This is a genomic window from Streptomyces sp. JLYT201 (genome assembly GCF_059448825.1).
Window position 1 is genome coordinate 1474535 of the sequence record NZ_CM182551.1, and the last position, 57671, is coordinate 1532205.

Below are 57671 nucleotides of genomic sequence, written 5' to 3' on the forward strand. Positions count from 1 at the left end.
CCGGCGGCCACCGGCGCGCGCCCTCGTTCACCGTCGTTCTCCGGCGAGATGACGGGCGATGACCTGGCAGATCTCGGTGGCGGGGCCGGGCAGATACAGGTCCTCGTGTGCGCCGGGCACGTCGTACTGGTGCAGGGAGCCGTGGACGTACGGGCGCCAGTGCCCGGCGAAGCCGCCCCCGGGCCGCGGCACCGCGTTGAAGAGCAGGGCGTCGCCCCGGTACACGGGTGAGGCGAAGTCCCCCATCAGACCGGTGTAGTTGACGATCGCGGCGACCGCGGTGTCCACGAACGACGCGTCGGCCCCGCCGGTGAGGTGTTCGGCGAAGTAGTCCCGCACGGCGGCCTCGGTGGGCGGTGCCTGGGCTGCCAGGTGCTCGCCGGGCGCGCTGTCGAGCAGGGCGAGAAGGCCCACCTCGTGGCCGCGGCGCTGTAGTTCCGCGGCCACCGCGTGGGCGAGCGTTCCGCCGACCGAGTGGCCCAGCAGGTGGAACGGGCCCCGCGGCTGGACGGCCAGGATCTCGTCGGCGTAGTCCGCCACCATCTCCTCGACGGACCGGGGCAGCGCGGCCGACCCGTCGAGCCCCTTGGCCTGGATCCCGTACGCCGGCCGGTCCCGCGGGAGCAGCGCGGCGAGCCCCAGGTAGGGCCAGCAGATCCCGCCGCCGGGGTGGATCCACCACAGGGGTTCGCGGTCCCCCCAGGTCCTGAGGGGCAGGACGGGGGCCAGCGGGTCCGTGGGTCCGGCCGGGGCGTCGCCCGCCGCCACGGCTTCGGCGAGTTCGGCGACGGTCGGGTGCTGGAACACGGTGGCGAGCGGTACGTCGGCGCCGATCACGACGCGGATCCGGTTGACCAGGCGCGCCGCCGAGAGGGAGTGCCCGCCCAGGGCGAAGAAGCCGTCGTCGAGGCCGACCCGGTCGAGCCCCAGCGTCTCGGCGAACAGGTCGCACAGCAGGCGTTCCCGCAGGGTGCGCGGGGGCCTGCCGGTCGAGGACCGGGCGTAGTCCGGGGCGGGCAGGGCGCGCTTGTCCGGCTTCGCGCTCGCCGTCAGCGGGATCTCGTCGACGACCATGACGACGGCGGGTACGGCGTGCTCCGGCAGGCGCTCCCGCAGGTGGGCCCTCAGCTCGGCCGGTGAGGTCGCGCCGGCCCGGTCGGTGAGCGTGACGTATCCGACCAGGCGCTCGTCGCCGCCGGGCGCGTCGACGACGACCACGGCCCGGTCGACCGCCGGGTGCTCAAGGAGGGCCGCCTCGACCTCGCCCAGCTCGATGCGCAGTCCGCGGAGTTTGATCTGGTCGTCCTCGCGTCCGCGGAAGGCCAGTTCGCCGTCCGCGGTCCACGCGACGACGTCGCCGGTGCGGTACATCCGCTCGCCCGCGGGCCCGAACGGGCAGGCCACGAAGCGCTGTGCGGTGAGCGCCCGGCGGCCGAGATATCCCCGCGCCACTCCGGCACCGGCGATGTACAGCTCCCCCGGGACCCCGGCGGGAAGCGGCCGCAGCGCGGCGTCGAGCACGTACACCTGGGTGCCGGGGATGGGGCGGCCGATCGGTGGGATGCCCTCGTCCCCGGTGAGCGGGGCGGTCATGAGGCTGGCCGCGGTGGTCTCGGTGAGGCCGTAGATGTTGACCATGCGCCGTCCCGGTGCCCACCTGCTCACCAGGTCGGGCGGGATCAGCTCGCCGCCGGTCGCGAGCGAGGTGACGGTGGACAGGGCTCCCGGCGGCAGCTGTGCGAGCGACCCGATCGGGCACATCAGGTGCGTCACGCGGTTCTTCGCGACGGTGGCGGCGAGCACCGGCCCGGCTGTCAGCTCCGCCTCGTCGGCCACCACGAGGGTCGCCCCCGACAGCAGCGTCGTGTAGATCTCGCACAGCGAGACGTCGAAGCTCGGCGACAGCAACTGGAGCATGCGGCTGCCGGACGTCACCTCCAGTCTCTCGGCGTGCGCCGCGACGAGGGCGGCGATGCCCCGGTGCGAGACCGCGACGCTCTTGGGCCGCCCCGTGGACCCCGAGGTGTAGAGCACGTACGCGAGGCCGTCGGGGTCGGTGGTGCCGGGGACGGTCACCTCCTCGCCCTCGGGCAGCGGATGGTCGAGGCGCAGCACCGGTACGGGGAACCGGGACAGCGCCTCGGCGGTGGTGGCGTCCGCCAGGGTCAGGCACGCCCCCGAGTCGGCCATCATGTAGGCGATGCGCTGGTCCGGGTAGCCGGCGTCGACGGGGAGGTAGGCGCCGCCCGCCTTGGCCACGGCAAGGAGTGCCACGATCAGCTCGGGTGAGCGCCGGGAGGAGACCGCCACCACCGACTCCGGGCCCACTCCGTGCTGGAGCAGTGCCCCGGCGACCCGGTCGGAGCGGGCGTCGAGGTCCTTGTAGGTCAGCGCGTGCGGCCCGTGAGCCACGGCGGTCGCGTCGGGGCTCGCGGTGACCTGGGAGGCGAAGAGTTCCGTGAGCGTGCCGGGGACGGGCTCGGGCGGCCGCCGGAGCGCGGGGGCGTCCTCGGTGGCGATCGCGCCGATCGGCGTGTCCGGGGCCTCGGCCAGGGTGCGCAGGACCGCGGCCAGCCGGTTGACGATCTCCGCGGCGGTCTCGGGGGCGAACAGGGCTTGTTGGTACTCGACGACGACGCGCAGGGCGGGGTCGGCGGACGCCGCGACGCCGAGGGGGTAGTGCGTGCCGTTGGGTGAGGTGACTTTGGTGATCGTGATGCCGCCGGTGTCCTTCGGCTCGTCGTCCGGCAGCGGACGGGAGGGGTCGAAGGCTTTGGAGGGAGCGGCCTCGAAGACGGCGACGGTGTCGAAGAGGTCGGGCAGGCCCGTCTGCCGCCGGATGTCGGTCAGCGGATGGTGGTGGTGGTCGAGCAGCGCGGTCTGCCGCCGCTGGAGGTCGGTCAGGACGTCCTGGAGGGTGGTCCAGGGCGTGCAGGTGAGCCGGACCGGGACGGTGTTGATGAACAGGCCGACCATCGACTCCACGTCCGCCACGGCGGGGGGACGTCCTGAGACCGTGGTGCCGAACAGCACGTCCTGCCGTCCGGTCAGGCCCGCGAGGACGATCCCCCACACTCCGTGCACCAGGGTGCTGAGGGTGACGCCCATCTCGGCTGCCCGGCGCGGCAGTTGGGCCGCGGCGCCTTCGGGCAGCGGGACCTCCAGGCGCCGGGCGGTGCTCTCGGGCGCCGTCGGCCGCGGCTGCCGGGAGGGGGCCAGCAGGGTGGGTTCCTCGACGCCGTCCAACTCCTGCGCCCAGGCGCGGGCGGACGCCTCCCGGTCCTGTCCGCCCAGCCAGGTGAGGAAGTCCCGGTAGGCGGGCGGCGGCGGCAGCGCCGAGGCGTCGCCGCCGGCCGCGTACAGCCGCAGCAGTTCGCGCATGAGCAGCGGCACCGACCACCCGTCGAGCAGGACGTGGTGGGCGGTGAGCACCAGGACGGCCGACTCGGCTCCCGTCAGGACCAGGGTGAGCCGGATCAGCGGCGGCACCGCCGGGTCGAAGCGGGTGGCCGCGTCGTCGGCGAGGAGCCGCCGCAGCGCCCGGTTGCGCTCCGGCTCGGCGAGGTCGCGCAGGTCCGCTTCCCGCCAGGGCAACGTGACGCCGTCCAGGACCAGTTGGACCCACTCGCCCGCGAAGTCGCCCGCGAAGGCGACACGCAGGTTGGGGTGCCGGTCAAGGAGGGCCTGCCCCGCGCCGCGCAGGCGGGCCGGATCCACCGTCCCGGCCAGGTCGTGCACCAGTTGTACGTGGTAGGGGTCGTAGCCGGTGCCGGAGAGCAGGGACTGGAAGAGCAGGCCGGACTGCAGGGCCGTGAGCGGCCAGACGTCCGCGAGCGCGGGATGGCGCTGCCGCCAGGTGTCGAGCTGCGCCTGCCGCACCGCCACCAGGGGCACGTCGGCCGGGACGAGCCCGCCCGCGCCGGGCCGCCGGGCGTGGCGCGCCAGTTGGGCGAGGGCGGTGCGCCACAGCTCGGCGAGGTCGCTCACCTCGTCCCGGGTCAGCACCCGGCCGGCGAAGCCGAACCGGGCGGTGAGGCGGGGCCCGTCCGGGGTCTCGGTGACGTACGCGTTCACGTCCAGCGTGGACATCAGGGACATGTCCGGGTCGCACCGCACGGTCAGGTCGGCGGCGCAGGGGGCCTCGGTCCAGCCCAGGGAGCGCAGGTGTTCGGGCAGGTCCGTCGCCGCGAAGCGCCCGAGGTAGTTGAAGGTCACCTGGCCGGAGGGGTACCGCGCCAGCTCGGCGGCGGTCTCCTCGTTCAGGTGGCGCAGCATCCCGTGGCCGAGGCCCTTGTGCGGCATCCGGAGCAGTTGGGTGCGGACGGCCTTGACCACGTCGCCGACGGCCGCGTCCACGAGGGCCGGATCGGCGTCGTCGGCGGCCGGTCGCAGCGCCGCCCCCGGCAGCTCGACGCGGAGCGGGAAGAGGCTGGTGAACCAGCCCACCGTGCGGGACAGGTCGGCCCCCGAGGCGATGGTCTCCTCCCGGCCGTGGCCTTCCACGCGCAGCAGCGTCGAGGGCTCGGTCACGCCGCGCGCCCGGCGCCACCGGCCGAGGGCGAGCGCGAGCGCGGCGAGGAGCCCCTCGCTCGGCCCGCAGCGGAAGGCGGCGGGCACCGTCGTGAGCAGTGCCGTCGTCAGGTCGGGCGGCACCTCCACGTCCAGGCTGTCGGCCGTGGCCTGGACGTCGACGGCCGGGTCGAGGGCCCGCTCGCCGAGGAGCGGGTCGGGGCCGTCCAGGACGGACCGCCACAGCGGCAGCTCCGCCGTCAGCTCGTCCGTCGACGCCAGGTGGGCGAGCGTGCGCGCCCAGTGCCGGAAGGAGGTGCCGACCGCCGGGAGCCGCGGCGCGTCACCGGCCCTGACGCGGTCCCATGCGGCGGCGAGGTCGGGCAGCAGGACGCGCCAGGACACCGCGTCCACGACCAGGTGGTGCAGGGCGACGACGAGCAGTCCCGGGTCGGCCCACACGAAGCGCGCCATCACGCCTGCCGCCGGGTCGAGCAGGCCGAGGGCGGCGTCCAGCGCGCGCTGGAGGCCGGCCGTGCCGTCGCCGTCGCCGCGCTCGACCCGGGTGACGAGGGTACGGACGTCCACCGAGCCCGGCGGCTCGACCCGCAGCGCGCCGTCCACGAGGCGGGAGCGCAGCATGTCGTGGTGGTCGACGACCGCGGTCAGCGTGGCGGCGAGCCCCGCCTCGTCGATGCCGGCCGGCAGGTCGAGCACGGTGGCCATGGCGAAGCGGTCGATCGTCCCGTGCTCCAGCAGGTACGCCCCCATGGGCGGCAGCGGCAGGGCGCCGAGGCCGCTGTCGCCCGGCTCCACCGGGGTGTGCGCGGGGGCGGCCCGTTCGTCGGCCCGCGCCGCGAGCTTGGCCACCGTCCGCAGCTCGAACATCTCCCGCGGGGTGATCTCGACACCGCGCGCCTTGGCCCGCGAGACCACCTGGATGGACCGGATGCTGTCGCCCCCGGCCAGGAAGTAGTCGTCGTGGACGCCGACCCTCTCGATGCCGAGGACGTCGACGACGACGGCGGCGAGCGCCGCTTCCGTCGCCGTGCGCGGCGCCCGGTACGCGACGGTGGGCGCGGTCCGCTTCGCGGCGGCCGGGGCCGGGGCGCCGACCACGCCGAGCGGGGCGCGGGGGTCGGCCACGGCGCCGCGCAGCAGCTCGACGAACCGGTGCGCCAGGTCCTCGACGGTGGCGCGGTCGAACAGGTCGGTCGCGTACTCGACGTAGCCCCTCACGCCGCGTCCGGGGACGTCGACCATGATGAAGGACAGTTCGAGCTTGGCCGTGGCGGTGTCAACGGTGTCCAGGGCCGTCCGGAGCCCGCTCAGCTCGAAGTCGCCGTCGGTGACGTTCTGCCAGGAGAACATGACCTGGAACAGCGGGTGGTAGGCGGTGGACCGTTCCGGGTTGAGCAGCTCCACCAGCCTTTCGAAGGGGACGTCCTGGTGGTCGTAGGCGGCCAGGGCGCGGTGCCGCACCTCGTCGAGGATCTCGGCGAACGTGGGGTTCCGCGGTGTCCGGACGCGCAGCACCCAGGTGTTGACGAAGAACCCGACCAGGTCCGTCAGCGCCTCCTCGGTGCGGCCCGCGATCGGGGACCCGATGGTGAGGTCGTCGCCGCAGCCCAGGTCGCGCAGGAGGGCCGCCAGGGCGGCCTGGAGGACCATGGACGTCGTCGCGCCGCGGGCGGCGGCCAGTTCCTCCACGGCGGCCATCAGGCCGGGGTCCAGCGGGAAGGTGACGAGGTCGCCGCGGTGGCTCATGACGGCGGGCCGGGGCCGGTCGGTCGGCAGGCGCAACGGCTGGGGGACGCCGTCGAGTTCGGCCCGCCAGTAGTCGGCCTGGGTGGCGAGCACGCTCGCGGGGTCGTCCTCGTCGCCCAGCAGTTGCCGCTGCCACAGGGTGTAGTCGACGTACTGCACGGGCAGTTCCCGCCACTGCGGCGCGGCGCCGCGCAGCCGGGCGGCGTACGCCGTGCTCAGGTCGCGCATCAGGGGGGCGATCGACTCGCCGTCGCCCGCGATGTGGTGGATGAGCAGCAGCAGTACGTGCTCCTGGGGGCCGCACCGGAAGAGGCGGCCGCACACCGGGGGTTCGGTCGCCAGGTCGATGAGGTGGACCGCGGCATCGGCGACGGCGTCGTCGAGGGCCGCGGGGTCGACCTGGACGACGGGGACGTCCAGGGGCACCTGGCCGATCGGCAGGATCCGTTGGAAGGGCACGGCGTCGTCGTCCTGCGCCACCAGCGTGCGCAGGCTCTCGTGGCGCGCCACCACGTCCCGCAGCGCCCTGCGCAGGGCGGCCACGTCCAGGGCTCCGTCCAGGCGCAGCACGATGGGGACGTTGTAGGTCGCGGACGCCCCGTCGAAGCGGTGGGCGAACCAGACGCGGTGCTGGGCGGGTGACAGCGGCACGTGGTCGGGCCGCGGCTCGGCGCGGCGCAGCACGGGGCGTTCCGACGGCCCGGTGGGCAGGTGCTCGACCAGTTCGGCGACGGTGGGCGCGTCGAAGACCGCGCGGATGGGCACGTCCACGCCCAGGGCCACCCGGATCCGGCTGACCAGCCGGGTGGCGAGCAGCGAGTGGCCGCCAAGGGCCGAGAAGTCGTCGTCGATGCCGACCTTCTCCAAGCCGAGGACCTCGGCGAAGAGCAGGCACAGCAGCTCTTCGCGCCGGGTGCGCGGGGCCCGTCCGCGCCCCGCGCCCGCGCCGAGGTCGGGGGCGGGCAGCGCGGCCCTGTCCAGCTTGCCGCTGCTGGTCAGCGGCCAGGCGTCGAGGGCCACGACGGTCGTGGGCACCAGGTGGGCGGGCAGGCGGTCCGCCGCGTGGGCGCGCAGGTCCTCGCCGAGCTGGCGGGGGTTGAACCAGCGCTGCTCGGCGGGTGCGGGGGTGGCCGGCGGAACCGCGGCCCCGGGGCGGACGGCGTAGACGGAGTGCATGTCCGTGCCGGCCAGTTGGTCCTCCTGCCGCACGGTGACGTCGAAGCCGTGCTCGCGCAGCAGGCCGCAGATGTGGGCGAGACGTCCTTCGATGTCGTGGACCTCGACGGCCAGCTGGCGGATGAGCGACCAGTGCTCGGCCTCGATGCCCCGCAGGACGTCCAGCTCGCTCTTCTCCGCGTCGATCTTCAGCAGGTCGATCACCGGGAGGTCGTGGTCGCGTATCACCTGCGAGAGCGTGCGCATCTCGATGTCGAGCCGCTCGCTGTGCAGTCGCTCCGTCAGCAGTTCGGCGAGTTCCGCCTCGTCGAGCCCGGCCCGCTCGCCGTCGTCGCCGAGGACCAGCTCCAGCATGCGGCGCTCCTCGCCCTCGTCGGCGAAGCGCCCGGAGAGCAGGGACAGGTCGGGGTAGTAGGTGAACTCGGCGGTGCCGGGCGCGCTGCCGATGCCGCAGTTGGTCACCACGGCGTCGATGCCGTGCAGTTCGGCGTTGAGCCGGAACATCCCGGCGAGTTCGGGCATCGGTTCGAACGCGTGGATCCGGGCGTCGGGCCACTGCCGGCTGACGAACAGCGAGAACAGGCCGACGTGGCCGCCGACGTCGACCACCCGGGCGCCCGGCGGCAGGGTGATCCCGGCCTGGAGGTAGGCGTTGTGCGCGAAGATCTCGTCGTACAGGAACGCGGTGCTCGAGGGGTTGCGGGCGTGCACGGTCATGCCGTTGGGCAGCTCGTGCAGCTCCTTTCCGTCGAGCCGTCCCTCGCGGCGCAGGCGGCACAGGTTGGCCACGGCCGACGCCGTGCCCGGGTCCGGCACCACGTAGGCCACCAGGAGGGGCCCGGCGCCGCTCTCGCGGGCGAGGACGACGGCCCGCTCGACGCCGGGGTGAGCGGTGAGCACGCTCTCGATCTCGCCGGGTTCGACGCGCCAGCCCCGGATCTTGACCTGGTCGTCGGTCCTGCCGAGGTAAGTGACCTGTCCCTGGCTGTCCCAGCGGACCAGGTCGCCCGTGCGGTACATGCGCGTGCCCGGCGCGCCGAAGGGGTCGGCGACGAACCGGTCGGCCGTCATCCCCGGCCGGTGGACGTAGCCGCGGGCGAGCTGGTCGCCCGCGAGGTAGAGCTCCCCCGCCATGCCGGGGGCGACGGGGGCCAGGCGCTCGTCCAGGACGTAGAGCCGGGTGTTCCACACGGGCCGGCCGAGGGTGACCGGGCCCGGCCCTGCCGGACACGGCGCGGCGGTGACGTCGACCGCGGCCTCGGTGGGTCCGTAGAGGTTGTTCAGGCGGGCGCCGAGGACGGTGTGGTACTGGTCCCGCAGGGCCGGGGGCAGCGCTTCGCCGCTGCAGATGACCTCGCGCAGGCTGGTGCACCCGGCCGCCGCGGGGTTCTGGACGAAGTCCTGGAGCATCGAGGGGACGAAGTGGGCGAGCGTGACCTGGGCCCGCTGGATCAGGGCGGCGAGGTACGCCGGGTCCCGGTGTCCGTCCGGCCTCGCCACCACCAGCGTGGCGCCGGACAGCAGGGGCAGGAACAGCTCCCACACCGAGACGTCGAAGGTCAGGGGCGTCTTGTGCAGGACGCGGTCCCGGGCGGTCACCGCGTAGTGGTCGCGCATCCACAGCAGCCGGTTCACGATGGCGGCGTGTTCGACCGCCACGCCCTTCGGCCGGCCGGTCGAGCCCGAGGTGTGCAGGACGTACGCCAGGTTCGCGGGGGTCGCGCGGGTGCCGCGCCCGGCACTCGCGGGAGCGGCCACGGCGTCGGCATCGGCATCGGCATCGGCGTCGACAGGGCGGTCCGGCTCGTCCACGGTGACGCGAGTGGCCCCGCTAGGGAGCGGCGCGTCCGGCGTGGTGAGGGTGAGCACCGGCCGGGCGTCGGCGTGGACGTGGGCGATCCGGTCGGCGGGGTGGTCCGGGTCGACCGGCACGTAGGCGGCGCCGGTCTTCAGGGTCGCCAGGAGGGCGACGACCATCTCCACCGAGCGGGTCAGCATCACCGCCACCACGGTCTCCGGCCCCGCGCCGCGGGCCGCGAGGCGGCGCGCGAGCCGGTCGGCGCGCTCCGTGAGTTCGGCGCAGGTGACGGCCTCGTCCTCGTAGCGCACCGCGATGGCCGCCGGTGTCCGGGCGAGCTGTTCCTCGATCAGTTCGGTGAGGGTGACGGAGGGCACCGCGTGGGCGGTGTCGTTCCACCGGGTGACCACCAGCTCGCGCTCGGCCGGGTCGAGCAGGGTGACGCGGCCGACCGGTGTCCGCGGGTCCTCGGCGAACTGCCGCAGGATCCACTGGAAGCGGTCGGCGATGCCGGTGACCACTTCGTGGTCGAAGACGTGCCGCTGGTACTGGAGGACGAGCCGCAGCTGCGGGTCGGCGTCCGCCACGACCGCGAGCGGGTAGTGGGAACCGCCGTAGGGCGTCAGGCCCGTGACGGTCACCCCGGTGCCCGCGTAGGCCTCGCTGAGGCCGACGTGGTCGATGGGGTACGACTCGAAGACCACGAAGGTGTCGAACAGCGGGGTCAGGCCCGCGGCCCGCTGGATGTCGGCCAGGCCGCGGTGATGGTGGTCGAGCAGCGCCGCCTGGCGGTCCTGCTGGCGGGTCAGCAGCTCGGCGAGGGTGTCGTCGGCTGGGCAGCTCACCCGCACAGGCAGCGTGTTGATGAACACGCCCACCATGGAGTCCACGTCAGGGAGGGCGGGCGGGCGGCCCGAGACGGTGGCGCCGAACACGACGTCCGAGCGGCCGGTCAGCCGGCCGAGGAGGATCGCCCAGGTGCCCTGGACCAGCGTGTTGAGGGTGATGCCCAGCTCGGCCGCGCGCCGGGACAGGTCGCGGGCCAGGGCGGGGGGCAGCGGGACGGCCACCTGGCCCACGTCGGCGGCGCCGACCGCGGAGGCGCCCGGGGCCAGCAGGGTGGGCCCTGCCACCTCGTCCAGCTCCGCCGCCCAGGCGCGCGCGGCCGCCTCGTGGTCCTGCTCCGCACGCCACTGGAGGAACTCCCGGTAGCCGCGCGCGCGGGGCAGCGCCGAGGCGTCGCCGCCCGTGCCGTACAGCTTCAGCAGGTCCCGCAGCAGCAGCGGAACCGACCAACCGTCGAACAGGACGTGGTGGGCGGTGAAGACCAGTTCTGCGGTGTCCGCGCCCGTGGTCACCAGGGACAGGCGCAGCAGCGGCGGCGACGCCAGGTTGAAGTGGGTGCTGCGGTCGTCCGCCAGGAACCGTTCCAGCTCCGCGCCCCGGTCGGCGTTGCCCTCCCGGCCGCTGAGGTCGAGGTGGCGCCAGGGCAGCTCGATCCGGTCCGATATGACCTGTACGTGATCGCCGTCGCCGTTCGGTACGAAGGCGGCGCGCAGGTTCGCGTAGCGATCGAGCAGGCTCTGTCCGGCCGCTCGCATCCGGTCCGGGTCGACCCGGCCGGACAGGTGCAGGACGAGCTGTACGTGGTAAGGGTCGAAGCCCGAACCCGCCAGCATCGCGTGGAACAGCAGCCCGGACTGCAGGGGTGTCAGCGGCCAGATGTCGGCCACCGCCGGGTAGCGGCGCTCCCACTCCTCGATCTGGGCCTGGCGCACCGTCACCAGCGGCACGTCCGAGGGCGTCAGGCCCCCGGCGCCCGGCTCGGCGACGTGCCGCGCGAGGGCCGTCAGCGCGGCGCGCCACAGGTCGGCCAGCTCGCGCACCTCCGGCGCGGTCAGCACCCCGCGGGGGAAGCTGAACCTGGCCGAGAGCACGGGCCCCTCCTCGGTGTCGGTGACCAGCGCGTTGACGTCGAGCGCGGACAGGGCGGGCATGTCGGGGTCGAGGTCGGCGAGGAGTTCGGCGGTGCCGGGGGCGCGGTTCCAGCCGAGGCCGCGCAGGTTCTCCGGCATGTCGGCCTCGGAGTAGCGGCCGACGTAGTTGAACGCGATCTGGCCGGAGGGCAGCCCCGCCAGCTCGGCCTCGGTGTCCTCGTTCAGGTAGCGCAGCAGGCCGTAGCCGAGCCCCTTGTCCGGGATGCGGAGCAGTTGCTCCTTGACCGCCTTGACGGCGCGGCCCACGGCCGGGCCCGAGGCGAAGGCGCCCTCCGGCGTCCCGTCGTCCGGTGCGGCGCCGTCGTCCGCGTCGGCGACGTCCAGGCGTACGGGGAACATGCTGGTGAACCAGCCCACCGTGCGGGACAGGTCCGCGCCCGGCACCACGTCCTCCTCGCGGCCGTGGCCCTCCAGGCGGACGAGCAGCGAACTCTCGTCGACGCCCCGTGCCCGCCGCCACCGCCGGACCGCGAGGGCCAGGGCGGCCAGCAGGCCGTCGTTGACGCCGCCGTGGAACGTCCGGGGCACGTCCGTCAGCACCGCCTCGGTGACCTGGGCGGGCACCCGCACCCACAGGTGCTCGACGGTGGACATGACGTCCACGGCGGGGTCCGGGCGCCGGGCGCCGAGCACCGGGTCCGGGCCCTGGAGCACGGAGCGCCACAGGGGCAGCTCGGCGTCCCGGCGCGGCGCCTCCTCCGCCAGCGCGTGCGTCCAGCGGCGCAGCGAGGTGCCCACGTCGGGGAGGGTCGGCGTCCGGTTCTCGCGCACCTGCTCCCACGCCGCCGCGAGGTCCGGGAGCAGGATCCGCCAGGAGACGGCGTCCACCACGAGGTGGTGCAGCACCATCAGGAGCCGCCCCGGGTCGCACCACACGTACTGCGCCATGACTCCGGCCGCGGGGTCGAGGCGGCCGGTGGCCGCGTCCAGTTCCGCGCGGGCCAGGTCCTCCCACGGCCCGTCCCAGGTCACGCGGCGCAGCAGCGCGCGGGCGTCCACCGAGCCGGGCGGCAGGATCCGCAGGCCGTCGGCGTCGAGGCGGGACCGGAGCACGTCGTGCCGGTCGAGTACGGCGGCCAGGGTCGCCACGAGACCGGCCTCGTCGATGCCCTCGGGAAGGTCGAGCACCATGGACATGGAGAAGCGGTCGTATCCGCCGCCCAGCTCCCGCATGAACCGGGCCACGGGCGGCAGCGGCAGGAACCCCACGCCGCCTCCGGCCAGCTCCGCCAGGTGTTCGTCGGTGCCCGAGCGCGAGCAGGCCAGCTCCGCGAGGCGCGCCACCGTGCGGCACTGGAAGACCTCGCGGGAGGTCAGCTCGATGCCGTGGGCCCGGGCCCGGGCGACGACCTGGATCGAGCGGATGCTGTCGCCGCCCCGGGTGAAGAAGTCGTCGTCGACGCCGACCCGGTCCACGCCGAGGACTCCGGCGTACACCGCGACGAGGACCTCCTCCTCGGGGGTGCTCGGGGCGCGGTACGCGCCGCCGGTGAACTCGGGGGCGGGCAGCGCCGCGCGGTCCAGCTTGCCGGTCGGGGTCAGCGGCAGCTGGTCGAGGACCACGAAGGCGGCCGGCACCATGAACTCCGGCAGGCGCTTCACGACGAAGGCGCGCAGCTCGGCGATCGAGAGTCCGGCGGACAGGTCGACGTTCTGGTGGCGGCCGCCGCTGCCGGTGTCGCGCGCGGTGCGCCCGGTCGGGACCACGTAGCCCACGAGGTGGCGGCCGGTGGGCAGGTCGTGCGTGGTCACCACGGCGTGGGTCACGCCGGGGTGCGCGGTCAGCGCGGCCTCGATCTCGGCGGGTTCGATCCGGAAGCCGCGGACCTTCATCTGGCTGTCGTCGCGCCCGACGAACTCCAGCCGGCCGTCGGTGTCCTGGCGGACGAGGTCGCCGGTGCGGTACATGCGCTGCCCGGGGGGCCCGAAGGGGTCGGCCACGAAGCGTTCGGCGGTCAGCGCGGCACGGCCGTGGTAGCCGCGGCCCACCTCGCCGGCGACGTACAGCTCCCCGACGACTCCCGGGGCCACGGGTGCGAGTCCCGGGCCCAGGACGTAGGTGCGCATGTTGCCGAGGGGGGTGCCGATGGGTGCGCTGCTCGACGCGTCCGGCGGGGGCGGGTCCTGGATGACGTGGGCGGTCGCGTAGAAGCTCTCGCTCTGGCCGTACCCGTTGACCACGCGGACCCCGGGGAACGCCCGCTGCACCTGGCGCACCAGTGACGTGGGCAGCGCCTCACCGGCGAAGACCAGGCTGTCGACCCGGGTGTGCGGGGCGATCTGGTCGACGAGTTCGGCGAAGACCGAGGGCACGGAGCTGATCACGCTGCCGGACCAGCCGCCCCGCTCCCCCAGTTCCAGCACGTCCCGCACGACCTCGACGGTGCCGCCGGTGGCCAGCGTGGTGACGATCTCGAAGACGGACACGTCGAAGCCGATCGACGTGCCCGCCAGCATCCGGGCGCCCGGCCGCAGCCCGAGCGTGGCCGCGAGCCGGGTCACGCCGTTGACCACGCCGCGGTGGGTGATCGCGGCGCCCTTGGGCGTGCCCGTGGAGCCGGAGGTGTACAGGACGTAGGCCAGGCCGTCCGGGTGCGGCGCGGCCACCGTGACGTCCGGGCCCGTGTCCTGGGCCCTCAGGTCCTCCAGGCACACCACGGGGAGGTCCCCCGTCGGCAGCGCGCCGGCCGTACCCGCCTCGGTGAGCACGAACACCGGGCGGGCCTCGGCGAGGACGTGCTCCAGGCGGGTGCTCGGATAGCGGGGGTCGACGGGCAGGTACGCGGCGCCGGACTTCAGGATCGCAAGGAGGGCGACCACCAGGTCCGCCGACCGCGGCAGCGCGAGGGCGACCAGCGTCTCGGGGGCCGCGCCCTCGCGGACCAGGGCGCGGGCGACACGGGTCGCGTGCTCGTCCACCTCCCGGTAGGTCAGCTCGCGCCCGTCGTGGACCAGCGCCACCGCGTCGGGCGTCGCCTCGGCCTGGCGCTCGAAGAGCTCGGGGACGGTCGCCCGCGGCGTCGGGGCCGCGGTGTCGTTCCACCGCGTCAGCAGCGCGTGCTCGGCCGGGGTCAGCACGTCCACCGCGCTGATCGGCGCGTCGACGTCCGCGGTGAGCCGGCGCAGCACCCGCACCAGGCGTTCCCCGACGCGCACGACGGTGTCCCGGTCGAACAGGTCGGTGGCGTACTCCAGGTGGCACACCATCCCCGGGGCGGCGTCGGCGAAGTTGAACTCGAGGTCGAACTTGGCCGTCGGTGTCGCCACGGTCCGCATCGACGCCCGCAGGCCGGGCAGGTCCAGGTCCATGCGCTGGTTGTTCTGCCAGCTGAACATCACCTGGAACAGCGGGTGGTAGGCGGTGGAGCGCTCGGGGTTGAGGGCCTCGACGAGCCGCTCGAAGGGGGCGTCCTGGTTGTCGTACGCGCTCAGGGCCTTGTCCCGTACGCGGTCGAGCACCGTCCCGAGCGTCGGGTTGCCGCTGAGGTCGGCCCGCAGCACCCAGCTGTTGACGAAGAACCCGATGAGGTCGGCCATGGCGTCGTCGTTGCGGCCCGCGACGGTGGCGCCCATCGTGATGTCCTCGCCCGCGCCCAAGTGGTGCAGCAGGACGGCGAGGGCGGATTGCAGCACCATGGCCGTGGTGACGCCCCTGGCCGCCGCCAGGTCCTCGACGGCGGCCACCAGGCCGGGCTCGATCGCGACGGTCACGAGGTCACCGCGGCGGCTCGGCCGCGGGGGCCGCGGCCGGTCGGTGGGCAGCCGCAACTGTGCGGGGGCGCCGGCCAGTTCGGCCTTCCAGTACCTGAGCTGGGTGGCGAGCAGGCTGTCGGGGTCGTGCTCGTCCCCCAGGATCTCCCGCTGCCACACGGCGTAGTCCCGGTACTGCACCGGCAGGTCCGGCCACTTCGGCTCCTGCCCGGTGACGCGGGCCCGGTAGGCGGTGGTCAGGTCGCGGGCGAGCAGCTCCGTCGACTCTCCGTCGACGGCGACGTGGTGGACCACCAGGACCAGCGCGTGCCGGTCCGGCCCGGACCGCAGCAGACACGCCCGTACGGGGATGTCGGTGGACAGGTCGAAGCGGTGGGCCGCCTCCTCCGCCACCGCGGCCTCCAGGTCGTCGGGCGGGACGACCGTCACCGGCACGGGCAGCACAAGGCGGTCCACCGGGACGATCTTCTGCGTGGGCACGCCGTCCTCGTCCTCGATGAACACCGTGCGCAGGGACTCGTGGCGGACGACGACGTCCCGCAGGGCCGCGCGCAGCGCGGTGACGTCCAGCTCGCCGTGGAGACTCACCTCGAAGGGCACGTTGTAGACCGCCGAGGGCCCTTCGAGCCGGTCGATGAACCACAGCCGCCGTTGTGCGAAGGAGATAGGGATCACTACGTCCGCTCCTCGATCGTTCTTGCCACGCGAGCCAGGGCCGTTCGACAGCGCACGCTCTTCAGAAGGGAGGCCTCGGAAGGCGGGATTCGGAGGGGGGTGCGAGGGGGGTGACTTCTGCCGGGGGCGTGCGGAGTCGTTCGACGGCCGCGGCCATGCCCGCGACCGTCGGGTCCTCGTAGAACTCCTGGGTGGTCATGCGGACCGCGATCCGGTCGTCGACCAGGCCGAGCAGCCGGGCGGCGCGCAGGGAGTCGCCGCCGAGTTCGAAGAACGAGTCGTCCCTGCCCACCCGTGGGCGGTCGAGGGCGTCGGACCAGAGGCGGGCCAGGCGCCGTTCGAGCGCGGTGGCCGGCGGGGTGTGGGCGCGGGCGGCCCGGCGAGGGGCGGCGTCGAGCAGGAGCCGGGGCGCGTCGACGGTGCCGTCGGCGTGCCGGGGGATGCGCGGCAGCTCCACGAGGCGCACCGGCACCGGGCAGGCGCGGACCTGGGGCTCCAGGGCGGCGCGCACGGCCTCGGGGTGGGCGTCCGCAGCGGGGGCCCGCGGGGTGGAGGGGGCGTCCCGCCGGGTGTAGGCAACCACGAGTTCGCTGACGCGCAGCCCTTGCGGGGCCAGTTCCTCGACGATCCGCGGATGCGCGAGGTCGAGGCCGAGGAGCAGATAGTGGTGGGGTGAGGTCAGGGCGCTCAGGAGCAGCTTCAGGCCCTCGTCGGGGTCGACGGCCAGGAACCCGCGGCGCCGCGCGGGCTCGCTCGGCTGGTCCCGGTTCATGCCGACGCCGCTCCACATGCTCCAGGCCAGGCACCGTACGGAACGGCCGCGTTCGTGCCGCCAGTGGTCCGCGAAGCCCACGAGGAAGGCGTTGGCCGCGGCGTAGGCGCCGAACGCATGGCCGCCGAACTCGCCGTTCACGGAGCCGAAGAGGACGAGCGTGGCGTCCGGGCGGCGGTGGAGCACCCGCGCCACGGCGAGCGTTCCGGCCACCTTGGCGTGGTACTGCTCGGCGAAGGTCGCCGCGGTCTCCCGGGCGAGGGTGTGCCGTTCGAGGGCCGCCCACTGCCCGGTCGGGTCGGCGGCGGCCAGGTGCAGCACCCCGTCCACGGGCGCGCCCCAGGCCTCCTCGGCCGAGGCGAGCGCGGCTTCGAGGGCGAAGGCGTCGGCGACGTCGGCCCGGTGGTGTCGGACGTCGCCCAGCTCGGCCAGTTCGGCGAGGCGGGCGGCCTTCTCCCCCTCGGCGGGCGAGCGCCCCACGAGCAGCAGCCTGGCCCCGTACGCGGCCAGCAGGTGTCCGGCGATGTCCAGGGCGATGCCGCCGAGGCCGCCGGTGATCAGGTACCGGCCGCCCGTGATCACCGGCGGTGCGGCGCCGTCCGTGCCGCTGTCCTCGGGGACGGGTACCAGGACCGGCCGCCAGCGCTGCTGGTCCCGTGCGGCGACGACGCCGGTGCGCTCCCGGTCGGTCAGTTCCGTGCGCAGCGCCTGTTCCCACCGCCGGTGGTCGGCGGGCAGGTCGAGGTGCCGGATCCGCGGTGTGGTGGACTCGCCGACCGCGGTCCTGACCAGGCCGGGCACCGCGCAGGTGCCGAGGTCGACCCGGTCGCCGTCGCGGACGTGCAGCGCTCCCGCGGTGAGGACGAGCACGAGGGGGCTGCCGAACTCCTCCTCGGCGAGCGCGCCGATCAGCGCGGTCAGTTCGGCCGTCGTCGCGGTCAGCTTCGTGAGGGGGTCGCCGTCGCACGACAGCGGAAGGGCGAACACGACGGTGGAGATCGCGCCGTGCCGACCGGTCACCGACCGCAGCAGGTCCCGTAGCCGCGCCCGGTCGTCCGGCCGTACGCGGTACCGGTCCGGTACCTCCTCGACGAACCCCTCGCCCCGGGCCGCCACGACCAGCGGGCCGTCGGGGCGCAGCCGCCTGAGCACCTCCTTGTCGGCGAGCAGCAGCCGCACGCCGTCCTCGCCCCGGGGGGCGGGCCCGGGCAGGGGCACCCACTGGCGCCGGGCGACTCCGCGTCGTTCCGTCTCCCCGGTGGTCGTGAGGAGGCGGTCGTCGAACGCTCCGGCGCGCAGCCGGTCGGCCAGCGCGGACCGCTGGATCTTCCCGCTGCTGGTCTTGGGGAACTCGGCCTCCCTCAGGGGCACAAGGAGGTCCGGGGCGAGCCCGGCCTCCCGCCCCAGGGCCAGGCGCGTGTCCTCGGCGATCCGGGTGAGCGCCGTGGCCTCGTCGTGCCCGGGCGGGACCTCGGGCACGAAGAAGACGGCGAGGCGGTCGGACGTGGCGGCGGGTTCGCGCACCCCCGCCGCGGCCACGAACGTGGGCCGTACGCCGTCGACCCGCTCGACGACGCTCTCCAGTTCGTGCGCCAGGTAGTTGATGCCGCGCACGATGATCTGGTCCTTGGCGCGCCCGGCGATGACGACCTCGCCGTCGCTGACGAAGGCGAGGTCACCGGTGCGGAACCAGTGGTGCTCGTCGTACGCGGCACGCTCGGCCTCCTCGTTGCGGAAGTAGCCGCGCATCATCGTGGCGCCCTGGACGCGGAGTTCACCCACCCTGTGCTCCGGCAGGACGGACCCGTCGTCGGCCGTGACGCGCAGCCGGACTCCGGGGATCGGCCGTCCCACGGTGGAGAGCACCGCCGCGCGCCGGTCGCCGGGCGGCAGCCTGCGGACGGCGCCGCTCAGGGACGCGGGGTCCACCGCGACGGTGCCGGCGGCGGGCTCGGCACGGCTCTGCCGGGTGTAGGTGACCCCCGAGCACGTCTCCGACATGCCCCAGCACGGCACCATCGCGTCGGCGCGCAGCCCGTGCGGCGCGAGCAGGTCGAGGAAACGGTGGCTGGTCGAGGCGACGACGGGCTCCCCCGCGTTGACCAGCTCGCGGACGCGGGACAGGTCCCAGGACCGCCGGCGGATCTCCGCGCCCCGCTCGTTGACCATGGAGAAGGCGAAGTTGGGCGCCCAGGTATTGGTCACCCGGTACCGGTCCATCCAGTCGAGCCAGAGCAGCGGGTCGACGAGGAAGTGGTCGGTCCTCGCGTTGACGTGCCAGCACCTGACGAACACGTCGCGCACGTTGTACATCGCGACGGTCACGTGGTCCAGCGGCATCCAGATGAGGCTGACGTCGTGCTCGGTCAGTCCGCAGTGCGCGGCGACGGCGTACGTACGGGCCGCCACTGAGGCGTGGGTGTGCCGTACGCACTTGGGCACGCCGGTGCTGCCGGAGGTGAGCAGGTCGAGCACGGGGTCATCGGGCGTCGCGGGGAACCAGTCGTGGTCCGGTGGCGCCTGGAGGAGGTCGTGGGTGGTGAGGACGCGCACGTCGGGCTCGCCCCACAGCGCGCGCACTCCGGCCAGCGCCCTGGCGGTGGCCGTGTCGGTGAGCAGCACCGGCCGGCCGAGCAGTTCCCACGCGTTGTGCAGCTTGCGGTTGGGTTCGTTGCGCGTCCGGTACGTCGGGGCGACGGCGACGGGCGCCGGTACGAACCCGCCGAGCACGCACGCCCAGAAGGCCGTGAGATAGGCGCGGTTGTCGGCGAACACGAAGAGGGCGGAGTCGCCGGGGCGCAGTCCCGCCGCGCGCAGACCGCCGAGGGCGCGCTCGGCCTCGGCGAGCAGCTCCGGGTACGTCTGGACGTCGTCGTCGTGGTCGCGCCTGATGAAGCGCGTGCCGCGGTCGGGGGCGTACGCGGCCGCCGTGCGGAGGGCCGCTTGCAGCGTGGCGGGCGCGCCGTCGGGAAGGGTCAGGGGCCCGCCGTCGAGGTCGGCGAGCGGGCCGTCGGCGGCGGACGCGGGCGGCGGGGCGGGGGCGGCGGACGCGGGCGGCGCGGCCGGGCCGGCCGTCCTGCGGGCGACCGCGGCCGCGTCGGCGACGCAGGGGAGCCGCCGGGCCGCGTCGGCGACGCGGTCGAGGGCCTCCTCGTCGAGCTGCCCGGACGCGCCGAACGGGCCGAACCGGTCGGACGGGGAAGGCCGGTCGGCCCGGTCGCGCCGGCCGGGCCCGTCGACGTGCGTCATCTCGTTCCCCCATCCGTCGCCGGGGCCAGTGTCCGCTCGCCGATGAACGCGACCACGTCGGCCAGCTGGTCCAGGAAGTAGAAGTGGCCGCCCTCGTACAGCCGGGTGGTGACGTCCTTGGTGGTGCACGCCGACCACGCGCTCAGGGTGTCCACGGGTGACCGGGGGTCGGCCGTGCCCGCGAGCACGGTGACGGGGCACTCCAGCGGCGGCCCCGCGGTCAGACGGTGTCGTTCCCACAGCGCGAAGTCCGCGCGCAGGACGGTCAGGAGGGAGCCCATCACGTCCTCGTCGGCGAGGATCTCGGCCTCGATCCCGCCGAGCCGGATAATCTCGGCGCGGAACTCGTCGTCCGGCAGTTCGTGGAGCTGCCGTACGCCCGTTCGCCCCGGCGCCGGTTGCGCGGACAGGAAGAGCTGCTCGGGGCCCCGGTGGCCCCGCGCGCGCAGTGCCTGGGCGAGTTCGTAGGCCAGCGCGGCCCCGCAGGAGTGGCCGAAGAAGGCGACCGGGCCGTCCAGGACGGTGCGCAGGGCGTGGACCAGGACCCGGACCAGCGGGCCGACCTCGGTGAAGGGCTCCTCGGTGATCCGGTTCTGACGGCCGGGCAGCTGCACCGCGACCAGTTCGACGTCCGCGGGAAGCCGCTCGGCCCAGGCCGTGTAGGCGGCGGCGCCGGCGCCCGCGTGCGGGAAGCAGATCAGCCGCCGCCGGTGCCCCGGCCTGCGCGCCCGCCAGACGTAGGGGCTCTCCGGGACCAGCTCCTCGATGTCGACACTCATGCGCGGCTACTCCTCAGGGATCTCGGTGACCCGGCGCAGCCCGGGGCGGCCGACCGTGGCGACGGTCGTCCACCGCGCGGCCAGCTCGGCGACGGTCGGGTACGCGAAGACGGTCCGGATCGACACCTGCGCCCCCAGCTCGGTGCGCATGCGGTTGATCAGCCTGGTCGCCCGCAGGGAGTTGCCGCCGCAGGCGAAGAAGTCGTCGTCGATGCCGAGCCCGTCGTGCCCGAGCGCCTCGGTGAACAGCTTGACCAGCGTGGTCTCCCGCTCGTCGCGCGGCGCTCTGCGGCCGGCCGCGCTCCGCCGCGGGCGGCGGGCCGCCCCGGCCGCGCCGGACGGCAGCCGTTCGACCCGCGTCACGGCGAGGGGGACCACCCGGGCGGGCAGCCGCTGGACGACGAGGTCGAGCACCTCGTGCGTGGACACGGGACGTCCGTCGACTGTGACGACGTACGCGGTGGACCCGGTCGTCCCGGGTCCGTCGGTGACCACGAGCGCCTCGGCCACCTCGGGGTGGGACAGCAGCACGGTCTCCACCGCCGTGGCCTCGGTCCGCGCCCGGTCGCCCACGGACTCGATCCGGTGGTCGGCGCCGCGCCGGGCGCGCACTCCGGTACGGAGCATGCGGGCGCCGGGCGGCCCGTAGGGGTCGGCCACGAAGTGCCCGGCGCTGAGCCCGGGACGCCGGTGCAGGCCGCGGGCGAACTCCCCGGCGAGGTACAGCTCGCCCACGGCGCCCGGCCCGGCCGGGGCGAGGGTGGGGCCGAGCAAACGGACGTGCGCGGGCTCCGGGGGCGCCGCGCAAAGGGCGTCCGGCGGCGGTGCGTCGCGCCGCACGTCGACGGCACGGCCGAGGCACAGGCCGAGCAGCGGGTCCCAGACACTCGCCCCGGGACCGGTCGCGGGCGCGCCGTCGGCCAGGGCGGCGTGGGTGAGGGCCATTGCGTACGGCCGCGCTGCCGCGTCCGGACCGTAGCGGAGGTAGGCGAGGTGCTCCGGCCTGACGGGACGGGTCCCGGCCGGGACCGGGGCCGGCGTCGGGGTCGGGTCGCCCGGCGGAGGCGCGGGGTCCGTGCCGTCGTCGCCGGGGGCGTCGACCGGTATCGGCGTCAGGCCGGGCCAGGTCAGGGCGGCGGCGGCCGGGTCCGCGACGAGCGCGTGCGGGCGGGCGTCCGCCAGGACGGCGGCGGTCCACGCTCGCGGATCACCGGAGTCGATCGGCAGCAGGCAGGCGCCGCTCTTCACCACGGCGAGCAGGGCCACGGCCCGGTCCGCCGGGTCGGAGCAGCAGGCGGCCACCACGGCTTCGGGTCCCAGGCCGCGTCGGCGCAGCCGCCGCGCGAGGCGGTCCGCCCTGTCGTTCAGGTCCCGCCAGGTCGGCGCGGAGCCGTCGGCGACCAGGGCTGCCGCTTCGGGGTCCGTGGCGGCGCGCCGGGCGCAGAGGTCCGCAGCCGAGACCCGGCGCGTGCGGGCGGCCGGCCGTGCCGGGCCCGGGGCGTCCGGGGCCGTCACGCCGGGCTCCGTCATGCCGGGCTCCGTCACGGTCACGGAGGCGACCGAGCGGCCGGGATCGTCCGCGAACGCGCGCAGCACGCGCCCGAACGCGTCCGCGACCCGCGTGGCCGCGGTCCGGTCGAAGGCGTCGCGCCGGTACTGGAGCCGCAGTCGCAGCCGGTGGTCCTGGTGCGCGTACACGACCAGCGGATAGTGCGAGGCGCCGACGGACCGGCACGCCGTGACGTCCAGTCCTCCCGTGGCGCCCGCCGCGGCGATCTCCGGGTGCCGGGGCGGATGGGACTGGAAGGCGACGAGGGTGTCGAAGAGGACGTCGAGACCCACGGCCTCGTGCACGTCGAGGAGGGCGCAGTGGTGGTGGTCGAGGAGGCCGTTCTGGGTGGCGCGCACCCCCGCCGCCACCTCGGCGAGCGTCTGCCAGGGCCCGCACCTCGCCCGCACCGGCACGGTGTTGAGGAACAGCCCCACCATCGACTCGACGCCGTCCACCTCCGGCGGCCGGGCGGACACCGCGCCGCCGAACACCACGTCGGTGCTCGCGGTGAGCCGGCCGAGCACGATCCCCCAGGCCGCCTGCACGACGTTGTTGAGGGTGCAGCCGAGTTCGACGGCGCGCCGGGCGAGCGTGTCCGCGTCACGGTCGCTCAGGGGTACGTCGAGTTCGCCGGGGCCGGTGGAACCGGTGGTCGCGGGTGGGGCGGTGGCCGGGCCGGGTGCGCGGGCGGGGGCCACCAGCGTGGGCCCGCTCAGCCCGGCGAGCGCCTGCGCGTGCGCCCGCGCCGACCGCTCCCGGTCCCGCCGCGCGAGCCAGCCCAGGAAGTCCTTGAAGGGACGGGGGTCCGCGACGGCGCCGTCCCCGCCGTACGAGCGCAGCAGGTCGCGCGCCAGGATCGGTTCCGACCAGCCGTCGAACAGGGCGTGGTGGGCGGTGAGGACCAGCTCGGCGCGGCCCGGGCCGACGCGGGCGAGGGTCCACCGCAGCAGTGGCGGGCCCGCCAGGTCGAAGGGCTCGCGGCGCTCCTCGGCCAGGAAGGCCTCGAACGCGGTGTCGTCGGGCAGCGTGACCTCGCGCCACGGGGCCTCGGCGCGCGCGACGACCAGCTGGACCCAGGCCCCCGCCGCCGTCGTCACGAAGGCGGTGCGCAGCGCCGCGTGCCGGTCGATCAGGGAGCGGGCCGCCGCGCGCATCCGCGGGGCGTCGACCGCGCCGCGGACCCCGATCACGAGCTGTACGTGGTAGGTACCGGAGTCCGGGTCCGCGAGCGTCGTGTGGTGCACCATCCCGGCTTGCAGGGGCGTCAGCGGCCATACGTCCGCGAGGCCCGGGTGTTCCTTGCCCCACGTGTCGAGTTCGCTCTGCGTCACGGCGACCAACGGCACGTCCGAGGGGGTCAGGCCGCCGGCGCCCGGTGCGCGCGCGTGCCGGGCCAGGCCCTCCAGGGCGGCGCACCACAGGTCGGCCAGCTCGCGCACCTCGGCACGGGACAGCACGCCCCGCGGCGCGGCGAACGTGGCCGCGAGATGCGGCCCGTCGGCGTCGTCGGCCACCGTGGCGTTGACGGCCAGCTCGCAGGGCGCGGGCATGAGGGGGTTGTGCCCGGCGTCGAGCGCCGCGAGGGTCTCCAGCTCGGCGCGGTCACCGGTGCGTGTCCAGCCGAGGCCGCGCAGCTCGTCGGGGAGGTCGGCGGCGGAGAAGCGGCCCAGGTAGTTGAACCCGACCTGGCCGAGCGGGTAGGGCGCGAGCGCCGGGGCGGTCCGGCCGTTCAGGTAGCGCAGCAGCCCGTACCCCATGCCCTTGCCCGGGACGGCTCGCGACTGCTCCTTGACCAGCTTGAGGGCCGTGCTTGCGGCAGGCCCCCCGGCGAAGGCCTCCGCCACGTCGGTCCCGTCCAGGTCGAGGCGGACGGGGAAGACGCTGGAGAGCCAGCCCGCGGTGCGGGACAGGTCCGCGCCCGGTGCGATCTCCTCCTCCCGCCCGTGGCCTTCGAGGCGGAGCAGCAGGGACCGCTCGTCCGTGCCGCGTCGTCGGCGCCAGTGCGCGAGGGCCAGGGCGAGCCCGGTCAGCAGGCCGTCCTGGACGTTGCCGTGGAAGGCCGAGGGCACGGCGGTCAGCAGCGTCCGCGTGACGTGGGGCGGCAGCGAGACCCGCACCTGCCGCACGGTGTCCGTGGTGTCGACGGCCGGGTCGAGGCGCCGCGCTCCCAACTCCGGGTCCGGCCCCTCCAGGACGGAGCGCCAGTAGGGCAGTTCGGCCACGCGCGCCTCGGCGTACGCGGCGTCCGCCAGCGCGTGCGCCCAGCGTCGCGCCGAGGTGGCCACCGGCGGCAGCGCGGGCCGCTGCCCGGCCCGTATCCGCTTCCAGGCCGCGGCGAAGTCCGGCATCAGGATCCGCCAGGTCACCCCGTCGGCGGCCAGGTGGTGCACCACCATCAGCAGGCGGCCCGGCCCCGCCGGGGGGTCGAACCACACGCAGGCGGCCAGCAGGCCCCGGGTGGGGTCCATCTCCCCCGCTGCCGCGCCGAGTCGGGACGTGAGCAGGGGGTGCCAGCTCTCCTCGTCCCAGCGCCCGTCGCACGCGACCCGCCGGACCAGGCGGCCGACGTCCACCCGGCCCGGCGGCTCGACGACCGCTCCGTCCGGTACGAGGCGGGCTCGCAGCAGGTCGTGCCGGTCGACGACGGCGGCCACCGTGGCGACGAGACCGTCCCGGTCGATTCCCTCGGGAAGTTCCAGGACGACGGCCTGCGTCAGCCGCTCGAACCCGGCGCCCCTGTCCTTGATCCACCGTGCCGCGGGCAGCAGCGGCATCCACCCCACTCCGCCGCCTTCGAGCTCCTCCAGCTTCCTGCCGGCCTCGCCGCGCCCGGCGGTGGACGCCGCCGTCGCCAGGGTGCTGACCGTGCGCCGCTGGAGGATCTCCCGCACGTCGAGCGTGAGGCCCCGGGCGCGGGCGCGGGCCGCCACCTGGATCGACTGGATGCTGTCGCCGCCCAGGGCGACGAAGTCGTCGTCGGCCCCCACGCGCTCCAGACCGAGCACCTCGGCGAACACCTCCGCGACGACCTGCTCGTGCGCGGTGTCGGGAGCGCGGTAGGCCCCGGTGCCGAACTCCGGCGCGGGCAGGGCGGCCCGGTCCAGCTTTCCGTTCGGGGTGAGCGGCAGCCGGTCCAGGGTCACGAAGACCGAGGGCACCATGTATCCCGGAAGGCGCCGCGCGAGGAACTCCCTGAGCCGCTCCGCCTCGGCACCGCCCGGCGCGGTCGGGTCGTCGGCGGGCACCACGTAACCCACCAGGTGCTTGCCCAGGCCGTCGTCGCCGTGGACGGCCGCCGCCGCGTGTGCTACCGCCGGGTGGGCGAGGAGGGTCGTCTCGATCTCGCCCAGCTCGATGCGGAACCCCCGCACCTTCACCTGGCCGTCGGCCCGGCCTTGGCAGACCAGCGTGCCGTCCGGCGTGCTGAACCCCAGGTCGCCCGTGCGGTACATGCGTGCCCCTGCGGGCCCGTACGGACAGGCGACGAACCGCTCGGCAGTGAGCCCGGCCCTGTTCAGGTAGCCGCGCGCCAGTTGGACGCCCGCGAGGTAGATCTCACCGGGCGTCCCCGGAGGCGTCGGCCGCAGCCGCTCGTCGAGCACCAGGGCACGCATGCGCTCGAAGGGGTGCCCGACGGGGACCTCCCCGGCGATCTCGACGGGGACCTGCCCAGCGATCTCGACTGCGGACTCCGCATCGGCCGACGAGCCCACTTCAGCCCGTATACGCGCTTTGGGCGGTATGTCTTCCTCCACCGGTGTGCCCGAGCGCGCCGCGGGCGCCACCACGTGGGCGGTGGCGAACACCGTCGTCTCGGTCGGTCCGTACAGGTTCGCGAAGACGGTGTCCGGGCAGGCGGACCGGGCACGCCGGACGAAGGGCGGCGACACGCGTTCCCCACCGATGACCACCTCACGGAGGCCCGCGAGGCAGCGCGCGTCCTCCTCGACCAGCAGGTTGAACACCGAGCTGATCACCATGGCCGCGGTGACTCCGTGGTCGGCCACCATCGCCGCCAGCGTGGCAGGCGTCAGCTCCCGCGCGGTACTGACGACGAGTCGGCCTCCGTTGAGCAGCGGCACCCACAGGGGATACACCGAGGCGTCAAAGGCCAGGGGCAAGTGCAGGAGTACGCGTTCCTGGGTTCCCGTGCGCCAGACGCGGTCGCTCGCGAAGGCCACCAGGGCCCGGTGGGTGACGGCGACTCCCTTGGGCACACCGCTCGACCCGGACGTGTAGATGACGTAGACGAGTTGATCGGGGTGGCAGGACGCCGTCCCGCGAGAGGGATGCGCGGACGACGCGGGGTCGGCCCGGTCCGCGGCGGCCTGGTCGGTGAGGTCGGCCGCGTCGTCATCGTGGTCATGGAGGTCGGCCACGTCATCGAGGCCGTCGAGCGTCACATGGGGGCAGGTCCGCGGCAGCCGGGCCGACGCTTGTTCCGTGGTCACCACCAGGACCGGCCGCGCGTCGCCGAGCATGAACGCGACCCGCTCAGCGGGATAGGCCGGGTCGATCGGCAGGTATGCGGCACCGGCCTTCAGCACTCCCAGCAGGACCACCATCAGGTCGGCCGACGCGGGCAGCACCACGGCCACGACCGACTCCGGCCCCACGCCGCGCCCGGTCAGCGCCCGCGCGAGCCGGCCCGCCCGGTCGACGAGGTCCCGATAGGTCAGGCGGACGTCACCGCACGCCACGGCCACGGCCTCGGGGGTGTGTTCGGCCCAGCGGTCGACCAGGGCCGGGGCCGTCACGTCCAGGTCGGGTGCGGTCGGCTCGACGGCCCCGCTCGGCGACCGCTCCAGGCCCACCGGTTCTCGCACGTCCATCACCCCACCACAGGAAATGCACCAGAGAATGATTCATATCGAGGCACGGCCGAACGCGGTCTCGCCGAACCGAAAAGGCACCCCTGTCCGGGGCCGTCCGCAAAGAAAATCTCCGGCAGCCGAAGCCTTCCGGAGTCGAAAAGGGCGGCAGCCGTTCATCCGGCCACCCGGCCCTCAGGCATCCCACTGTCCAACCTCGGCACTATGAGGTCAAGCGCCGTACCTGGGCCGAACTCCCCACCACGTTCCGATTAATGTCCTGGCACCAGGACATCTCTATGCTGGATGGCCCGTCATGCTGGCATTCACGTAATGCGGACGATGCCCGGGCAAGGCCGTCATGACGGTGAAACAGCTCCCACGGCACCGGCGGCACAGGGTGTCACGAACCGGAGGAGGGCCCCCATGACAGCGCCGCACAAGGAACCATGGTGCGTAAAAGTCGACACCTCCCTCTGCATGGGTTCCGGCATGTGCGAGGGCATCGCACCCGACTATTTCCAGCTGGTCGACAACCGCGCACAGCCGACCCACCCCCGCGTCGCGCAGAACGATCTCGTACTCGAAGCGAGCGAGAGTTGTCCGGTGGAGGCAATCCTCGTACGGGACGAGCGGACGGGCACCGTGATCGCACCCCGCGAACACTGATCCGCGCCCCGGCTCAAGGCCCGTCGATTCCCTTCGCTCCACAACACCGGATTACGGCGCGCGGCAGGGCGAAGGCATACCGTGAGAACGCGTCAGCCAGGCATTCCCCGCCCATCCCTGCGCACTCCTTGCACCCGGATAAGGCATCTGCAAGCCTCGCATGGCCACCTGCTGTCCCATGATCCGGCCGCGTCGTTCGCCCTTCCCCTGTCACCCGTCGCCCCCGATCGCATCGCCGCGCCTCCGCCTGGAGGGCGCGGTCTTCGGCGAGGCGCGCCGCGACACGGGCGTGACGGCCCGAGCGCCCGGCAGGACGCTCCGACCCAGCACGGAGAAGGAGAGCACCATGCGGATCGCCCTGGTCAACATGCCGTTCGCCGACTGGTACCGCCCATCGGTGGCGTTGAGTCAGCTCGCCGCGCACACCGAGCGCGAGTTCGGCGATTCGGTGCGGACCGACATCTGCTACGTCAACATCGACTTCGCGCTCTCGTTCGGCGCCGGTGAATACAACCGGCTCGCCAACGAATACGGCAACCTGACCACCGGAATCGGCGAGTGGCTCTTCCGCAACCTGGCCTTCCCGGACTCCGACGACAACACGTCCGACTACTTCCAGCGCTACTTCGCCGACGAACGGTCGGGCGAATTCCGGTCCCATCTGCTGCGCATACGAAACCGTCTGGGCGATTTCTGCGAAGGCGTGATCGACGACTACGGTCTCGCGACAGCCGACATCGTCGGGTTCACCTCCATGTTCTCCCAGAGCATCCCCAGCATCGCCCTCGCGCAGCTGATCAAGCAGCGGAATCCCGAGGTCACCACGATCATGGGCGGAGCCAACTGCGAAGCCCCCATGGGCGCGGTCCTCGCCGAGCGGATCCCCGCCCTCGACTTCATTTTCTCCGGGCCCGCCCTGCACACCTTTCCCGAGTTCGTCCGGCGCCTGCTCGACGGCGAGCCCGAACGGGCCGAGGCCATCCCCGGAGTGATGACCAGGCACAATGTGAGCGTCGACCGATTCCGCCGCGCCATCGGCCGGGACTGCGACATCGACGACTACGTTCAGCCGGAGTACCAGAGCTTCGTCGACAAGTTCAAGGATTCGCAGGAAGCCCTGCGCGCGAGCGGCGGCGCGGACGAACCCACGCTCTACTTCGAGACGTCCCGCGGCTGCTGGTGGGGAGAGCGCTCGCACTGCACGTTCTGCGGTCTCAACGGCTTGGGCATGGGATATCGCGCCATGGCCCCCGAGAAGGCGCTGGCGCAGCTCCACTGGCTCTTCGAATACCACCCCTGGTGCACCGCGTTTCACGGCACCGACAACATCATGCCGCGCAACTACCTGCGTGACGTCTTCCCGCACCTCAAGACACCGCCCGGAGCGCGCCTGTTCTACGAGGTCAAGGTGCCCATCTCGGACCGCGATTTCCGCACCATGGCGCAGGCCGGGGTGCGCGAGGTGCAGCCCGGCATCGAGGCCCTCGCGACCTCGACCCTGAAACTGATGGCCAAGGGCACCACGTCGTTCCTCAACCTCCAGTTCCTCCAGAAGTGCCTGCGGTACGACATCGTTCCGGTGTGGAACCTGCTCATCGGCTTCCCCGGCGAGGAGGAGGACGTCTACCGGAAGTACGCGACGGACCTGCCGAACCTGGTCCACCTGCCGCCGCCCGACGGGACCTTCCTGGTCCGCTTCGACCGGTACAGCCCGTACTTCACCAAGCGGGACGAGTACGAACTCGCCCTGCAGCCCCTGGAGTTCTACCGGCTCGCCTATCCCGTGGTGCCGGACGAGCAGCTCCACGACCTCGCCTACTTCTTCGTCGACGAGAACCTGGCGCCGTATCAGCTCCAGTCCATCGAGTGGATCACGAAGCTGCGTGAGCTGACCGACGCCTGGCACGCCGCCTGGCAGCAGGACACCCCGCCCCGCCTGGTACTCACGGCCGACGGCACCGGAGACCCCGGCGTGCTCGACACCCGGTTCGGCACGCGCCGGTGGATCCCGCTCGAACCCGCGACCGAGGCGATGCTGCGACGGCTCACGTCCCCCGCCCGCCCCGCCAAGCTGGCGTCCGACCTGGGCATCCCCATCGAACAGGTGCGGGAACGACTGGCCGAACTGGCCGACCGCAAGGTCCTGTTCGAGGAGAGCGGCACCGTCATCAGCCTCGTCACGACGGAGGCGGCCGCCACGGAGGCCGAGACCGACGAGGACACCGGCCACCGGCCCGAAACGCTCAGCATCCTCGGTCTGTGACCGGCGCGACAGCCCGGGAAGGCGCCGGGCCACGACGGATCCGAGGCCTGGCTCGTGGGGCCGCGCCCCGGGCGGCCGGGCCTCAGAGCAGTGCCGCTCCCACCACAGCCGTCGCCGTGAGCACCGCGATCGCCAGGGCGGTGACCACCACGTCCAGGTTCTGCGCGCGCTGCTCGGCCGCGCGGTCCAGCGTGAAATCGGACGGATCGGCGGGCGTGTGGTGGACCGTGACGTCACGGCCGTACGCGCGGGCGGGGTCAGGCAGGTGTGCCGTGCAGTGGGCGGTGACGGCCGTGCCCTCGCGGGTGGTGAACGAGACGACCGGGGTGATGGTGGTCGAGGTGTGGCCGTCGTCCTGGTCGACGGTGACGTCCTTCAGGACCGCGACGATCCGCCCCCGCGCGGCCTCCATCGCGGCCAGCCTGGCGATGCGGTCGTGCTTGGCACGTACCGTCCCGGGCAGGTGGACGGCCGCGAAGACCGCCAGCGGCCCACCGGAGCCGATCAGCGCCCACGGCCACCCCCAGTCGACCGCGGCGAGGGCCACCAGCCCGGCGTAGACGAGGAAGAGCGCGCAATTCGGCCCGCCCAGCCCCCTACTGGCCTGCTCGGGGTCCGTGGAGAACCGGTAGGCGTGCGGTCTGCCCCGCGGGTGGCTGACCCCGACCTCCCGGCCCTCCCACGCCGCGGTGATCACCTCGCCGCGCTCACCGTCGTTCGTCACCGTCACCTCCTGCCCGGAGGCCGGATCGCGGTACGAGACCACCACCGATATCCCGCCCACCCGGGACCCGCCGTGACGGGGCTCCCGCACCCGCTCGATCCGCCCCGTGAGCCGGACCGTCCGCTGCGCCTTGGTCACCCCGGCCAGCGACATGCCGTACCCGACCACCGCCGCCGCGCCCCACACCGCACACCACAGCACCAGGACCTCGTCCCACCCCATGCGCCCCTCCTCCTGCCGACCCGGTCAACTGCCGCCGCGCCGCAGCACTTTGCCCCGCCCGTCCGCCTCCAGCGTCCCCGTGCCTCCCGCACCGGTCACCACGACCCTGAGGGTGAGCGAGCCGCTGACGCCGTCGGCGGTCAGCTGCCAGCTCCGCGGCGAGTCGGCGCGGAGGGTGGCCCGGGCCTTCTCGACCAGCGCGGGCACACGATCGTAGGGCAGGGAACGCGGGTCGAACCCGGCGCCCTTCACACCGGTGGGAGAGAACGCGACCGTCAGCATGCGGTCCTGCACGACGACGGTGAGCGCTCGGCGCCTTCCCTCGCCCCGCGTCAACGACTCGACGGCCCTGCGCAGTTCGCCCCGGTCGAGCATTGACTGCCCGGGGCCGAGAGTGACCGTACCGGTCGCCGACGTCACGGTGGTCGTCGACGACGAGGAGGACGAGGAGGAGGACGAGGAGGAGGACGGACCCCGCGACGCGCCGCTCCCGTCGGAGCCGAACAGGTCGGCGCGGAACAGCAGGAGCACGGCGGCCGTGCCGAGCAGCAGGCCGAGAAGCGTGAGGAGACCGCCGGCGAGTCCCTCCGCGTTCTCGCTCTTCATGGCGGGGCCGGGCGCCGAGTCCAAGAGCTCCGTGGCCGCCCGCTCCTCCCACTCCGGCGTGGGCCGTTTCACGATCCGCGCCTTCCACGGCCGGTCCGGCGGGTAGGCGACCACCACGACGCGGCGGGGCCGGTAGTCGGACAGCTCGACGAGGTTGACGTCCTGCCGGATCTCGACGCGGTAGGCGGGCGCGTCGTCCGGCGCGACGGTCAGGTCGAACCGCACCGGTACGTCGCTGGTCTCGCCCCCTACGGCCTCCAGGCTCTCGATCATCGCGAGCGCCGTGCGCGGTGCGACGGCGGCCTCACGGGCGCGGCGCGGCAGGGTGAGGAGGGAGAAGACCAGACCGTAGACCGCGGGCAGCGCCAGTCCCGTGACGATCAGCGTCACCTTCTCGACGACGCACCCGCCGATGAAGGCGGTGAGCGACGCCCCGATCACACCACCCGTCAGGAAGCCCCGGGCGAGTCCTGCGGGCGTGTGGTGCGTGGGCGGCGCGCCCGCGGTGATCGTCATGCGGCCGATTGTGCACGCCCCGGGTAACGGCCGACAGACGTGTGCACAACCCTCGTGGTCGCCGCGCCAACTGTTTCCTCAAGCGGTACGCCCCCGCCCCGCGCGGCCGTCCCAAAGCGCCGCCGGGCGGTCCGGGAAGCCGGGCTCAGCCGCCGCGCCGCACCCGGGCCGCCTGGCGGGCCTCCGCGAGCTTGCGGGCCTCGCTGGTCTTGCGGGACGACCTGGTGCCGGAGCCGGAGCCGCCCTTCGTGTCCTTGGTGCTGCCCAGGCCGCGGAAGGGGGCGTTGTGGTTCTTGGGGCGCGAGGCCGCGGACCCGGCGTCGAGGGGCTTGCCGGAGGGGGCCCTGGCGCCGGTGATGCGGCTCAGCTCCGCCTCGCCGGAGCGCACCTTGGTGACCTTGGGGGTGACGTCGGCGTCCGCCATGACCTGGCTCGTCTCGCGGCGCTGCCCCGACAGGACGAGCGTCACGACGGTGCCGGAGCGGCCGGCCCGGGCCGTACGGCCCGCGCGGTGCAGATAGTCCTTGGGGTCGGTGGCCGGGTCGACGTTGACCACGAGGTCGAGGTCGTCGACGTGCAGGCCGCGGGCGGCGACGTTCGTCGCCACCAGCGCGGTGACCTCGCCGTTCTTGAACTGGGCCAGGGTCCGGGTGCGCTGCGGCTGGGCCTTCCCGCTGTGCAGGCCGGCGGCGGCCACGCCGTTGGCCCGCAGGTGCCGGGTGAGCTGGTCGACGCCGTGCTTGGTGTCGAGGAACAGCAGGACGCGGCCGTCCCGGGCGGCGATCTCCGTGGTCACGGCGTACCGGTCCGGGCCGTGGACGACGAGGACGTGGTGTTCGATCGTGGGGACCGCGCCGGACGGGGGGTCCACGGAGTGGACGGCGGGGTCGCGCAGGTAGTTCTGCACCAGCTGGTCGACGTCGCGGTCGAGGGTGGCCGAGAACAGCATCCGCTGTCCGTCGGGGCGCACCTGGTCCAGGATCTCGGTGACCTGCGGCAGGAACCCCATGTCACACATCTGGTCGGCCTCGTCCAGGACCGCGATGCGCACGCGCCCGAGGCGGCAGCCCTTGCGTGCGATGAGGTCGTGCAGCCGACCGGGGGTGGCGACGACGATCTCGGCGCCGTCCCGCAGCGCGGCGGCCTGCCGCCCGATGGACACGCCGCCCACCACGGTCGCGAGCCGAAGCCGCAGCGCCTCGGCGTACGGGGTGAGCGCCTCACCGACCTGCTGCGCCAGCTCCCTGGTGGGCACCAGGACGAGGGCCAGTGGCTCCTTGGGCTGCGCGCGCCGCCCGGCCGTCCGGGCGAGCATCCCCAGGCCGAAGGCGAGCGTCTTGCCGGACCCGGTGCGGCCCCGGCCCAGGACGTCCCGTCCCGCGAGCGCGTTCGGCAGCGTCGCCGCCTGGACGGGGAAGGGCACCGTCACACCGTGCTCGTCGAGCACCCGCAGCACCGCGGCGGGCAGCCCGAGCTCCGCGAAGGACGCCGCCGCGGGGGCTTCCGGCGCCTGGTCCTGCTGCCGGGCGTCGGTACGTGCTGATGCGCTCACAGAGAGCCTTCCTCCGAAGGGACCGTACCGAGGAAGGCGCGGCGGGGACGCGGCCACCGGCACGGGGCACCGAACGGAGCTCCGACACAGCGACGCTGCAAACGCTCAACGCTAGCACGCGGCGCCCGGCCGGGCCTCCCGAGCGGCAGTGCGGGGGCCGGGCCGGGCTCTCGGTGGCGGGTGCGTCCGGGCGGTCAGTGGAAGGTACGGACGAAGAGGTCCGCCTTGCCGTTGGTGTCGCCGGGCACGAGGTCGTCGGCCCCGGACAGGAAGACCACGTCGCGCCCGTCGGCGCTGACCGCGTCGGTCCCGGCGGAGGCGGGCTGGTTCGAGACGGTCTCGTCGGTTCCTGTCCGCAGGTCGCGCAGCACGAGCGACGGTCCGCCCGTGTCGTGCGGGGCGTACAGCAGGTAGCGGCCGGTGGGGTCGATGGCCAGGCCCCGCACGTCCGGCACCAGCCGGGCGGTGCCGGAGGACACGTCGTGGACGTAGGTGTCGGAGCCCGAGAGGTAGACCACCTTGCTGCCGTCGTCGCTGAGCTGGACGAGCGTCGCCGCCCTGGACGGGCCCTCGATCGGGACGGCGGCGATGGCGCCGGTCCGGTCCCGTACGAAGACGTCCTGCGCCTGGGCGTCCTGGTAGGCGACGAAGCGGCCGTCGCCGCTGATCACCGGGGCCTGGAGCGCGGCCAGGTTGCCCGTCCGCTTGGTCTGTCCGGTCCGCTGGTCGCGGACGAACACGGTGGCGTCTCCCGGCGGGGCGTCGGGCGTGAGGTTCGTCGCCGACGACGAGTAGACGATGGTGCGGCCGTCGGGCGTGATCGAGGCACCGGCGGAGTCGCCGTCGGCCCGAGTGCCGTCGGGCGCGACGCTGATCCTCTGGACACCGGCTCCGCGGTCGCCCGTGGCGCCCGCCGCGGCGGGCTCGGCCGAGGCGGCTGCGGGCAGCGCCGCCGTGATCGCGCAGATCACGACCGCCGCGCTCAGTGCGGTCCGCAGACGTCTGGTGGTGCTTCGGCCCGTGTTTCCCCTCATTTCCCCCCAGCCAGGACACGACCTCTCTCCCAGCTCCCCACTAGGGACCACAAGCGTGGAAGCACGATGGCGCTGCGGGGTCAATGCGGCACCAGGTGCGGGGAAGGGTGGTGCGCATTGGCTAGTAAACGCGGTGACGCCGACGCCGAAGCCCTGGTAAGGGCCTCGGCGCGGCGCCTCCCCCGCTCACCCGGTGCCGAACGCCCCGTCGGGGCGGTGTCCGGCACTGGGCGACGGTGTGGAACGGAAGCCGCTCAGTGCCCGATCGGCCCGTCCGCCGGCTTCGCGCTCGGCGTCCACTTCTTCGCGGTCTTGCCGTTGAGGTCCCAGACCACCTGGCCGCCGCGGACGGTGAGCTCCGTGGACAGCTTCTGGGTGCCGTCCACGCGGAAGCCGAAGCTGTCCACGTACCCGAAGTTGCCCTGCTCGCGGGTGAACACCGCGATGTCGGCGGGCGCGCCCACCGAGAGGTTCCCCAGGTCGGGGCGCTTGATCGACTGGGCGGGCTTCCACGTCGACGCGCTGATGACGTCCTTCAGCGGCATGTTGAGGGCGAGGAACTTGGACATCACGTTGGTCATGTCCTTCATGCCCGAGTTCATGCTGGTGATGTGCAGGTCGGTGGAGATGGCGTCGGGGGTGAACCCCTCCTTCAGCGCCGGGACCGCGACCCTCCAGCCGAAGCTGCCGCCGCCGTGGCCGACGTCGTAGAGGACGCCGCGGTCACGGCCCTGCTGCATCGCCGGGTTGAGCTTGCCGTCCGGACCCAGCTCGCCGCGGTTTCCGGAGTAGGCGTGCGAGTAGATGTCGCCCGGGCGCAGCTTCTCGGTGAGCAGCGTCTTCAGGGGGCGCTCGGGGCGGGGCTCGCCGAAGTCGACGAGGACCGGGATCTTGGCGTCCTTGCCCGCCTGGATGGAGTTGTCGACCGGCGTCCACTCCGGTCCCTCGTAGTGCGCCGTCTTGATGCCGACGATGGTGTCCGGGTACTGGAGGGCCTTCGCGGCGGCCGGACCCGGCTTCATGTCGCTCAGGTCCTGCTCGGCGGGGTTGCCCGCCATGCCCTTGCCGACGATGTTCAGGAAGGCGAGCACACGGGTCTTGGAACGGTCGATGGTGTTCTTCTTGAAGAGGTCGAAGTTGGAGGCGCCGGCGGATCCCGCGTCCACCGCGGTGGTGACACCGGAGCGGAAGGTGAACCCGTCGGGAGCGACGCCGTTCTTGCCGTTGGCGTACGCGTCCTCCGGACCGTTGAAGAGGTGGGCGTGCAGGTCGATCAGGCCCGGCGTGACGAAGTTGCCCCCGGCGTCGACGGTCTGCTTCGTGGCCGACGTGTCTATGTTCGCGGCCACCTTGGCGATCTTGCCGTCCTTCACGGCGACGTCGCGCACGGCATCGAGGTTGCTCTTCGGGTCGATGACGTGGCCGCCCCGGATGACGAGGTCGTACGCCTCGGGGGTCTCGGCCTTCGTCCCGGCCGTCGCGCCGGTGGAAGGGGTGGCGCCGATCGTGGCGCCGACGATGAGGGCGATCCCTGCGGGCAGCAGGATTCGGTGGAGCCGGTCTCTTGTGGGCATGCGGATTCCCATCTCAGATGACGGCGATGTGGTCTAGACAACTGTGCCCGATGGGACGGCTTTCAATCAATGAAGCGTCCATGTATTTCTGTGGTCACACAGAAGAGCGAACGAATCAAGCCACGTTGGGGAGTTGGGGCCGAGGCGGTGTGGCCCTGCTGGCTCCAGGGGGCCGACGTGGTCGGCGGTGGCGGGCCAGTTGGCGATTCGTGCCGCCGAGGTGGTGCGTCCGGTCACCCGATGGGTCCGAAACCTGTCGCCCGGGGCAAGAGAAGGGTTCTGGGCCTCCGCCCCCCGAGCCCGGGCAGGGGGGACCGGCAGCCACAGCGGAAGAGGCCATCGCCGTAGTGGCTCAACGCCCCCGCGGGCTGCGGTCCCACCCTCCAGGGCACGCCCGAAGAACTAGCAGGTCACGAAGCCACTACCCGGCCGGTGGACGGGCGAAGGCCCAGCGGCGAGCTCACGGCAGGGGCTCGCCCCGGGCAGTGATCCAAAGGTCGTACCACTCCTCGTGGGTGAGGTCCGGCTCGCGGCTGACCGCGTCGCGGCAGGCCCGGATGCGTTCGGGTCGGCTGGTGCCGATGACCGGGGCGATGCGGGCCGGGTGGCGTTGCAGCCACCACAACAGGATCGTCTCCGGTGTCGTCCCCTTGCGTGCGGCCAGGTCGGCGAGGAGCTGTGCGGTGGGTGAGTCACTGCCGTCGGTGTAGCGACCCTGGGCGAGGGCGCCCCAGGCCTGGAGCTGGATCTCGCGGGCCTGGCAGTACTCGACGGTCCCGTGCGGGAAGCCCTTCTCGGCCGCGGCCGGGGTGTTCACGAGGACGCCCGCCTCGACCCAGTCCCGGCTGCCCAGGCTCATCTCCAACTGGTTGGCGACCAGCGGGACATCGAGGTGGCTCTGGAGGTGGGTGATCTGCGCGGCGCTCATGTTCGACACGCCGAAGTGGCGCACCAGACCCTGCCCGTGCAAGGAGGCGAAGGCCTTCGCGATGTCCTGCGGGTCGGCCAGCGGGTCGGGCCGGTGCAGCAGCAGGACGTCGATCACGTCGGTGCGCAGCCGGGTGAGGCTCTCCTCGACGCTGCGGACGATGTGCGAGCTCCGCAGGTCGTACATGCCGGGGTGCACGCCGTCGGCCTGCCGGATGCCGCACTTGGTCTGCAGGACGATGCGCTCCCGCAGCCCGGACGCTCTGTCGAGCAACTCACCGAAGACTGCTTCGGCCTTGCCGCGCCGGTAGATGTCGGCGTGGTCGAACACCGTCATGCCGGCGTCGAGCGCGGCCGCCACGGCGGCTTCGGCGTGCGCGATGTCCGTGGCGGTGTACGGCACGCCGTCCCAGGTACCGCCGAGCCCCATGCACCCGTACACCGGCTGTCCGGTGCGTAGGCCGGTCGTCTGCCCTGTCATGCGTGGCCCTCCCTCTCCCAGTGATCCTTCACCTAGAGGTGTGCCCATGACGCACGTTCCTACGGGTGGCCTGTGCAAGGTGGTGGGGCGGGTGGTGATCGGACTCAGGGAGTGGCCGAGTTCTGTCGCGAGGCGTTCGACGTGCCGAGCGCCCCCGCGAGTCCCTGGCTCGCGGCGCCGCGCTCCAGCGCACCGGGTTCTCCGGAGCCACCGCGGCGCCGAAGGACGACGAAGCACACCCCGATCACTGCCGCGAGTACCGCCGAAGTCGACACCATGAAGAGCATGAGGCCCCCGTTGCGTAGGCGACGCCGTCCGGCCGAGTGGACCGGAGCGGGCGTATGCGTGTGGTCAATGTCCCCCAGGGCAACCTACGCCAGCCCGTCCATCTTTCCAACTGACCTCAGCCGACGCGTGAGAGCGACGACGGCGCCCCGGCCCCCGTACGGCCGCCCTGGTCAAGTGGCCTTGCCCCGCACGATGTAGAGCTTCATGTCCGTTAAGTCGAGGGTCATGGTGTACGGCTTGTGGAAGCTGTGGAAGAAGGCCGCTCGCACGTCGAACCCATAGGGGGCGAGGGCGGCCCGGGGGTGCGTCTCGCAGTAGATGTCCTCGGCGGTGGCGTCGCCGAGGCGGATCTCCCTCGGGTAGCAGGGGTAGGTCACGGCCGGGTGGCTGTGGGCGAACGTCCCGATCGGGCGCTCGTAGTCGGCGCGGATCTTCAGCTGCTCGGCAGTGTCCCCGAACACGACCGCGGCGCTCTCGCCCCCGCTCCCGCCGAAGTTCACGCCCACCACGCCTGCGCGGGAGCCGCCGTCGCCGGAGATGCCGCCCCGGGTGTGCAGATACTGCTCGGCCAGCCACAGCGGCTGGGGCTCGGCGCCCGCTCGCGCGGCGGCGGCGCGTGCCTTCCCGGCCGCTTCGGGGGTGCGGCGGCGCAGGATCAGCTGCCGGCCCGCGTAGTCGAAGGTGGTCAGCAGGTGCGCGAAGACCCACGTGCCGATCATGCCGCCGCCCCCGTCGGCGTGGGGGTCGACGTCACCGCCCGACTCCGTCGCCGACCAGCCGACGGGGACGTTCCGCAGTTCGATGTCGCCCAGCCGGAAGGAATCCAGTACTCCGTAGTGCGCCCAGAGGGACCGGCCCTCGAAGTCGATCTTCTGACTGGCGAGGGGGCTCAGCCCGGCCTCCTTGGCCACCGTCGCGGTCAGACTCAGATTCGAGGCACCGGTGTAGAACGCGAAGGGCTTCGGCGGTCCCCCGTTGACGGAGGCCTCCACCAGCGGGTTCGGGTCCATCTGCTGCCACGCGAGCCGCGCGGTGTCGCCGTGGACCTGGTACGGCTCGCCGTGGATCGCCGCGAACCACTTGGCGTAGGCCTCTTCGCCACCCGCTCGCCAGTGGGGTGCGGACAGGGCGAGTTCGTCCTGCCGGAGGTAGCAGTCGGCCAGGAAGAGGTGGGCGTCCTTGTCGTCGGGCGCCAACTGGACGGCCTTCTTGAGGTACTTCTCGGCCTCGGGGAACTTGTTGGCCAGCAGCGCGACATGGCCGCGGCGGCGGGCCGCGTGCAGGTTCTCGGGGTCCGCTCTCAGGATCTCCTCGTAGGCGCGTCCGGCCTGCTCGAACTTCCCGGCCTTGAACAGCGCGTCGGCGTCGGCGCTGCCTGCCAGCGCCGTGGCCGCCCTGTCCAGCAGCGGCGCGGCCGCGGCGGCACCGGTCAGGACGGCGGCTCCCCGCAACAGCGAACGCCGGTCCCATGTCCCACGCTCGGCCATGCCTGCTCCTCTTCGCGAACGCGCTCGTCGTGAGGCCCTGTCCCCACGGACGGCCACGACGGCCCCGGCCGGGTCGTCCGGCCTCGCCTGATGGGGGCCGCCCTCACGACTCCACTGAAGACGCAGCTCTGTTGCGGGGGCGTATGCGTTTCTTGATACGCCCGCGATACGTCAGGTCACGTGAGACGACCTCTGGGCCTTGCCGGGCGCGGCCGACCTGGCGGCCTGCTCGACCTTCGCGCGGTGGGCCGCACGGGCTTCCTCGTCGATCTGCGTCTCGTGTTCGGGGCGCATCCCGGTCCGGCCGTCGAGGCCCTCGCGCAGGATGTCGGCGTGCCCGGCATGCCGGTTGGTCTCGCCGAGGACATGGACCATGACGGCGAACAGGTTCGTGTTGGGGCTGGGATCCGCCCACCACGGCACGTGGCCGGGAGCGTCGAGGGGAAGCTCGTTGATCGTCGCGTCCGAGTGTTCCCACGTGCGCCGGTAGAACCCGGTGATCTGTTCGCGGGTCTCGTCCTCGGCCGCCCACAGATCGCTGCCGTCGTGCTCCTGCCACGGCACCAGCCCTTCCGGGGAAGGACGGTCGAAGACCTCGCCGAAGTACCGGGCCTCGACGCTTGCCACGTGCTTGACCAGGCCGAGGAGGTTGGTCCCGGTCGCCGTCAGAGGCCGGCGGACGTCGTATTCGGACAATCCGTCGAGCTTCCACAGCAGCGCCGTGCGGTCCCGCCGCAGCCTGCGGTGCAGGTTGTCCTTCGCGAACTCATCGATCATGCGGCATGAGCCTGCCATGGGTTGCTCGTGGTCTCAAGATCCGGTACGTGGTCCGCAGCGACCGGCAGAGCCGGGGCCCGGCCCCCGTGCGGCGGGCCGACGAGCGCGGACGATCGCGGAGCCTTCCTCGTCCAGACCGCCTTCGGCAGCGGCCTGGACGAGGAAGGCGGTGAGAGACTCCGCCCGGGCGGCACCGGCCCGGGCCCCGCATCGCCCCGCGGTCAGACGATCCGCGGGAGACGGCCTAACGCACCCGGCCGTACATGTTCGGTTCGTATCGGTCGAAGGACGAGATCCGGACCTGTTTGCCGGGGCGCGGGGCCTCCAGGTACTGGCCGCCGCCCAGGTAGATGGCGACGTGGTGGATGCCGGTCGCGCTGCCGTTGCTGCTCCAGAAGACGAGGTCTCCGCGGCGCAGGTCGCCGCGGGAGACCGGGGTGGTGGCGCGGTACTGGGCGTCGGCCACCCGGGGCAGGGAGATCCCGGCGGTGCGGTAGGCGGCCATCACCAGGCCGGAGCAGTCCCAGCCGTGCGGGCCGTTGCCGCCCCAGACGTAGGCGTCGCCGAGGTGGGCCGCGGCGAAGGCGATGGCGGCCTCGGTGCCGTGCCGACGGGGAGTGCCGGAGCCGGGGGAAGTGCCGGAGGGGGCGCCGCCCGTGGTGCTCGATGTGCCCGCGTACCGCTGGTACTTGCTCTGGTGGCTGGTCCACCACCAGCCGCCGTCGCGCTGGTACCAGTACACGCGGTCGACGGCGTCCCAGCCCGCGCGGCCGCGGAAGGTGGGATGGGTGGAGTGCCGCCCCTTGCCCCGCGAGAGCGAGGGCGAGGGCGAGGACACGCCCGAGGACGAACCACCGGTGCACTGCTCGTACTTGCTCTTGTGGCGGGTCCAGTGCCAGTGGCCGCCCTTGCGGAACCAGTACACCCCGTCGGCGGCGTCGAATCCGGCGCGCCCCCGGAACGTGGGCTCGGAGGAGGAGGTCCGGCCGGATGGTGAACTCCCCCCTGTCTTACGGGACTTCCCGGAGCTGCCGGAGTCCGCGACGTGCTCGGCGTACTTGTCGTAGTGGGACGTCCAGCGCCACCAGCCCGTGGCGTCCTTGTACCAGTACTTGGAGCCGTCCCAGCCGGCACGGCTCGGGGCGGGTTCGGCCGAGGCGGTGCCGGAGGCGGCACCGACCAGGACCGCAGCGCCGACGGCGGCCACGACGGCTCCGCGCACGGTGCAGCGCCGGTCGGCACGCGAGAGCGCGGCAGTTCCCGCACAGGCCGCGCAGGCGCAGTCGACGGGCTTCTCGTCGGCGAATTCGGGTGTCTGCACGGAGGTTCCTTTCAGTGAGTGTCCACGGTGTTGCCGCGTGCCGTGTAGAAGGCCACCGTCAAGTCCTTGACCAGGGCCTTGCGTTCGTAGTCGTCGAGTGCGACCAGGCCCCGCTGGGTGAGTCGGCTGACGGTGTCGTCGACGGCGTCGAGCACCGACGTGATCACGCTGTCGCGGTGCTGGGCGTCGATCGCGGCGATCTGCCGGCGCTGCATGGCGGCCGCGATCTCGGGCGCGTACTCGATCCGTGTCGGGCGTGCCGAGAACACCTCGATGCCGACCGCCCGGCACTCGGCCGCCAGGGTCCGGCTGAGCGTCTCACCGACCGCCTCGGCGTCCCGGAGGGTCTCGGCGGCGGCGTGGGGCCCGCCGAACGAGTCGGTGTCGGCGCCGAGGTCGCCGAACGCGTCGGCGGGCAGCTGCGAGAGGACCCGCGCGGTCACCGCCTCGACCTGCTCGCGCAGGTACGCCACGTGGTCGTCGACGGCGAACAGCGCCCGCGCGGTGTCCGTGACGCGCCACACCACGAACACCACGACCCGCAGTTCCACACCCCGCGCGTCGGCCGCGGCCATCGGTTCGCTGCGCCAGTGCCGCAGCCGTACGTCCACGCGGCGGCGCGGCATCAGCGGGCTGATCCACACCAGGCCGGTGCGCCGGACGGTACCCCGGTAGCGGCCGAACAGCGACAGCACCCAGGCGGAGCCGACCCGGCCCCGGGTGAGCCCGCCGAGAGCGAGCAGCGCGAGGGCCCCGCAGCCGCCGACGGCACCCCACTGCCAGAGGGCGAGCCCGTCCGCGGACCGCTCGGGCAGGTGCAGCAGCTCGGTCAGCCGTGCGGGCACGAGCCCGCCGGACCAGACCAGCACGCCCGCCCCGGCCGCCGCGAGGAGCACGGCGAGTACCGCCCACCACCCGGAGCAAGCGGACCCGCACCGCTCGAAGAGGTCCTTCTCCAGCCGGGGAGGGGGCACGAGCCGCCGGGTCCTGGCAGTGTCGGCCGGTGCGGGGGCCGCGGCGTGACGGGGCCGCGGCGGTGGCCGTTTCGCCGGTTCGGCGTCCCGGAAGAGGAGGTCCATGGGAATCGTTTCGTGGTACTTCCGCACGACGAAGTCGGTGTTCGTCGGGGACTCGTCACCCGCACCGGCGGTCCTTCCGGATTCCGCGGTCGTCTCCCCCGGGCGGCTTCCTCTCCCGAATTCCGGCTGCTTCTCGGTGGCTTCGGGTTTCGGTAAAGGCATAACAACCTCCCAGCGATGCCCCAAAGCACTTCCCCCAGAGCCCTTTGGCGCCATGACTATTGGACGTCAAGCAATCCGCTCCTGCCCGAATGCAACCTGATCAACTGTCGCCGTAGGTCCCTCCTTCCGAGGACCTTGGTCCCGAATCGGCCGACATGGGGCGGCTCTTGGCGGCGGGCGCCCGAATATCCGGCAGTGCATTCCCGTGCGACTCAACCGGCGGGTCGGCTCCCGCGCTGTTCCGCGGCGCGGCGGACGAGTATGGCGTGCAGGTCCCGTTCCGCCGTGGGCACCGCGCGTGCGCGGCGTCGGTGGATCATGACGCGGAGCTCGGTGGAGTCGTCCGCCAGCGGACGGCACGTGATCGTGCCGCTGCGTTCCAGGGGGTCGTCGAGCACGCTGTAGTCGGGCAGCACGGTGGCGCCGAGGCCCTCGGCCACCATCAGCTTGCACATCTCGGCGCCGTCGGTCGCGTACGACAAGGAGGGGGTGCTGCCCCCGAGGAGCCGGTGGACGTAGCGGTGCATGGCATAGCCGGACCGCATCAGGATCAGCGGCTGGGCCAGGAGGTCGGCGACGGTGACCGCGTTGAGCGCCGCCAGCGGGCTGTCCCGGCGGACGCAGACGACCGGGCGGCCGCGCAGCAGCTCGGTGGTGTGCAGGCCGGGTGGCGGGTCGTCGTCCCGGAGGTAGCTGATCACCCCGAGGTCGAAGCTGCCCTCCGTGAGGTGCTGCTGGATGCCGGCCTGCCGATCCGCGATCACTTCCACCTGTGTCGAAGGATGGGTGGCGCCGAACTCACGGATGGCCGGGGCGAGGAGCGTGGCCGTGGCCGCGCTGACCGTGCCGAGGCGCAGTCTGCGGCTGACCTGGTGCTGGCTGTCGGCCGCCTGGCGCAGCCGGTCGACCGCGTTGAGCACCTCGGTGATGTGCGGCAGCAGTTCGCGTCCCTCGTCGCTGATCCTTGCCCCGGAACGCCTGCGTTCCAGGAGCTCCACTCCTAATTCCCGCTCCAGGTTGCGGAGTGTCTCGCTCAGCGCCGGCTGCGACAAGTGCAGTTCCTCTGCGGCACGACGTAAAGAACCCAGCCGTGTGACTGCTGCCAGGTACTCCAACTGTTCCATGCGCATGGCGAACTACCTCCGGCGCTCATCATAGGCCGCCGAATCCATCGGCCGTTGGAGGGGCGAAAGGGTCCCCCTCTCGCCACATCGGACATTCCTTTATCACCTCGCGCCGCACCTTCAGCGGACCCCGGCCGCAGCTGAATCCCTGCGGCTTTCCGTCAGCGCTTCTTGCGGCCTACACCGAGCAGGGCGGCATGAATGGCGAAAGGGCCCCATCGGTGGAGACGCACCTCCATCAGGAGCGGGACCCGGCCGAGGAAGCGCCAGTGAACTGAACGTCCATGTTGGGACGTTTTGCGCCTTACGCGAGATCATTTTGCTACAGCGACATTGCATCCCGTACGGCAACATTGCGGCCTCATGGCGGAACCGGCCGAAACCTGGCGTAGCCACCCACGGCACATCAAGCTGGCATCCGCCCCCTTGGTGGCACATCACCTGCACGCCCAGAGAAAGCTCCACCGCACATGTACTCGACCTGTGTCCCCGGCGCCGTCCCGGCGCGTCCCACGCGTGTGGTGAGGGGGCGGTCCGCACCGTGCGCTATGTGATGCGCAAGGCGGGCGGCTGGCTCTTGATGATCGTGGTGGCGACCAACGCCACGTACTTCCTGGCCAGTTGGTTCCTGGACCCGCGATCGAACTACAAGGACGTACGCCCGGCCCCCAGCGAGGGGCAGATCTCCCGTGCCCTCGCCCCGTACAACCTCGACCCCGGAATGCCGCTGGTGCAGCGGTGGTGGAACTGGCTCACCTCGGTGATCCTCGACTTCGACTGGGGCACCTCACCCACCGGTGTCTCCGTCAACGGCGAGGTGGGCTACCGCGCCCTCGTCAGCGCCGAGTTGGTCATCACGGCGACCGTCCTGTCCGTCGTGATCGGAGTCGCGCTGGCCGTCCACACCGCCGCCCGCCAGTACGGTGCGGCCGACCGGATCTCGCAGGCCCTGTCCATCGCGGTGTTCAACATCCCGGCGTCCGTGGCCGCCCTCGCCGTCGTCTTCGTCGCCATCTGGCTCAACCAGCACGCGGGGTTCGACTTCCTCTACGTCGCCGGGGAGAGCTCGCCCGACGTCGAGGGACTGCTGCCGACGATCGGTGACCGCCTCCTGCATCTGATCCTGCCGACGCTCACCCTGACGCTGATGGGTTACGTGGGCCACCACCTGACGCAGCGTTCGCTGCTGCTCGACACGATCAACGCCGACTTCGTGCGCACGGCGCAGGCCACCGGACTCACCCGCGGCCAGGCCGTCCGCAGGCACGCGCTGCGAGCCTCGCTGATCCCGACGGCGGCCTCCGTGGCGTTCAGCGTGCCCGCCGTCTTCACCGGAGCCGTCATCACCGAGACGGTCTTCGGCTGGAACGGCATGGGCCGCTACCTCATCGAGACCCTCAGCAAGAACGACGTACACGGCACGGTCGCGACGGCCGCGTTCGCCGCGGTGCTCACCGCGGTCGGAGCGATCCTCGCGGACATCGCCACGGTCTTCCTCGACCCGCGGGTCCGGGTGAACTGACATGACGACAGCACCCCACACCCTCACCGCCGAGCCGCGCGGCGACCTCGGCCGCGGCCGGCTCTATCTGCGGCGCTTCCTGCGCAACCGCCTCGCCGTCGCCGGCGTCGTGATCTTCGCGCTGCTCGTGCTGTTCAGCGCCTTCGGCGACCTGTTCACGTCCTACGCCCACACCGACGCCGACTTCACCGCCCTCACCCAGCCGCCGAGCGACCTGCACTGGTTCGGCACCAACCAGGGCGGCAACGACATCTACGCCTGTGCGGTGCACGGGCTGCGGCGCTCGTTGGTGATCGCCGTGAGCGTGTCCGTCCTGACGATCGTCGTCGCCGCGGTCATCGGTTCGAGCGCCGCGTACTTCGGCGGCCGGGTGGAGCGGCTGACGCTCGGCGCCATCCACTTCCTGCTGATCGTCCCCTCGTTCCTCATCCTCGCCCTGGTGTGTCCCACCGGCTGGCCGGTGACTGGCGCGCCCTCATCGTGGTGCTCACCGTCTTCGGCTGGATGTCCACCGCCCGGGTCATCTGGTCCGTCTCGACCTCGCTGCGCGAACGGGACTACGTGACGGCGGCGGAGTTCATGGGCGTGCGTCCGCTGCGCATCATCCTGCGCCACATCGTCCCCAACCTCGGCTCCCTGCTCATCGTCAATCTGACGCTCGGCGTCGTGTCGACCGTACTCAGCGAGACCTCGCTGTCGTTCCTCGGCTTCGGTGTGCAGACCCCGGACGTCTCCCTCGGCACGATGCTCGCCGACGGGGCGACCACCGTCACCAGCGCCCCCTGGCTCTTCGCCTTTCCCGCGGGCCTCGTCGTCCTGCTCACCGTGTCGATGACGTTCATCGGCGACGGCCTTCGCGACGCCCTCGACCCCACGTCCGTGACCGGTGCGGCGGGAGGCCGACGATGACCCTCACCACCCCCCTGCGCGACGGCGTCTCCGCCGCCGACGCCACCCCCGTGCTCTCCGTACGGGACCTGCGGATCTCCTTCCCCTCCGAGGCCGGGCGCGTCGAAGCGGTGCGCGGCGTCAGCTTCGATCTGCTGCCGGGCCGCACCCTCGGCATCGTCGGCGAGTCCGGCTCGGGCAAGTCGGCCACCGCGATGGGCATCATGGGCCTGCTCCCGCCCACCGCCGACCTGCGCGGCCAGGTCCTGCTCGGCGGCCAGGACCTGATCGGCCTCGACGACCGGGCGCTGTCACGGATACGGGGCAACTCCATCGGCATGGTCTTCCAGGACCCCCTGTCCGCGCTCACCCCCATCTTCTCCGTGGGCAGGCTGCTCTCCGACGCGCTGCGGGTCCACCAGGACCTGTCCAGGAAGGCGGCCTGGGAGCAGGCCGTGGAACTGCTCGACCTCGTCGGCATTCCCGACCCCCGCAGGCGAGCCTCGGCCTTCCCCCACGAGTTCTCCGGCGGCATGCGCCAGCGCGTCGTCATCGCCCTGGCGATCGCCAACCGGCCGCGCGTGCTCGTGGCCGACGAACCCACCACCGCGCTCGACGTCACCGTGCAGGCGCAGATCCTCGACGTCCTGCGCCTCGCGCAACGGGAGACCGGCGCCGGGCTCGTCCTGATCACCCATGACCTCGGCGTCGTGGCCGGTCACGCGGACGACGTCGCCGTCATGTACGCGGGCCGCCTCGTGGAGAAGACGGACGTGCACGCGCTGTTCCGCCGGCCGACGATGCCCTACACCGCACGGCTCCTGGCCGCGGTGCCGACCGTGGACAGCGGGGTCCGTCGGCCCCTGGTCCCGATCGGCGGAGAGCCGCCCGTCCTGTCGGGCCTGCCGGACGGCTGCCCCTTCGCGAGCCGGTGCGCCGTCGCGCTCGACGCGTGCGCCTCCGAGGAGCCGGAGCTGCGCTCCGTCACGGGGCACGGGGACGTGGCCTGTCTGCGCGCGGCCGAGATAGCCGAGGGCACGCTGGACCCCACCGGGGGCGCAGGCTCCGTCGACCAGCGGGCGGACACCGGGCGCGCCGCCGGGAGCGGCGACGTGGTGCTGCGCGTAGAGGACCTCGTCAAGACCTTTCCCGTCACCAAGGGCGCGTTCATCAAACGCCGGGTGGGCACGCTGCACGCGGTCAACCAGGTCAGTTTCGAGCTGCGTACCGGAGAGACGCTGGGCCTGGTCGGGGAGTCGGGCAGCGGCAAGACGACCACGCTGATGGAGATCCTGCGGCTCAGGCGGCCGGAGGGCGGCCGCATCGAGATCGCGGGGAGGGAGGTCGGGGCGACGGCGGGCACCCGTGCCGGCACCGCGATGGAGGCGGCGACGGGCACCCGTGCCGGCACCGCGGTCGACACGACCGCGGCCCGCTCCGGGGGGCGCGGGCGCACCCTGCGGCACGACGTGCAGATCGTCATGCAGGACCCGCTGGGCGCCCTGGACCCGCGCCTGCCCGTCCACCAGCTGCTCGCCGAACCCCTGCGGGCCGTCGGCCGCGACCGGGACGCGATCCGCGCCCGCGTCCACGAACTGCTGACGCTCGTCGGCCTCGACGCCTCGGTGAGCGACCGCTTCCCGGCCGCGCTCTCGGGAGGCCAGCGCCAGCGCATCGGCATCGCCCGCGCCCTGGCCACGGACCCGAAGCTGCTCGCCCTCGACGAGCCGCTCTCCGCCCTCGACGTATCGGTGCAGGCGGGCGTCATCAACCTGCTGAACCGGCTCAAGGGCGAGCTGGGACTCGCCTACCTCATGGTCGCGCACGATCTCGCCGTGGTCCGCTACGTCTGCGACCGCATCGCGGTCATGTACCTCGGCCACATCGTCGAGACCGCCGATACGGAGACCCTCTTCTCCGACCCCAAGCACCCCTACACCCGGGCGCTCCTCTCGGCGGTCCCCGTACCCGACCCGCAGCGCGAACGCACCCGCGAACGCATCGTTCTGCGGGGCGAGCAGCCGAGCGCGACGGACCTGCCGCGCGGCTGTGTGTTCATCGACCGCTGCCCCGTGTACCGCCTCGCAGGCGACGACGTCCAGGAGCGCTGCCGCACGGAACGCCCCGCCGTCCGGCCGGTGCCGGGGCAGCCGGGTCACGCGTACGCCTGCCACGCCGCGTAGGGCACCCCCTTCACCGGCCCCCTGTCCGGCTCTCCGGCCCTCTCTCGGCCCTCTCTTCGGCCCCGGACGGCCGACGTCCCACCTCCACTCCACGACACACCACCACCTCAAGGAACCACCCCCATGCGTGCCAAACTGGCCCTGCCCATCGCCCTGATAGCCGCCATCTCCGTCACCGCCACCGCGTGCCAGTCCTCGTCCGGTGACGGCGCCGCGGGCTCGGACGCGAAGAACACCCCCTCCGCAGCCTCGGGCGCCGCCGACTACAACCCGACGGCGTACGACAAGCTCAGGGACGGCGGGACCTACACGACGGCGGGCACGTTCGACGACCAGGGCAACCCGTTCAACGTCAATTCCACGCTGGCGGCGAGCCGGGTGTGGAGCTGGTACAACGCGAACGCGATCACGTTCTCGCCGACCGGTGACGTGCAGTACAACCCGGACTACTTCAGCGATGTGAAGGTGTCCGTCAAGGGCGGCGACCAGAAGGTCACGCTCACCCTCAACAAGAAGGCCACCTTCAACGACGGCACACCGATCGACTGGACCGCGATCAAGGCCACGTGGAAGGCCAACAACGGTTCCGACAAGGCCTACGCGGCCGCGACGACGGAGGGCTACGAACAGATCACCAAGGTCACGCGCGGCAAGGACGCCAAGCAGGCCGTCATCACCTTCAAGGGCGTCTACGCCTCCTGGCCGACTCTCTTCTCCACGTTCCTGCACCCGAAGGCGGCGAAGGTCGACAACTTCAACAAGGCGTACGTGAAGAAGGCGCACCCCGAGTGGGGCGCGGGCCCGTACACCGTCGGCAAGTGGGACACCCACTCGGGCAACATCACCTTCGTCCGCAACGCGAAGTGGTGGGGCAGGAAGGGCAAGCTCGACAAGCGCACCTACGTGAACCTGGAGCCGACCGCGGCGGTCAACGCCTTCAAGAACGGTCAGCTCGACTACGTCTCCCCGGGCGACGCCGAGAGCCTGAAGCAGCTGAAGGGGCTCAAGGGCACCGAGATCCGCAGCGGCGGCAGCCCGTTCGTGTACTCGCTCCGCATCAACACCAAGTCGTCGGTCCTCGGGGACAAGACGGTGCGCAAGGCGATCCAGGAGAGCATCGACCGCACACAGATCGCGAAGATCCAGTTCCAGGGCCTGGACTACAAGGAACCGCTGCCCGGCTCGGTCTTGTTCTACAGCTTCCAGAAGGGCTACGAGGACAACGTCTCGGCCGTCCTCAAGTACAGCCCCGACCGGGCGAAGAAGGAACTCGACGCGGCGGGCTGGAAGCCCGGGAGCGACGGTGTCCGGGAGAAGGGCGGCAAGAAGCTCGAGTTCAACTACACGCTCCTGGGCGACGAGGCGCTGGCCAAGGCCACCGCAGGCGCCCTCACCGCGATGCTGAAGCCGGTCGGCATACGCCTGGTCATCAAGAAGGCCGCCGACTCGGACTTCGCCGGCGTCCTCAACGAGCGGAAGTTCGACCTGATCGTCTCGGGCAACCGCTCCATGGACCCGTTCGGGGCCCGTTCCCTGTGCGAGCTCTACTGCTCGGACCGCGAATCCAACCTCACCGGCGCCGGGTCCCCGGCCCTGGACAAGGAGATCCGCGCCACGGCGGACATCCCCGACCTGGCCGAGCAGGGAGCCGCCGCGAACGAGGTCGAGCGGAAGGCCCTCCGGAACCACGCCTTGCTCCCGCTGTTCAGCGGCCCGTCGACGTACAGCGTCAAGAAGGACCTGGCGAACGTGGGCGCGACCATGTTCGCCAGCCCGCTCCCGGAGACGGTGGGCTGGAAGAAGTAGCTCTCCGGGCCCGCTCCCGGGGCCTTCTCGCGGCCGTGTCGATGTCTGGTTTCGATGTGCCTCGAAGGGCTTTGAGGAGCGGGTGGGGCCACCGCGAGACTCGGCCGCGAACGGGGAAGCGCCCCGGCCCGCCGCGCGGTGCCGGACGCTCCCCGGCCAGCATCCGCACCTGATGTCAGGGAGATGACCTCGCATGAAGCTCAGCAGCTCGTTCACCGTCCGTGCCGGGATCGCCGCGAGCGCCGCCCTCGCGGCGACCGCCGTGCTCGCGGGCCCGGCCCACGCCGGGGTCTCCGGCCAGTACTCGTTCCAGAACGCGGGCACCGGCAAGTGCCTCGACGTGCAGGCCGGTTCGTCGGCGGACAACACCGTCCTTCAGCAGTTCAGCTGTAACGGCAAGGCCCACCAGCGGTTCTCGCTGAGCTTCGAGGTGGACAACCCCACGTCCCTGATGAGAGCCGCCCACTCCAACAAGTGCATGCAGGTGTTCAGCACCACGCCCGGCACCAACGTGCTCCAGCGTCCCTGCGACAACGTCTCCGGTCAGCGCTGGGAGTTCATCGAACTGGGCAACAACAAGGTCACCATCAAGAACGTGGCGAGCGGCCTGTGCCTCGACGACGGCGCGGCGCCCTCCGGCAGCCGCCGTGAGGTGCGCCAGACGGTCTGCACGGGTGCCGCGCCCCAGGTGTGGACCCGCTACTGACCCACCCGCGTGGGTGCGGCCGCGGCTCGCCGGGATCGCACCCACGCGCAGCGGCAGGGTGGTCGACGCGAAGCCTTGAGGGACCACATCCGCCGTCGTGAATCGGGACGCGACTGCCGGTGACCGTCATGGAATGCCACCACCGGCGGTCGCGCCCCTGACCTGCCGCCCGCTGTGTCGGTCAGTCAGCGCCGTGGACGGGCTCCGGTCCGGCTTGCGGGCGGCCTTCAGCTGCCCGGTGAAGGCGATCGCGTCGTCGGCGGCCGCGCGGCGGGTGGCGGCGTCGGCGTCCGTGCCGGGTGCGCCCGACACGAGCTGGTACAGGCCGGGCCGCGACCAGGCGAACTCCAGGTAGGCGGCTGCCGCCAAGTACGGCCCCCGTGACGCCGGTTCACCGGCCACCGCGGCCCGCATCCGCTGCGCCAGCTCGCCGTTGACCCGCTCAAGCAGCGCGCGCCGTACGGCGTCCCTGCTCGGAGAGTGCTGGTAGATCACGGGCACGCTGTAGCCGCTCTCGGCAGCGATCCGCCGGATGCCGGATGGTCACCGCCTGCCGCCCCTCGGGATCCCAGGGGGACGTGCTCGTCACTCAGTTGAGCCTCTTACCCATTCGCTTGGACGCCTTCTCCGTGTCCTTCGTGTCCCACCACTCAAAGAGATGAGTGCGCATCAGGAACCCGAGGTACTTCACGCGATCAGGGTCGAGGTCGCCGCTGACCAGACTCGCTTCCGTCCCCTTGTAGTCAAAGGATACTTCCCACAGCTCCCCTAGAACCCGAATCCGGAGTCGCACCGAAAGGCGTGGATATACGTCAATTACACGCATTTCCAGAACTTCGATGGAGAAGCCAGGATATTCCTGGTGAATTCCCAGGATCTCCTTGCCAAGCACTTCTTCTACTTGCTCAGAAGTGGCCATAGGTAACCCTCCTAACATGGCCCCTTGGTGACACTTGCGGTGTAGTGCACAGAAGCCGTGATGATCCCCTGTGGAGTGATTCCACCCGGCTTCCCTCCAAGGGGGCCCTTATTGTAGACCACCTTGAAGTTCTTCTTTGGCTTTGCGGTGCAACCCACACCGGGCTTGTACCGGAGGACGACGCCAGGGACCACCTCGTGGCCGTTCCAGAGCGTACTGCTTATCTTGCTCTTGAAATACTTGCTCCACCTGCCGTGGGCAGCTATGTGCCTGAATCCCCACTTGCTGTTTCCGCAGCGCAGCGGGACCCTGGAAGGCCCGCGATGGAACGTGTAAGCGATTTTACTGCTGGGCTGCTTTCCCTTGCAGGGCTCAGTCTTCGCCTTCGCAGCCACCTCGGCGCCACCGGGCGCGTGCAGGTGTGCATGGGCCGAAGGCGCGCTCAGCGCAATGCTGACTGCACCTATGGCGGCGGCAAAGGGAATCGCGATCCTTCGGTTGAGCTGCACTCGATTTCACCCTTCTTCCGGATCAATTGACGGGCCCCTGACGGAAGGCTTCCCGTCACCACCTGAGCCTAGGTGAATTCCCAATCCAAGGTCCACACGGAAATTCCGATACAGGGAGAGGGTGGCCCTTTCATCACCCCATCGCCTCCTTGACATTTTCAGGAAGATCTCGAAGATGGCCCCCTCTGGCCAGGGTTCATCGCCCCGCCATCCCTACCGGGCGGATACGTATCGTTCGACGCTTTCGTTGGGCTGCCACCGGACCCGCTCAGCAACTTCTGGGCGCCCGGCGCACGAGACGCGCACACGGTTTCTTTCCAGTCGCCCGACGGCACTGCGGGTTCCTGGCTCCAGGGCGAGACCGAACCTGTACTCGGTCCGTCGGCTGGCACGGCCGGGAGGCCATCGCCTGCCCGGCATCATCGGCGAGGCGATGGCTTTCTGGCCCGAAGCCACTCCCGGTCACGATTCCCGTGCTGTTGCCCGAGCAGCCTTGACCATTCGCCTTCGACAGGAGATATCCCTCCAGGATCTCCGGCCATGAGTCACGCCCCTACCTTGCCCGCGCACCCTCCGTACAGCCACCACCAGCCGGGGCAGGCCGGTTCGGCACCAAAACCGCCGGCGGAGAGCTACGGATCGCTCGTCCTGGGCGAGGCTCTCACTCTTTCGCAAGCAACCAGCCTCGCGTGCACGGCGCGGCCCGCGTCGATCCCCTGTTCCTGCGTCGAGGTCCCTGATGCTGAGGGCCGGCCCGGGGCGAGGGGTCAAGCAGCTCGGCTCGCTGCGCCGCCGTCCTCGGCGATCTACCGCGCTGCACAGCGCGGCCGATGAGTTTGTGGCTCCCGGCCGGTCCAAGCTCGTGACACCCCAGGAAAGGACACCGCCATGTCGGAGCTTCTCGTCGACTTCATCACCTCCCTCGACGGTCACGCGTCGGGAGAGGGATGGCCCGGGTTCTGGGGCCTCGAAGGCCCGGAGTACCTCGCATGGCTCGGCAAACAGCCCGAGGCCACGTACCTGATGGGAGCGAACACCTACCGCCTCATGTCGGGCTTCGCCGCAGGCGAGGTGCCAAACGGCCAGGACGAGTTCCGGCCCGAAGAAGAGGCGTCCGTCGACGAGCTCACGCAAGCGTCCAAGGTGGTGTTCTCCTCCTCACTCGAGGAGCCACTGACGTGGGCCAACTCGACGCTCGTCCGAGGCGACGCCGTCGAGGCGGTCCGCGCCATGAAGTCGAGTGGCTCGGGGCTCCTCAGCACGATCGGCAGCCTCAGCCTGTGCCGGTCCCTGCTGCGGGCCGGACTCGTCGACCGCTTCCGGGTCATGATGTTCCCGGTGATCACCGGGGCCACGGGCGAGGAACGCATCTACGACGGCTATCCGGACGTTGCCCTCGAGATGACCGAGCACCGCACCTTCGACGGCCGCATCCAACTGGTCGAGTACAAGCCCCGGGTGCTCGAGCACCCGCCGCTCCACGCGCCTGCGTGACGTCGGCCCGTCCACCGAGCTCGTCGCCTTCCTCCGCTTCCTTGAGCACGGGCACAGCGTCTACGTCTCGCGCACGGCACCGTGGGACCTGCCGCTGCACGTGTCGTCCGGTCAGGGCGCCGCCCTTTCGAGGTGCACCACCCTCGGGCCCGGATGGGCCTGTACCGGACCGTCCCGGTAGAGGGCCAGCGCCAATACCTGTGGATCTTGAGCGTTTGCCATCGGACATTGACAGACGCGAGTTTGTGTCATCGGAGTTTGATCACCGCAGGTCAGCGACTCAGGGCGCCTTCGGTGCGCACCGGGGAGGGGTAAAACCCGTGGCGCGCTGGAGGTGCTTCTGTCTGCCCTGACGGCCATCTGCACGAGTGCAGCCTGTCGTCACCGTTCCGTCACAAGTAGTCGCCGCACGGAACCCTGCCGCCCTCCCGCCTATCTGCACTCACGCAGCACGACCACACGTACCGCGGGGCAACAGCCAACGGCCGAAACCCGCGGACGAGACGACTCAGGGGGACGACAGCATGCGTCACAGCAACGGCATTCGCAGGGCGGCTCTGGCGACGACGGCGGTCACGGCCGTCGCGGCGGCGGTGACCGGTGTCCTGCCCGGCACCGCCATGGCGGTGAGCACCACCACCTCCACTCCGCCGCCCGCCTGCTCGACCTCCGCCCTCCAGGTCAGCGCCTGGCAGGCCGCGCACCCGCCCGTCGGGACCGGGACCGGGGCGGCGGTCGTGCAGTTCACCAACGTCTCCCGGAAGACGTGCGTCCTGAAGGGCCATCCGACGGTCGCGGGCGCCGGCAACGGCTCCCCCGCCCACAACACCCCGCTCAAGGTCACCCCCACCGGCAGGGCGGCCACCGTGACGGTCCGGCCGCACGGCAAGGCGTGGGTGAAACTGACCTTCGTCCAGGTCCAGGGGGAAGGCGACGGCTACTGCGTGTCGGGCAAGACCCCGGCTGCGTTTCCGACGATGGTCATCGGGCTGCCGCACTCCGGGAAGCACCAGGTCGCCCTGAACGACGGGTGGTGGGCCGAGTGCGACAACAAGGTGACCGCCACCCCGGTCTCGGCGGTCAAGCCTTCCTGACCCCCTCCCCACACATCGAGCAGCCTGCGTGACGATCGCAAGGCTCTGACCTGCACGTTTACGAGGAACTGCACATAAGTGCAGGTCGGCGACTCAGCGCGCCTTCGGTGCGCTGAGTCGCCGACCTGCCGTGATCAAACTCCGATGACACAAACTCGCGCACTTCAAAGTCCGATGGCAAACGGTCAAGGTCCAGTGGCGCGGGACACACCACAGATGCGGTCGGAGAGCCGGAGGCTGCCTTTGCATCCAAATTCGAACATGCGATCTAATTACATGCATGGACCGGCACACCTTTCCCACTGACCTCTTGAAGGCCCAGGAAGCCTGGTACGTCACCTACCAGCACCTGGCCGACGTGCCGGCGAGCGGCGCGGCCGCGCACCGGCGCCGACTACTACAGCTGTCCCGTCTGATCGCAGCCCACCCCTACTGGCAGACTCCGCACGGCACCCCCGCCGCCCGCGTCGCGCTCAAGGAACAGGCCCGCGCCCAGGCCGCGCAGGCACGGCCGTGACGCTCACCAGCCGCCGGGTGCGCACAGTGGCACGGTGATGTGGACCCGGCTGGACGGCAACACGGACCACAGCAGCGCCACCATCCGGCTGGGCAGGGCCTCGGCCGCTGGGCGTCCCGGGCTGGGCGGCCGCCCCGGGCTGGGCGCTGCGGCCCGTCCGGCCGATTCCGGGTGCCGGACCCCTCGGACAGGCCACAGCGTCAGCGACGCCCACAGCTCCGTGCCGTGATCAGGCGCAGACGTCCGGCCGGACCGGCGAGGCACATCAGGCTCCCTTCGCGGGTTCGCTGCGGCGGGGGGCCGGTCAGTCCGGCCGCGGTCTGGGCGAGGTGTCGAGCCACTACCTCGACCGCGGCGTCGGCGTCGCGGGCCAGCGCCGCTTTCTCCAGGCGACGGCACTCGCGGGCGCCGTCCGGGTCGGGAGGTCCGGACCTCGATGCCCGACAGCGCCGCAGGGGCCATGCCTGCCGGAGAGCACACACCCGTCTGTGCTGGTTCAGGACCAAGGTCCGCAGGGGAGGGACCTTCGGCCGCAGCCGGTCAGGCCTGGATCTGGGAAAGATCAAAACGTCCAAGCATGAACCGTCAGGCCGTCAAGAAGCCCTCGTGGGAAGCGTTTTGCGTGCGCTGGGAGTTGCTGTGCCCCTACCGGAAGCCGCCGTCAGCGAGAAACAACCGGAAGCCAAGGCAGCAACCCGCCCGGCAGGGAGCACCGTTGAGGACAGAACGACGGTTGGCACGAGGCAGGAGCCCGTGAAGACCGACTCCTCGGCCGTCCGGACCTGGCCTCCCCCACATCTGATGCTCGTACGCTCACGAGAGGAACCCGCCGTGCCGACCGAAACCGGCCCCGCGCCCACTACAAGGTCGTCTTCAACAACGAGGGGCGGTACTCGATTTGGTCGTCCCTGTGCCCCCCGAGCTGGTCCGACGCCGGAAGAGCGGCGGGAAGACGGCGTGCCTCGTGTTCATCTGGAACTCCACCCGAAGCCGCCGGAACCGAGCCGCGCTGCGGGGGCCACGCTCTCCATGACGCCCCTCACCTCCTCCGGGTACTTCTGTTCCGCTGCAGCGGGGAGTCCGGCATCGCCGTGAGCACCCCCACCGCCGGGCACCCCCATCAGGGCTAGTGCGTCGTGAGGGCACAGCGTCGTGCCGCCGATGCCCGTCTGTCGGCCTTGGACGTCGACTGTGTGCAACCACTCGTCCGGGCCCAACCCCACGAGGGTGACGGCGGCGACCACGTCCGGCACGCGCAGCACCACCTGCCCGTCCCCGACGCCCGCCCCGCAGAGTCCCGGGAGGTCGGCGCACCCTCGGGGAGCATCGCATCGAACGCCGCATCGAGGACCTCGGCGATGCCAGGCTCCCCAGTGACCTCGCGGCACACCAGCGTGGCCCGGTTCAGCTCGAGCTGGTACCGATCCCACGTCGCGGAGTCGACCTTCATCGTCGTATCGCTCATGCCCCTGCGAGCCCACCCACAAGTACCACCACGAATACCCCTCCTGCGGAACGCGCCATGCCCAGGCGAAACCCCGTCCGGAGCCCCCCACCACAAGCAGATCCCCCCATTTGCCCGCAGCGCGAGGCGGGCCACATCGATACATCGATACCGAACATCTCGCCACCGCTCACGCCCGCCCCCCCCACAGAGCGAAACCAAGGTCCAGATGCCCCAGGCCGGACAGACACTGCACCCTGGCGACACACGCCCACGTGAACAGGTGGTTGGCCGACGCCTCGCCGCACCGGGCGATGTGATCGAACACCACCCTGTGGTCACGCGCAGCAAGCACGCGCCAGTCCCGCACCTGCTCGCGGGACAAGCCCTCCAAGACCAGCCCCCGTTCGACTTCATCGGCGCCGTGCCCCGCCAGCACGACCTACGAACCCGCCCCCGCCCAGTTCACGACGGGCCGCGGCCACCCCCAACCGGCGGGCAGCCCGCCCACCCCACCAGGCTCGCCCGGCAGCACCCCCACCAACGCCCTAGTTCAGCCCGGCGCCCGCCGCATCCGCCCCGACACTGACGAGGCCCCCCACATGCCCCACCGTCATGACGCCGTCGCCTTCCGCGCCAGCGCCCTCTTCGGCGCGACCACGGCCGCCGCCACCAGCCCGTACTGGCCCGCCGCGTTGGGCACGATGGGCGGAGCCCTGGCCCTCGCCTGGTGCGGCCGCTGCGAGGCCGTCGCCGACCGCCGGGGCCGCGGCGACGCGCAGCGCGAACGCCTCGCCGCCCGGCCCGCGCCGCCGCCCCCGCTCACCCCCTGCCGCCCCCTCGGGCCCCTGCCCGTCAGCAGCGACCACGGTGCCGACTGCGCCCTCGGCCACGCCCTCGCCATCGACGCCGACCGCGGCTGGGCCGACCTCAACACCGCCTGCTGCCTTCGGTCATGGGAGTCCCGCGGCGCCGAACACGACACCA

Annotated in this window: 28 protein-coding genes and 1 pseudogene (1 of these 29 cut by a window edge); 11 read left to right on the top strand and 18 right to left on the bottom strand. The window is 72.3% G+C overall.

Translation table 11 applies throughout. The features are described from left to right. Window positions 1–27: 27 nt before the first annotated feature. From AC5WAM_RS06265 to AC5WAM_RS06280, 4 genes are all read right to left on the bottom strand, one after another. Entirely contained in the window at window positions 28–15633 is a 15606-nt protein-coding gene (locus tag AC5WAM_RS06265) for an amino acid adenylation domain-containing protein (RefSeq protein WP_495521891.1), read from the bottom strand. Between the two features lie 61 nt (window positions 15634–15694). Beyond that, window positions 15695–19654: an SDR family NAD(P)-dependent oxidoreductase gene (locus AC5WAM_RS06270; protein ID WP_495521892.1), complete on the bottom strand. Its 3960-nt coding sequence runs from the start codon at window positions 19652–19654 to the stop codon at window positions 15695–15697. Continuing rightward, a complete protein-coding gene (locus AC5WAM_RS06275) occupies window positions 19651–20433 on the bottom strand; it encodes a thioesterase II family protein (protein ID WP_366794663.1) in 783 nt (260 codons plus the stop codon). Before AC5WAM_RS06275 ends, AC5WAM_RS06270 begins: the two co-directional genes overlap by 4 nt. A 6-nt stretch (window positions 20434–20439) precedes the next feature. Further along, window positions 20440–26817, bottom strand: coding sequence for an AMP-binding protein (locus AC5WAM_RS06280; RefSeq protein ID WP_495521893.1), 6378 nt, complete (start codon window positions 26815–26817; stop codon window positions 20440–20442). Window positions 26818–27222: 405 nt separating this feature from the next. Here AC5WAM_RS06280 and AC5WAM_RS06285 point away from each other — a divergent pair, with 405 nt between their 5' ends. Both AC5WAM_RS06285 and AC5WAM_RS06290 read left to right on the top strand, forming a co-directional pair. Further along, window positions 27223–27465 carry a ferredoxin gene (locus tag AC5WAM_RS06285; protein ID WP_495521894.1) on the top strand — a complete coding sequence of 81 codons (243 nt, stop codon included), beginning with the start codon at window positions 27223–27225 and terminating at the stop codon, window positions 27463–27465. Between the two features lie 346 nt (window positions 27466–27811). Further along, the gene (locus AC5WAM_RS06290; RefSeq protein ID WP_495521895.1) at window positions 27812–29728 is read left to right on the top strand and encodes a RiPP maturation radical SAM C-methyltransferase; all 1917 of its coding nucleotides are present in this window, start codon (window positions 27812–27814) and stop codon (window positions 29726–29728) included. 82 nt (window positions 29729–29810) lie between these two features. Here the strand turns inward: AC5WAM_RS06290 and AC5WAM_RS06295 are convergent, their stop codons facing one another. The 11 genes from AC5WAM_RS06295 to AC5WAM_RS06345 all read right to left on the bottom strand — a co-directional run bounded on the left by AC5WAM_RS06295 (window position 29811) and on the right by AC5WAM_RS06345 (window position 43608). Further along, window positions 29811–30674, bottom strand: coding sequence for a DUF3592 domain-containing protein (locus tag AC5WAM_RS06295; RefSeq protein ID WP_495521896.1), 864 nt, complete (start codon window positions 30672–30674; stop codon window positions 29811–29813). A gap of 24 nt (window positions 30675–30698) precedes the next feature. Continuing rightward, entirely contained in the window at window positions 30699–31796 is a 1098-nt protein-coding gene (locus AC5WAM_RS06300; protein ID WP_495521897.1) for a hypothetical protein, read from the bottom strand. A gap of 145 nt (window positions 31797–31941) precedes the next feature. Next, window positions 31942–33348 carry a DEAD/DEAH box helicase gene (locus tag AC5WAM_RS06305; protein ID WP_495521898.1) on the bottom strand — a complete coding sequence of 469 codons (1407 nt, stop codon included), beginning with the start codon at window positions 33346–33348 and terminating at the stop codon, window positions 31942–31944. Window positions 33349–33542: 194 nt separating this feature from the next. Further along, a complete protein-coding gene (locus AC5WAM_RS06310; protein ID WP_495521899.1) occupies window positions 33543–34319 on the bottom strand; it encodes a TolB family protein in 777 nt (258 codons plus the stop codon). A gap of 317 nt (window positions 34320–34636) precedes the next feature. Further along, window positions 34637–35956, bottom strand: a complete 1320-nt coding sequence (locus AC5WAM_RS06315) for an amidohydrolase/deacetylase family metallohydrolase (protein ID WP_366794655.1) — start codon at window positions 35954–35956, stop codon at window positions 34637–34639. Window positions 35957–36416: 460 nt separating this feature from the next. Further along, a complete protein-coding gene (locus tag AC5WAM_RS06320) occupies window positions 36417–37364 on the bottom strand; it encodes an aldo/keto reductase (protein ID WP_495521900.1) in 948 nt (315 codons plus the stop codon). Between the two features lie 458 nt (window positions 37365–37822). After that, window positions 37823–39139: a tetratricopeptide repeat protein gene (locus AC5WAM_RS06325; protein WP_495521901.1), complete on the bottom strand. Its 1317-nt coding sequence runs from the start codon at window positions 39137–39139 to the stop codon at window positions 37823–37825. Between the two features lie 171 nt (window positions 39140–39310). Then, on the bottom strand, window positions 39311–39916 hold the full coding sequence (locus AC5WAM_RS06330; protein ID WP_495521902.1) for a DinB family protein: 606 nt from the start codon (window positions 39914–39916) through the stop codon (window positions 39311–39313). Window positions 39917–40160: 244 nt separating this feature from the next. Further along, window positions 40161–41237, bottom strand: a complete 1077-nt coding sequence (locus AC5WAM_RS06335; RefSeq protein ID WP_495521903.1) for a C40 family peptidase — start codon at window positions 41235–41237, stop codon at window positions 40161–40163. 11 nt (window positions 41238–41248) lie between these two features. Beyond that, window positions 41249–42211 carry an SPFH domain-containing protein gene (locus AC5WAM_RS06340; RefSeq protein ID WP_495521904.1) on the bottom strand — a complete coding sequence of 321 codons (963 nt, stop codon included), beginning with the start codon at window positions 42209–42211 and terminating at the stop codon, window positions 41249–41251. A 479-nt stretch (window positions 42212–42690) separates the two neighbouring features. Beyond that, on the bottom strand, window positions 42691–43608 hold the full coding sequence (locus AC5WAM_RS06345) for a LysR family transcriptional regulator (RefSeq protein ID WP_495521905.1): 918 nt from the start codon (window positions 43606–43608) through the stop codon (window positions 42691–42693). A gap of 547 nt (window positions 43609–44155) precedes the next feature. On the opposite strand from AC5WAM_RS06345, the gene AC5WAM_RS06350 reads away from it, so the two are divergent. The 5 genes and pseudogenes from AC5WAM_RS06350 (at window position 44156) to AC5WAM_RS06370 (ending at window position 50707) form a co-directional block, all read left to right on the top strand. Then, the gene (locus AC5WAM_RS06350) at window positions 44156–45124 is read left to right on the top strand and encodes an ABC transporter permease (RefSeq protein ID WP_366794674.1); all 969 of its coding nucleotides are present in this window, start codon (window positions 44156–44158) and stop codon (window positions 45122–45124) included. A gap of 1 nt (window position 45125) precedes the next feature. Next, a pseudogene (locus tag AC5WAM_RS06355) lies at window positions 45126–46033 on the top strand (ABC transporter permease). Beyond that, entirely contained in the window at window positions 46030–48195 is a 2166-nt protein-coding gene (locus AC5WAM_RS06360; protein ID WP_495521906.1) for a dipeptide ABC transporter ATP-binding protein, read from the top strand. The pseudogene AC5WAM_RS06355 and the gene AC5WAM_RS06360 overlap by 4 nt, the downstream one beginning before the upstream one ends. A gap of 123 nt (window positions 48196–48318) precedes the next feature. Then, window positions 48319–50001 (top strand): ABC transporter family substrate-binding protein, encoded by a 1683-nt coding sequence (locus tag AC5WAM_RS06365; protein ID WP_495521907.1) that lies wholly within the window; start codon window positions 48319–48321, stop codon window positions 49999–50001. Between the two features lie 193 nt (window positions 50002–50194). Then, complete coding sequence (locus AC5WAM_RS06370; RefSeq protein WP_495521908.1) at window positions 50195–50707, top strand: RICIN domain-containing protein; 513 nt, start codon at window positions 50195–50197, stop codon at window positions 50705–50707. 126 nt (window positions 50708–50833) lie between these two features. On the opposite strand, the gene AC5WAM_RS06375 is transcribed toward AC5WAM_RS06370, so the two are convergent. The 3 genes from AC5WAM_RS06375 to AC5WAM_RS06385 form a co-directional block, all read right to left on the bottom strand. Next, on the bottom strand, window positions 50834–51202 hold the full coding sequence (locus AC5WAM_RS06375) for a hypothetical protein (RefSeq protein WP_495521909.1): 369 nt from the start codon (window positions 51200–51202) through the stop codon (window positions 50834–50836). A gap of 94 nt (window positions 51203–51296) precedes the next feature. Beyond that, on the bottom strand, window positions 51297–51626 hold the full coding sequence (locus tag AC5WAM_RS06380) for a hypothetical protein (RefSeq protein WP_495521910.1): 330 nt from the start codon (window positions 51624–51626) through the stop codon (window positions 51297–51299). Window positions 51627–51637: 11 nt separating this feature from the next. Next, window positions 51638–52135 carry a hypothetical protein gene (locus tag AC5WAM_RS06385; RefSeq protein ID WP_495521911.1) on the bottom strand — a complete coding sequence of 166 codons (498 nt, stop codon included), beginning with the start codon at window positions 52133–52135 and terminating at the stop codon, window positions 51638–51640. 888 nt (window positions 52136–53023) lie between these two features. Between AC5WAM_RS06385 and AC5WAM_RS06390 the strand changes: the two genes are divergently transcribed. From AC5WAM_RS06390 to AC5WAM_RS06405, 4 genes are all read left to right on the top strand, one after another. Further along, on the top strand, window positions 53024–53629 hold the full coding sequence (locus AC5WAM_RS06390) for a dihydrofolate reductase family protein (RefSeq protein WP_495521912.1): 606 nt from the start codon (window positions 53024–53026) through the stop codon (window positions 53627–53629). Between the two features lie 524 nt (window positions 53630–54153). After that, a complete protein-coding gene (locus AC5WAM_RS06395; protein ID WP_495521913.1) occupies window positions 54154–54723 on the top strand; it encodes a DUF4232 domain-containing protein in 570 nt (189 codons plus the stop codon). A gap of 280 nt (window positions 54724–55003) precedes the next feature. Beyond that, window positions 55004–55240, top strand: a complete 237-nt coding sequence (locus AC5WAM_RS06400) for a DUF8825 domain-containing protein (protein WP_366794640.1) — start codon at window positions 55004–55006, stop codon at window positions 55238–55240. Between the two features lie 2046 nt (window positions 55241–57286). Then, window positions 57287–57671, top strand: partial view of a hypothetical protein gene (locus AC5WAM_RS06405; RefSeq protein ID WP_495521914.1) — the 5' portion only. The gene runs 32 nt beyond the window's last position; 385 of the gene's 417 nt are visible here — the first part of the coding sequence; it begins with the start codon at window positions 57287–57289; the stop codon falls past the right edge of the window.

Excerpts from the sequence above, each read along its gene's own strand:
- AC5WAM_RS06270 (WP_495521892.1), bottom strand. The coding sequence starts at position 19,654 with ATGACGCACGTCGACGGGCCCGGCCGGCGCGACCGGGCCGACCGGCCT.
- AC5WAM_RS06275 (WP_366794663.1), bottom strand. The coding sequence starts at position 20,433 with ATGAGTGTCGACATCGAGGAGCTGGTCCCGGAGAGCCCCTACGTCTGG.
- AC5WAM_RS06280 (WP_495521893.1), bottom strand. The coding sequence starts at position 26,817 with ATGGACGTGCGAGAACCGGTGGGCCTGGAGCGGTCGCCGAGCGGGGCC.
- AC5WAM_RS06285 (WP_495521894.1), top strand. The coding sequence starts at position 27,223 with ATGACAGCGCCGCACAAGGAACCATGGTGCGTAAAAGTCGACACCTCC.
- AC5WAM_RS06290 (WP_495521895.1), top strand. The coding sequence starts at position 27,812 with ATGCGGATCGCCCTGGTCAACATGCCGTTCGCCGACTGGTACCGCCCA.
- AC5WAM_RS06295 (WP_495521896.1), bottom strand. The coding sequence starts at position 30,674 with ATGGGGTGGGACGAGGTCCTGGTGCTGTGGTGTGCGGTGTGGGGCGCG.
- AC5WAM_RS06300 (WP_495521897.1), bottom strand. The coding sequence starts at position 31,796 with ATGACGATCACCGCGGGCGCGCCGCCCACGCACCACACGCCCGCAGGA.
- AC5WAM_RS06315 (WP_366794655.1), bottom strand. The coding sequence starts at position 35,956 with ATGCCCACAAGAGACCGGCTCCACCGAATCCTGCTGCCCGCAGGGATC.
- AC5WAM_RS06320 (WP_495521900.1), bottom strand. The coding sequence starts at position 37,364 with ATGACAGGGCAGACGACCGGCCTACGCACCGGACAGCCGGTGTACGGG.
- AC5WAM_RS06325 (WP_495521901.1), bottom strand. The coding sequence starts at position 39,139 with ATGGCCGAGCGTGGGACATGGGACCGGCGTTCGCTGTTGCGGGGAGCC.
- AC5WAM_RS06330 (WP_495521902.1), bottom strand. The coding sequence starts at position 39,916 with ATGATCGATGAGTTCGCGAAGGACAACCTGCACCGCAGGCTGCGGCGG.
- AC5WAM_RS06345 (WP_495521905.1), bottom strand. The coding sequence starts at position 43,608 with ATGCGCATGGAACAGTTGGAGTACCTGGCAGCAGTCACACGGCTGGGT.
- AC5WAM_RS06350 (WP_366794674.1), top strand. The coding sequence starts at position 44,156 with ATGCGCAAGGCGGGCGGCTGGCTCTTGATGATCGTGGTGGCGACCAAC.
- AC5WAM_RS06360 (WP_495521906.1), top strand. The coding sequence starts at position 46,030 with ATGACCCTCACCACCCCCCTGCGCGACGGCGTCTCCGCCGCCGACGCC.
- AC5WAM_RS06365 (WP_495521907.1), top strand. The coding sequence starts at position 48,319 with ATGCGTGCCAAACTGGCCCTGCCCATCGCCCTGATAGCCGCCATCTCC.
- AC5WAM_RS06370 (WP_495521908.1), top strand. The coding sequence starts at position 50,195 with ATGAAGCTCAGCAGCTCGTTCACCGTCCGTGCCGGGATCGCCGCGAGC.
- AC5WAM_RS06380 (WP_495521910.1), bottom strand. The coding sequence starts at position 51,626 with ATGGCCACTTCTGAGCAAGTAGAAGAAGTGCTTGGCAAGGAGATCCTG.
- AC5WAM_RS06390 (WP_495521912.1), top strand. The coding sequence starts at position 53,024 with ATGTCGGAGCTTCTCGTCGACTTCATCACCTCCCTCGACGGTCACGCG.
- AC5WAM_RS06395 (WP_495521913.1), top strand. The coding sequence starts at position 54,154 with ATGCGTCACAGCAACGGCATTCGCAGGGCGGCTCTGGCGACGACGGCG.
- AC5WAM_RS06400 (WP_366794640.1), top strand. The coding sequence starts at position 55,004 with ATGGACCGGCACACCTTTCCCACTGACCTCTTGAAGGCCCAGGAAGCC.